Annotated in this window: 43 protein-coding genes, 1 tRNA gene and 1 pseudogene (2 of these 45 running past the window's edge); 15 read left to right on the top strand and 30 right to left on the bottom strand. The window is 37.2% G+C overall.

Going from position 1 to position 57,671, the window contains the following annotated elements; genetic code table 11:
- Positions 1-1,269, top strand: partial view of an ATP-dependent DNA helicase gene (locus B176_RS0112300; RefSeq protein ID WP_017259119.1) — the 3' portion only. Its footprint begins 129 nt before the window's first position; only the last 1,269 of its 1,398 coding nucleotides appear in the window; its start codon lies beyond the left edge, outside the window; its stop codon occupies positions 1,267-1,269.
- Between the two features lie 121 nt (positions 1,270-1,390).
- Here B176_RS0112300 and B176_RS0112295 read toward each other — a convergent pair whose 3' ends face one another.
- The 3 genes from B176_RS0112295 to B176_RS0112285 form a co-directional block, all read right to left on the bottom strand.
- Positions 1,391-1,561, bottom strand: a complete 171-nt coding sequence (locus B176_RS0112295) for a hypothetical protein (protein WP_026063307.1) — start codon at positions 1,559-1,561, stop codon at positions 1,391-1,393.
- 29 nt (positions 1,562-1,590) lie between these two features.
- Positions 1,591-1,661, bottom strand: a tRNA-Cys gene (locus B176_RS0112290).
- Between the two features lie 48 nt (positions 1,662-1,709).
- Positions 1,710-2,456 (bottom strand): TrmH family RNA methyltransferase, encoded by a 747-nt coding sequence (locus B176_RS0112285; protein ID WP_017259118.1) that lies wholly within the window; start codon positions 2,454-2,456, stop codon positions 1,710-1,712.
- Between the two features lie 35 nt (positions 2,457-2,491).
- Here B176_RS0112285 and tamL point away from each other — a divergent pair, with 35 nt between their 5' ends.
- Positions 2,492-4,783 (top strand): translocation and assembly module lipoprotein TamL, encoded by a 2,292-nt coding sequence (gene tamL, locus B176_RS0112280; protein WP_154648007.1) that lies wholly within the window; start codon positions 2,492-2,494, stop codon positions 4,781-4,783.
- Positions 4,784-4,872: 89 nt separating this feature from the next.
- Here the strand turns inward: tamL and B176_RS0112275 are convergent, their stop codons facing one another.
- The 4 genes from B176_RS0112275 to B176_RS0112260 form a co-directional block, all read right to left on the bottom strand.
- Positions 4,873-6,132, bottom strand: a complete 1,260-nt coding sequence (locus B176_RS0112275) for a chloride channel protein (RefSeq protein ID WP_017259116.1) — start codon at positions 6,130-6,132, stop codon at positions 4,873-4,875.
- A gap of 113 nt (positions 6,133-6,245) precedes the next feature.
- Positions 6,246-6,776, bottom strand: coding sequence for a hypothetical protein (locus tag B176_RS0112270; RefSeq protein ID WP_017259115.1), 531 nt, complete (start codon positions 6,774-6,776; stop codon positions 6,246-6,248).
- Positions 6,773-9,088 carry a patatin-like phospholipase family protein gene (locus B176_RS0112265; protein WP_017259114.1) on the bottom strand — a complete coding sequence of 772 codons (2,316 nt, stop codon included), beginning with the start codon at positions 9,086-9,088 and terminating at the stop codon, positions 6,773-6,775. The genes B176_RS0112270 and B176_RS0112265 overlap by 4 nt, the downstream gene beginning before the upstream one ends.
- Before the next feature lie 217 nt (positions 9,089-9,305).
- A complete protein-coding gene (locus tag B176_RS0112260) occupies positions 9,306-9,746 on the bottom strand; it encodes a YMGG-like glycine zipper-containing protein (protein WP_017259113.1) in 441 nt (146 codons plus the stop codon).
- A gap of 233 nt (positions 9,747-9,979) precedes the next feature.
- Between B176_RS0112260 and alaS the strand changes: the two genes are divergently transcribed.
- Positions 9,980-12,676 (top strand): alanine--tRNA ligase, encoded by a 2,697-nt coding sequence (gene alaS, locus B176_RS0112255; protein ID WP_017259112.1) that lies wholly within the window; start codon positions 9,980-9,982, stop codon positions 12,674-12,676.
- Between the two features lie 148 nt (positions 12,677-12,824).
- On the top strand, positions 12,825-13,802 hold the full coding sequence (locus B176_RS0112250) for a 3-keto-disaccharide hydrolase (RefSeq protein WP_017259111.1): 978 nt from the start codon (positions 12,825-12,827) through the stop codon (positions 13,800-13,802).
- A 190-nt stretch (positions 13,803-13,992) separates the two neighbouring features.
- Here B176_RS0112250 and B176_RS0112245 read toward each other — a convergent pair whose 3' ends face one another.
- Both B176_RS0112245 and B176_RS0112235 read right to left on the bottom strand, forming a co-directional pair.
- Positions 13,993-14,553 carry a hypothetical protein gene (locus tag B176_RS0112245; protein WP_017259110.1) on the bottom strand — a complete coding sequence of 187 codons (561 nt, stop codon included), beginning with the start codon at positions 14,551-14,553 and terminating at the stop codon, positions 13,993-13,995.
- Positions 14,554-15,456: 903 nt separating this feature from the next.
- Entirely contained in the window at positions 15,457-16,134 is a 678-nt protein-coding gene (locus B176_RS0112235; protein WP_017259108.1) for a hypothetical protein, read from the bottom strand.
- Positions 16,135-16,574: 440 nt separating this feature from the next.
- Here B176_RS0112235 and B176_RS0112225 point away from each other — a divergent pair, with 440 nt between their 5' ends.
- Entirely contained in the window at positions 16,575-18,125 is a 1,551-nt protein-coding gene (locus B176_RS0112225; RefSeq protein ID WP_017259106.1) for a type I restriction endonuclease, read from the top strand.
- 9 nt (positions 18,126-18,134) lie between these two features.
- Here the strand turns inward: B176_RS0112225 and B176_RS19540 are convergent.
- Positions 18,135-19,209, bottom strand: a pseudogene (locus B176_RS19540) (IS3 family transposase).
- Positions 19,210-19,424: 215 nt separating this feature from the next.
- Here B176_RS19540 and B176_RS0112210 point away from each other — a divergent pair.
- The 7 genes from B176_RS0112210 (at position 19,425) to B176_RS0112180 (ending at position 24,652) form a co-directional block, all read left to right on the top strand.
- A complete protein-coding gene (locus B176_RS0112210; protein ID WP_017259102.1) occupies positions 19,425-20,036 on the top strand; it encodes a hypothetical protein in 612 nt (203 codons plus the stop codon).
- 168 nt (positions 20,037-20,204) lie between these two features.
- Positions 20,205-20,807 (top strand): hypothetical protein, encoded by a 603-nt coding sequence (locus B176_RS0112205; RefSeq protein ID WP_154647979.1) that lies wholly within the window; start codon positions 20,205-20,207, stop codon positions 20,805-20,807.
- A 58-nt stretch (positions 20,808-20,865) separates the two neighbouring features.
- Positions 20,866-21,750, top strand: coding sequence for a hypothetical protein (locus tag B176_RS0112200; RefSeq protein WP_017259100.1), 885 nt, complete (start codon positions 20,866-20,868; stop codon positions 21,748-21,750).
- A 130-nt stretch (positions 21,751-21,880) separates the two neighbouring features.
- Complete coding sequence (locus B176_RS0112195; RefSeq protein ID WP_017259099.1) at positions 21,881-22,495, top strand: hypothetical protein; 615 nt, start codon at positions 21,881-21,883, stop codon at positions 22,493-22,495.
- Between the two features lie 112 nt (positions 22,496-22,607).
- Positions 22,608-23,168: a Panacea domain-containing protein gene (locus B176_RS0112190; RefSeq protein ID WP_017259098.1), complete on the top strand. Its 561-nt coding sequence runs from the start codon at positions 22,608-22,610 to the stop codon at positions 23,166-23,168.
- Positions 23,165-23,623 (top strand): hypothetical protein, encoded by a 459-nt coding sequence (locus tag B176_RS0112185; protein WP_017259097.1) that lies wholly within the window; start codon positions 23,165-23,167, stop codon positions 23,621-23,623. The genes B176_RS0112190 and B176_RS0112185 overlap by 4 nt, the downstream gene beginning before the upstream one ends.
- Before the next feature lie 144 nt (positions 23,624-23,767).
- Positions 23,768-24,652 (top strand): hypothetical protein, encoded by an 885-nt coding sequence (locus B176_RS0112180; protein ID WP_017259096.1) that lies wholly within the window; start codon positions 23,768-23,770, stop codon positions 24,650-24,652.
- A gap of 573 nt (positions 24,653-25,225) precedes the next feature.
- On the opposite strand, the gene B176_RS0112175 is transcribed toward B176_RS0112180, so the two are convergent.
- From B176_RS0112175 to B176_RS0112120, 12 genes are all read right to left on the bottom strand, one after another.
- A complete protein-coding gene (locus B176_RS0112175; RefSeq protein WP_017259095.1) occupies positions 25,226-27,247 on the bottom strand; it encodes a TonB-dependent receptor in 2,022 nt (673 codons plus the stop codon).
- 18 nt (positions 27,248-27,265) lie between these two features.
- Complete coding sequence (locus B176_RS0112170; protein WP_017259094.1) at positions 27,266-28,078, bottom strand: FixH family protein; 813 nt, start codon at positions 28,076-28,078, stop codon at positions 27,266-27,268.
- A gap of 514 nt (positions 28,079-28,592) precedes the next feature.
- Positions 28,593-28,961 carry a hypothetical protein gene (locus B176_RS19535; RefSeq protein WP_017259093.1) on the bottom strand — a complete coding sequence of 123 codons (369 nt, stop codon included), beginning with the start codon at positions 28,959-28,961 and terminating at the stop codon, positions 28,593-28,595.
- Between the two features lie 12 nt (positions 28,962-28,973).
- Positions 28,974-29,741 carry an ABC transporter permease gene (locus B176_RS0112160; RefSeq protein ID WP_017259092.1) on the bottom strand — a complete coding sequence of 256 codons (768 nt, stop codon included), beginning with the start codon at positions 29,739-29,741 and terminating at the stop codon, positions 28,974-28,976.
- A gap of 1 nt (position 29,742) precedes the next feature.
- The gene (locus B176_RS0112155; RefSeq protein WP_017259091.1) at positions 29,743-30,450 is read right to left on the bottom strand and encodes an ABC transporter ATP-binding protein; all 708 of its coding nucleotides are present in this window, start codon (positions 30,448-30,450) and stop codon (positions 29,743-29,745) included.
- Positions 30,429-31,652, bottom strand: coding sequence for a nitrous oxide reductase family maturation protein NosD (locus tag B176_RS0112150; RefSeq protein ID WP_202803348.1), 1,224 nt, complete (start codon positions 31,650-31,652; stop codon positions 30,429-30,431). Before B176_RS0112150 ends, B176_RS0112155 begins: the two co-directional genes overlap by 22 nt.
- A gap of 45 nt (positions 31,653-31,697) precedes the next feature.
- The gene (locus tag B176_RS19530) at positions 31,698-32,138 is read right to left on the bottom strand and encodes a nitrous oxide reductase accessory protein NosL (RefSeq protein ID WP_017259089.1); all 441 of its coding nucleotides are present in this window, start codon (positions 32,136-32,138) and stop codon (positions 31,698-31,700) included.
- Between the two features lie 5 nt (positions 32,139-32,143).
- Complete coding sequence (locus tag B176_RS0112140) at positions 32,144-32,719, bottom strand: hypothetical protein (RefSeq protein ID WP_017259088.1); 576 nt, start codon at positions 32,717-32,719, stop codon at positions 32,144-32,146.
- A 69-nt stretch (positions 32,720-32,788) separates the two neighbouring features.
- A complete protein-coding gene (gene nosZ / locus B176_RS0112135; protein WP_017259087.1) occupies positions 32,789-34,765 on the bottom strand; it encodes a Sec-dependent nitrous-oxide reductase in 1,977 nt (658 codons plus the stop codon).
- Positions 34,766-34,792: 27 nt separating this feature from the next.
- Positions 34,793-35,299, bottom strand: coding sequence for a c-type cytochrome (locus tag B176_RS0112130; protein WP_017259086.1), 507 nt, complete (start codon positions 35,297-35,299; stop codon positions 34,793-34,795).
- Between the two features lie 333 nt (positions 35,300-35,632).
- On the bottom strand, positions 35,633-35,821 hold the full coding sequence (gene ccoS / locus B176_RS0112125) for a cbb3-type cytochrome oxidase assembly protein CcoS (protein WP_017259085.1): 189 nt from the start codon (positions 35,819-35,821) through the stop codon (positions 35,633-35,635).
- The gene (locus B176_RS0112120; RefSeq protein WP_017259084.1) at positions 35,818-38,208 is read right to left on the bottom strand and encodes a heavy metal translocating P-type ATPase; all 2,391 of its coding nucleotides are present in this window, start codon (positions 38,206-38,208) and stop codon (positions 35,818-35,820) included. Before B176_RS0112120 ends, ccoS begins: the two co-directional genes overlap by 4 nt.
- Positions 38,209-38,994: 786 nt before the next feature.
- Here B176_RS0112120 and B176_RS0112115 point away from each other — a divergent pair.
- The 3 genes from B176_RS0112115 to B176_RS0112105 all read left to right on the top strand — a co-directional run bounded on the left by B176_RS0112115 (position 38,995) and on the right by B176_RS0112105 (position 41,055).
- Entirely contained in the window at positions 38,995-39,309 is a 315-nt protein-coding gene (locus tag B176_RS0112115) for a GreA/GreB family elongation factor (protein ID WP_237739830.1), read from the top strand.
- 333 nt (positions 39,310-39,642) lie between these two features.
- Positions 39,643-40,197, top strand: coding sequence for a carboxymuconolactone decarboxylase family protein (locus B176_RS0112110; RefSeq protein WP_017259082.1), 555 nt, complete (start codon positions 39,643-39,645; stop codon positions 40,195-40,197).
- The gene (locus tag B176_RS0112105) at positions 40,198-41,055 is read left to right on the top strand and encodes a histidine kinase (protein ID WP_017259081.1); all 858 of its coding nucleotides are present in this window, start codon (positions 40,198-40,200) and stop codon (positions 41,053-41,055) included. It begins immediately after the preceding gene.
- A 108-nt stretch (positions 41,056-41,163) separates the two neighbouring features.
- Here B176_RS0112105 and B176_RS20320 read toward each other — a convergent pair whose 3' ends face one another.
- The 8 genes from B176_RS20320 to clpB all read right to left on the bottom strand — a co-directional run.
- Entirely contained in the window at positions 41,164-44,646 is a 3,483-nt protein-coding gene (locus tag B176_RS20320) for a LamG-like jellyroll fold domain-containing protein (RefSeq protein ID WP_083852717.1), read from the bottom strand.
- 107 nt (positions 44,647-44,753) lie between these two features.
- Positions 44,754-46,394 carry a discoidin domain-containing protein gene (locus B176_RS19520; RefSeq protein WP_017259079.1) on the bottom strand — a complete coding sequence of 547 codons (1,641 nt, stop codon included), beginning with the start codon at positions 46,392-46,394 and terminating at the stop codon, positions 44,754-44,756.
- Between the two features lie 59 nt (positions 46,395-46,453).
- Positions 46,454-47,326: a DUF4959 domain-containing protein gene (locus B176_RS0112090; RefSeq protein WP_017259078.1), complete on the bottom strand. Its 873-nt coding sequence runs from the start codon at positions 47,324-47,326 to the stop codon at positions 46,454-46,456.
- A 97-nt stretch (positions 47,327-47,423) separates the two neighbouring features.
- Positions 47,424-49,259 carry a RagB/SusD family nutrient uptake outer membrane protein gene (locus B176_RS0112085; protein WP_202803347.1) on the bottom strand — a complete coding sequence of 612 codons (1,836 nt, stop codon included), beginning with the start codon at positions 49,257-49,259 and terminating at the stop codon, positions 47,424-47,426.
- A 4-nt stretch (positions 49,260-49,263) separates the two neighbouring features.
- Positions 49,264-52,620 carry a TonB-dependent receptor gene (locus B176_RS0112080; protein WP_017259076.1) on the bottom strand — a complete coding sequence of 1,119 codons (3,357 nt, stop codon included), beginning with the start codon at positions 52,618-52,620 and terminating at the stop codon, positions 49,264-49,266.
- Positions 52,621-52,848: 228 nt separating this feature from the next.
- Positions 52,849-54,021: a FecR family protein gene (locus B176_RS0112075; protein ID WP_040540547.1), complete on the bottom strand. Its 1,173-nt coding sequence runs from the start codon at positions 54,019-54,021 to the stop codon at positions 52,849-52,851.
- A gap of 76 nt (positions 54,022-54,097) precedes the next feature.
- On the bottom strand, positions 54,098-54,691 hold the full coding sequence (locus B176_RS0112070) for an RNA polymerase sigma-70 factor (RefSeq protein WP_017259074.1): 594 nt from the start codon (positions 54,689-54,691) through the stop codon (positions 54,098-54,100).
- 425 nt (positions 54,692-55,116) lie between these two features.
- A protein-coding gene (gene clpB, locus B176_RS0112065; protein ID WP_017259073.1) for an ATP-dependent chaperone ClpB crosses the window boundary here: on the bottom strand, positions 55,117-57,671 show its 3' portion. It continues 76 nt past the right edge of the window; 2,555 of the gene's 2,631 nt are visible here — the last part of the coding sequence; its start codon lies beyond the right edge, outside the window; it ends in the stop codon at positions 55,117-55,119.

Genomic DNA, 57,671 nt, shown 5'->3' with positions numbered 1-57,671 from the left:
TATGCCGGAACGGGTAAAACAACGGTAATTAGCACCTTAATAAAGCTTTTGCCTAAATATCAGATTAAAACCGTACTGTTAGCGCCAACCGGCCGAGCGGCAAAGGTGTTGAGTTTTTATTCTAAGAAAGAAGCCAGCACCATCCACCGCAAAATCTATCGTAAAAAGTCTGCTTTTGCGCCAGAAATGCACTTTAACCTGTCTCCAAATCTGCATAAAAACACATTGTTTATTATTGATGAAGCATCCATGATCTCGGATGATTTAACCGATTATAGCGGTAGCAGTTTGCTTAACGATGTGATTTCTTTTGTTTACAACAACCAAAACAACCGGATTATTTTTATTGGAGATACTGCACAGCTTCCGCCTGTAGGCTCTTCAGAAAGTCCAGCTTTGGCAAAAGGCTACCTCAGTAAGTTTAGTATTGAAGCTACGGAAGTTGAACTGACTGATGTGGTTAGACAGGAAAAGGAATCTGGAATTTTATACAATGCTACCGCTATTCGAGATTTGATTAGAACCGAAGAAGAGTCGTTCCCAACTTTGCAGACTTCGGGATTTAAGGATGTTTACCGAATGATGGGCGATAAAATTGTGGAAGGTTTAAATTACGCTTACGGTAAATACGAAATGGAGAACTGTTTGGTAATCTGTAGGTCTAATAAAAGCGCCAATATGTACAACCAGAATATCCGTAATCAAATTCTTTGGCGAGAGGATGAGCTAACGGGAGGAGATTTGGTGATGGTGGTGAAAAATAATTACTATTGGCTAGGAGAGGAGAAAGGCGGCTTTATAGCCAACGGGGATATTGGAGAGGTTACACGCGTTAAAAATATTCATGAGCAATATGGTTTTAGGTTTGCAGACGTACAGGTTTTGTTTGCAGATATTGATCAGGAACCGCTAAGCTGTAAAGTGATGTTGGATACCTTGTATGTAGAATCTCCAAACTTACCTTACGATAGGCAAAAAATCCTGTTTGAGGAACTGATGAAAGATTATGAGCATTTAGAAACCAAACGGGCTAAAATGGATGCTATCAAAAGCAATCCCTACTTTAATGCATTACAGATTAAGTTTGCTTATGCGGTAACTTGTCACAAAGCACAAGGTGGGCAGTGGGACGCTGTTTTTATAGATCAGGGCTTTTTAACGGAAGAAATGTTAAATATTGATTTATTGCGATGGCTTTATACCGCCACAACCCGAGCCACTAAAGAGCTTTTTTATGTGAATTTTAATGAACTGTTTTTTCCGGGGTAGGTTTTTTTAGTTTGTTAGGTGGTTAGATTGTCAGGTTTTGAGATGAAGAGAAAAATCAAAAAAAAATCAAAAAAAATCCTGTTTACCGGCCGATAAACAGGATTCAATTCGATAGAGAAATTTATTTAGATAATGAAGCTAAAACTGCTTCATTTTTCACTACTTGACTGTTTTTTGGTTCTTTAGAACGACTACCGTTTTCTACGTTGGTAGCGTTTTTCAAAAACTTAACTTCCAGGCGAGAAGTAGTTTTATTTCTTCTGTCTTTTCTTTTTAAACGCGTTACTGCCATGACTTCTATTTTAATTAAAATTTTAAACGAGGTCGAGAGCGGATTCGAACCGCTGTAGAAGGTTTTGCAGACCTCTGCCTAGCCACTCGGCCACTCGACCCTTTGTTTTAAGGAATGCAAAAATAGCAAAATTTTAATACAAGGCAACTTATTTTAGTTTATTTCTGCTCATTTCTGCACAACAGATTGCTCCTGCAATTGCAACATTCAAAGATTCGGTGTTTTTGCCACCCGGAATTGTTACCGGATGTGTGATTAATTTCAATAGTTCATCAGAAATTCCTTTGCCTTCGCTACCTAAAACTAAAAAACCTTTTGGGTGCCACTTGGTGCTGAAAATGTTTTCTCCGGCTAATAAAGTTCCATAAATTGGTAATTCGGTATTTGTTAGTAATTCCTCTAAATTTTGGTAGCTCACTTTTACGCGTGTTAAAGAACCCATGGTTGCCTGTACTACTTTAGGGTTGTAAACTTCTACACAATCTAAAGAACAGATAACGTGGCTAAAGCCAAACCAATCTGCTGTTCGTATAATTGTGCCTAAGTTTCCAGGGTCTTGCACACCGTCAAGCACCAATACCATTTCTTCAATATCGTTAGCAACAACCGGAGTATTTTTAGGGGTTTCCACAATGGCTAAAATTCCTTGCGGTGTTTGTAAAGCGCTTATTTTTTCTAGTTCATTTATACTAACTTCATAAGTTTTTTGTTTATTAGATAAATTAGCCACTTTTGCAGAGAAATCTGGCGTACAAAAAATGGTGTTTATCACAAAATCGGTGTTTAAAAATTCCGAAACTGCTTTAAATCCCTCTACTATAAAAAGCTGATGCTCTTTTCGGTATTTTTTTTGATGAAGGGATTTAACTAAACTTATTTGAGATTTTGAAATCATATAAATATTATCCTTTTGCAATTATAGTCTTTTTTGTGTTTACGGTCTTCGGCTGTAGGTCTACTAAACGTTTGAGTAAAGATCAATCTTTGGTTACAAAACTAACTATTACTGGCATTGGTGACGAATTTTCTGATCAGGCGGAGGATTTTGTAGCTTTAGATATTAGGCCTAACTCCCCATTTAACCTTTGGATCTACAATAATTTCAGCAAACAGGGTAAACTGAAATTAGGGGAAGCACCACATCTTTTGGATAGTTCGCTGGTAGAGATTTCTCGGAATCAGATTCAAAAGTTTTTAAATATCAAAGGGTTTTTAAACGCAAAGGTAACGGATAGTATTAGTGTGAAAAATAAAAGGGCCTCTGTTTTTTTTAACGCAGTAAAAGGTGCAGAATTTAAGTTTCGCAATTTGAGTTTTGAAGTTGCCGATTCTACCGTGAAATCTATTTACCTAGCCAATCGTAAAAAATTTACACATATAGATTCCGGTAAACGTTACGATACGGATAGCATTGCCTACGAAAGGGAACAGATTTACCTGTTGATGAAGCGCAATGGTTACTTTGATTTTTTGCGCCAATATGTTAGACCAACTGTTGATACCAATTTTAACAAGGGCGTTGCCGATATAAGTTTGGCGATTTTAAATCCCCAGAATAAAAACGAGCATACTAAATTTATCATTGGGAACACGTATTTAAGAATCCAACCAAGTAGCGGAATCATTGAAAAAGGAATGACTCGCGATACCGCGGTAATAGATTCACAGTATAGATTTTATGATTATTCTAAGTTTTTTAAGCCTAAGAAAATAGCAGATTACATTTATATCAACAAAGGTGATGAGTATAATATCGATAACGCAGATTTAACCACCCAGCGCTTTTTTGATTTAAATGCCTTTAGAAGCGTAAGTGTGGATTTTGTAAAAAGCAAAGATAGCTCATCAAACGAACTGGTGGGTTTGGTAGATATTATTCCGCTTAAGAAGAAGTCGAACCGGCTTGACGGTGAATATACTTTTAACTCCAGTATAACGGGTTTAAACTTAGGGTTGACCTATCAGAACAGAAATATTTTTGGAGGTGCAGAAGTGTTTGAAGTGAAGCTACGTGGCGGATTGCAGTTTGATAAAAATGTAAGCGGTAAGCTAGCCGATCGGATTTTAAGTAAAGATTACCAAGTTGGGGCAAGTTTAAGTTATCCACGATTGATCACACCTTTTAATATTGAATCTTTTGGTAAAAACGGAGTGCCCCATACTCGCATTGCCGTTTCGTATCAGAATTATCAGTTGACAAAAAGTTATCAGCGTAAGAGTTTAGGTTTTAACATTACGTATGATTGGGTAGAAACAAAATACAAACTCCATTCCTTTACGCCTGTTAATGTACAATACTCAAAAGCCTTAATAAACGATGATCTAGCAGCTTTGCTTGTTAGTCAGGGAAATGCATTCTTTCTTTCTACGCTTCGCTCTCAGTTGCTCTCTAGCAGTTATTACACCTATACAGTTAATTTACCAAGACTTACTTCGTACAACAACTTTACGTTTTTCTCTGGAACGGCCGAATTAGGAGGTAATTCCGCTGCATTAGTCTCAAACCTAAAGAAAAAAACCAATGCCGACGGACAGCGATTATTGGTTGGTGTACCTTATTACCAGTACGTAAAGTTAGAAACAGATATTCGATTTTATAGATCTTTAGGGGGAGAACGCCAGTTTATTGCCCGTTTTAACCCGGGTGTAGGTTATTCTTACGGTAATATTAAATCCTTACCATTTGACAAACGTTTTTTTGCTGGTGGTTCTAGTGGTATTAGGGCTTGGCAAGCCAGAACATTGGGTCCTGGAAATTACAATAGATCCTCTTTAGCTACAGATTCGGCCCGGTTTAACTTGCGTAATTTAGACCAGTTGGGCGATATTAAATTTGAAGGTAATTTAGAGTATCGTTTTAAACTGATCAACAATTTTATTGGCTCAAAACTAAAAGGAGCTACGTTTATTGATTTTGGAAATGTATGGCAGATTAGAGATAATGGTTTGCAGGGCGGACAGCTTAAGTTTAATAAGCTATTTGATCAAACAGCGATCGGTATGGGTTTCGGACTAAGGTTTGATGTTTCCTTTTTTGTGTTCAGGTTAGATGCAGGTTTGAAATTTAAAGACCCACAGTTTACTGGCGACGATCAATACGTTGTTAAATATTGGTTCGATAGGGCAGGGAAACGAGCATTAAAAGATAGCTATGCAATTACCAATGCGCCAGATAAATACTCTATATCTCAGATTCAGTTTGGTATTGGAATGCCTTTTTAGGTGGTTAGGTTGTTGGTTTGTTAGGTGGTTAGGTGGTTTGTTTGTTGGGTGGTTAGTTTGTTAGTTTTGTTGATCGTCACTCATTCAAACTATTTTCCTTTATAGCTGTAAACTGTATAATCGCAGAAATATTTTGCGGTGTATTTTGCGATAAAACAGCCGAGCGCAATTGGAATGAAGATAATATAGCCACCTGTTACCAAATTGCAACCTAAAAATATGGATGTTAAAGGAGCATCAATGGCAGCGCTTAGTACTGCTACGCCACCAACAATCGCAAAGTTTAGCACAACAAGGTTTGCATCAAAAAAGTAATTGAAAAGCAAGGCTATTGCAATTCCTAAAATAGCTCCGGCTACAATACTTGGTGCAAAAACTCCACCATCGCCACCCGCACCTAAGGTTAATGCGGCTACTAAGGGTTTCAGAAATACGAGAGCAAATAATACGAGTGTGAGCTGTATGCTAAATATTTGATTGTGTGAATTAAAAAGCAAGTCATTTAAACCGTGATAGCTATCGCCGTAGAGCTGAGGGAACACTAAAATTGCAATGCCCACCAATAAAGCACCAGAGTTTACACGCAAAAAATTATTAGAAATGTTTCCGAAGAATTTCTTTATATAAATTACTGTTTTGGTGAAGTAAATTGCTAAAAAGCTACAGGCTAAACTTAAAATAATCAAATAGGGAATCGCGTGGGCACTCCAGCCTTCTACAGTAAAGTTCAATATCCTTTCGGGGTTTAACCTCATTAAGCTTAGCCATGAAACCAGTACAGCACAGCCAGCGCTTAGCAAAGTAGTTTTACTGATGTTTTTACGAGCAATTACTTCGATGGCAAAAAAGAAACCTGCAATGGGGCTGGCAAAAATTGTTGCAATTCCCGCAGCAACTGCAGCACAAATCAATTCTGTTTTATATGCTTTAACTAGCGTGATGTTACGCTGGGCCATTGTGCCAACCGCCGCAGTTGCTACCACAGTTGAAACCTCAATGCCAGTTGAACCGCCAAAAATTACCGTTAAAAATCCATTCAAATAGTGAGATGGGACTTTGAATGCGGGTAAGGTGTTTTTTTTAGTGTCAATTGCTTGGTAAATTTCTTTAATTCCTTTATTTGGTTTTCCTCTAAAAACATATTTTCTTAAAAAATAAATAGCTGTAATCCCTATTGATGGTAAAATAATGTAGAGGATAGGTAACTTTTTACTTTGGTTAAAAATAAACGTTTCGGCGTGTTCGGTGAGACTTTTTAAAGAGTCGGCAAGAATAACAGAAATTATAGAAACAACTATTGAAGAAACAACTAATCCAATAATTTGAGTTTTAGAAGTTGTGATTTTCATTAACGAATAATGATTTTAATGACAATTTGATAAGAAAAGCAAAAATATAATTAAAAAATGGAATAATAACGTTTTAAAATAAATCTATCTAAACTATAATCAGGAATAATAACCTAAAAAATATTTTTGATACCGCCCAAAGCCGACTCAAAGAAGGTAGGAATTGACAAGCCCTTGCTATAATAAAAGTAGAAAAGCACCATAAGAATAAATATCACAAAGCCAATTAAGCGCCTAAACATATAGCCTATTAATATTAAGCCAACCGGAACAATGAGTAAAACGTACCAGCTGATTTTAATAGGTTTTAAGTCATTGTCTTTTTTATAAACGTAGTATAGGTTAGATGGGTTTTTTACATCGTTGATATGTTTTATAAAAATAAAAGCAGATTTTTCAATCTGTAAGGGGCAAACAGCTACGCCATCGTTAAACTTAAGCTCCTGTTTAAAGCCATTTACAGAAAAATTATACACGCCGTTAATATGTTCGTTAGGATTTTCTAAAGAGTCAGCTGCAATGATGGCTAGCTTTTGTCCTTTTAAAAGGTTTTCTTTTACAGTAAAGTAATTGATGTTTTGGCTGTCTTGTGCAAAACTCGTTAGCGAGATCAACATGACTAATATTGGGATTAACTTTTTCATAACTCTAAAGCTCGCTTATTGTATAACAGGTAGCCAATATGGAAAAAAACACCAAATCTTTTTGCGTTATCATCATAATAATTAACATTTAGGCTAATAGGTCCAACAGGACTGTGGTAAACTGCGGCGGTAGAATACACAAATCTATGGTCGTCAAAGGGTTTGCCGAGGGCAGAAAGCTGATTGCCAACTTTTAAAATCTTTTGATAGGGTTGGAAAACGTAAGCTTCTAACCTAAAATCTAAATTCTTAGCGGCGGTGAAAACGTTTTTAATACCAAACGCTGCATACTTATCTGCCCTAAAGTTTTCTAGAAATATGGATTTAGAATCTTGTAATGGATAAAAAGCAGTAGTATGAATTAGATTTCCTTTGTAGTTAGCAAAACTTGGTCGGTTACTAAATACACCTTCTAATAAATAGCCTAAACTATATTTAGGATTTATACGCATGTACTTCTCGTTTACAAGCTTGAAGTTGAACCATACCCGAGTAAATTGCTTTTCACTAAGGGTTGGATAAATGGGGTCGTCTCTTAAAATATTTCCAGGCTCATAGGTCTCCACGCCATCGTAATAACTAAAGCCTATAAAAAGACTGCTTCCTTTTGATGGATATTGCTTTCTATTAAGGCCGTTTCTTTTATAATTTAGGCCCGTTGCAAAGCCTTTAAAATAGGTTTCGTCTAAAATATCACCTGTCCCAAAGTTTTCTGTAGGGCTATATTTATTATTGGTGCTTAAAAAGCCAGCAAAAGCCGTTGTTTTAGCATTTTTTCCACTGGCGAAACCAATGCTCTGAATAAACCTACTGTCGGCCTGTTCTAAAAATGTGGGCTTTACGTTTTCTAAAAATAGCTGACTCGACTCAAAGTAGTTCCAATGGTTATAAGTGATTTCGGTCTCCAAATAAAACGGAACTTTTTTTGGAATATCCATTCTGAAAGCACCCTGGGCAGATTCATGAAACCTACCTGTGTAAAAATTAGCACTTAGCGTGTAGGAGCTTTTTCTTAAAAAATTGTACTGCAAACCTATAAAAGCATTTCCAATTGGTCTACTCGCAATTGCACCACCAAAATCGAGTTTAAAGTTCTTTTCGGGTTGTACAATTAACTCAAACTCATAGGTGTTTTCTGCCTCAAGATAATTGATTTTAGGATAAACGGTTTCAAAATTGTCATCACCCAAAAGTTTATAATAAGCTAGTTTTACTTCGTTTAGGTTGAGGTTTTTGTTCATGCTTTTAAAAACATTCTCCACATATTTTTTCCTTTTTCCGCTTACGCCAGATATCTTAATGTTTTTAAACGTAAGGTAGGGGTTCTTGGCGATGAAAGCTTTTCGGGCAGTTTTAACATCTGCCACTTTTGCTTCTCTTTTAACTTTAGATTTTATCTTTTCAATCTCGGCCATGGTAGCATCATAGCCCTGTTTAATGATTTCTGCTACCGGTTTAAAATTTGTGATCGAGTAATTGGATAAATCTGGCTGTATGTAAACCCCATTTTCTCCAATTGCAGTGGAGTCCGTTTTGCTGAGGAATAGGTATACCAAAAACTTGTTCATCAGCTTTTCATCAATATCTTTTGGATAGGTATTGAAGATTTTTGAAGAAACGTTAGCGCCGATGATCACATCTGGTTCAAATTCTTTCTTCATCACATCTACCGGAAAGTTATCATACAGTCCTCCATCAAAAACATATTTATCATCTACTTTTATGGGTCTGTAAACTAAAGGAACGGTAAAAGTCCCCCTAACTGCTTCTACCAAAGAGCCTTTTTTCATAGGGATGGTCGTTTGGGAAAGCACATCAGAAACAATGCACCTAAAAGGTACAAAAAGATTGTCGAAATTGTTTTTTGCGTTTGCGGATGCCTGCCCCAGTAATTCTAAAAGTGCAAAGTTTAAAGGAATATCATTGACCAGGTTTGACCTAAACTTAAAGTTGAAGCCAGTATCAATCTGGATTTTGGCGGTTATAAAAGAAGGGTTGGTTTCTTTCTTTTTAAAGAAATAGCTATAATCGCTATCGTATTTGCCACTTATCCAGTCTTGAAAATCGGTACCTAAAGCAATATATTCTATTTCTTCTGGCGAATATCCGGCGGCATACATGGCGCCAACAACACCACCCATAGATGTCCCGGTGATATAATCAATAGGAATGTTGTTTTCTTCGAGCGCTTTTAATAAACCAATGTGTGCTAAACCTTTTGCTCCTCCGCCACTTAGTACAACGCCTACTTTCTGTGCAAACAGAAACTTGCTAAAAAGCAGTAAGACTAGAAATAGCGTGTGTTTTTTCACGATTTAGGAGCATTTTTTAAGGTGTGGCTAATTTACGATTTAATTATACATCTCAAATCTTAATTGTTTAAGCGTTTGGTAATTGTATAAGATTAAACTAACTAAAACTTACACCTATCAAGGCTTAAACACGCAGCGTCTGGCAATAAAAAAGCACAAAAAAACCCGTTCGTATTTAAAAGGAACGGGTCTTAATATATGATGGAGTAAATATTTACTATTGGGCTCTACCGGTTTTCTTATCTTTATCTCTACCGATTAAGTAACCTGCTCCAGCACCAGCTGCGCCACCTATAATTGCACCTCTTCCTTTTTTCTTGTCTATTAAAGCACCACCAACTGCACCTGCTGCACCACCTATAACAGCGCCCTTAGCTGCTGAGCTCCAACCTTTTTTCTTGGTTTCCTGCGTGGTTGTAGTTGAAGAGTTACTATAGTGATTTACTACTACCGGTTTGCTTGCAACTATTGCTGCTTTTTCTTGTCTTTCTCTCTCTGCATCAGCTTTGGCAGTTTCTGCTCTTTTAAAGCTATCCAATGTTAAGCTATCTTTCATCATCTTTATTGAATCTGCTTTTTCGTCAGAGCTTGCTTTGTATTGATTGTTACATGCAGCTAAACTTGCCACAATTAACATCAGTCCTATAACCTTTTTCATAGTGTTGAAATTTTAGTTTTTTATGCCACTAAAGAAATAACAATGCCAAAGCCGTAAGTCTTAGAAAGAAGCCTTTTGTTCTTTGGGCCTTGTCTTTTTTTTGTATAAAAAAGTAGACAAAACGACTATTAAATTATTGATTTTAGGCTTCTTGTTTAGCAGTGGCAACTTAAAAAGTTGGTGGTATTCAAAATTCTTCGTTAAAATCCACAATCTCATTATATTTGCAGCTTATGAGTATCACGGCACAGCAAATTCGTCAGCAGTTTTTAGACTTTTTTAACAGTAAAGGACATCAAATTGTAGCTTCGGCTCCAATAGTAGTTAAAAACGACCCTACTTTAATGTTTACCAACGCAGGGATGAACCAGTTTAAAGACCTGTTTTTAGGCGAAGCAGCTATTAAATACCTTCGGGTTGCCGATACCCAACGTTGTCTGCGTGTTTCGGGTAAGCATAATGACTTGGAAGAAGTAGGGATTGATACCTACCACCACACCATGTTTGAGATGCTGGGCAACTGGAGCTTTGGCGATTATTTCAAGAAAGAGGCCATTGAATGGAGCTGGGAATTGTTGACCGATGTTTATGGTTTGTCTAAAGATCGGTTATATGTGACCATTTTTGAAGGTGATGAAAGCGAAGGTTTGCCCAAAGACCGAGAGGCTTATGATTTTTGGAGGCAGTATGTAGATGAGGATAAAATCCTTTTAGGAAATAAGAAAGATAATTTTTGGGAAATGGGCGAAACTGGTCCGTGTGGGCCATGTTCAGAAATCCATTTCGATAGCCGTAGCGATGAAGACCGAGCGAAGGTGAGCGGGGCTACTTTGGTAAATGCCGATGATCCTTTGGTGATTGAAATCTGGAACAACGTTTTTATGCAGTTTAATCGCTTAAAAGATGGAAGCTTAAAGCCTTTGCCAGCACAACATGTTGATACCGGAATGGGTTTCGAGCGTTTGGTGCGTATTATTCAGGATAAAACCTCTAACTACGATACCGATGTTTTCCAACCGATGATCCAGTATATCGCTGAAAAGGCAGACATTAAATACGGCGCAGAAGAAAAAACAGATATCGCCATGCGGGTAATGGCAGATCATATCCGGGCAATTGCTTTTGCTATTGCCGACGGACAATTACCCTCAAACAATAAAGCAGGTTATGTAATCCGTAGGATTTTAAGAAGAGCGGTTCGTTATGCCTACCAATATTTAGGTTTAAAAGAACCATTCTTAAATCAGTTGGTTCCTATATTGGCTGGTCAGTTCCAAGGCGTTTTTGATGAACTGTATTCGCAGAAGGATTTTGTGCAGAAGGTAGTTTTAGAAGAGGAAAATAGCTTTTTGAGAACGTTATCCCAAGGTATTTCAAGATTTCATGTTTACACAAGTAAAGGAAGTGGATTTACTCTTGATAATGAAGACGATAGTTGGGAAATGATGAAATATCAAGATAAGTATATGTCTCAAAGAGCCAAGGAAATTATTGATGGCGAATTTGCATTTGAGCTTTCTGATACTTATGGTTTTCCAATTGATTTGACAGATTTAATGGCTCGTGAAAAAGGATTTACTGTAGATTATGAAGGTTTCGAAGCAGAACTCCAAAAACAAAAAAACCGTTCAAGAGCTGCAACGGCAGTAAATACCGAAGATTGGGTAATCGTTACAGAAGGTGACGAACCAGAATTTGTAGGTTATGATGATCTAGAAACTCACGCTCATATTTTAAAATACCGTAAGGTTACGGCAAAAGGAAAAGAACAATTTCAATTGGTATTAGATCGTACACCTTTCTACGCAGAAAGTGGCGGACAAGTCGGCGATACTGGTTTATTGATAGGAGAGGGCGAAGAAGTTGTGATTACCGATACCAAAAAAGAAAATGGCTTATTCATCCATTTTGTGGATGCTTTACCTGAAAAGTTAGATGCGCAATTTTTAGCCAGGGTTGATGCTCAAAAAAGAATTCTCACAGAAAACAACCACTCGGCAACGCACCTTTTGCATGCCGCTTTAAAAATGGTGTTGGGAACACATGTTAACCAAAAAGGAAGTTTGGTGAACGAAAATGTTTTACGTTTCGATTTTTCTCACTTTTCTAAAGTAACCGAAGAAGAAATTAGAGCGATTGAAGGCATTGTGAACGAGAAAATCAGAGCCAACATCGCTTTAAAAGAAGAAAGAAACGTAGCCTACCAACAAGCTTTGAATAGTGGCGTAACTGCTTTGTTTGGAGAAAAATACGGAGATTTTGTTCGTGTCATCACTTTCGGTGAAGGATATTCTAAAGAATTATGTGGCGGAACCCATGTGCCAGCAACCGGACAAATCGGTTATTTTAAGATCGTTTCTGAAAGTGCGGTAGCAGCCGGTGTTCGTAGAATTGAAGCCATAACGGCCACCAAAGCAGAAGCTTTTATTCATGAGCAAGACGAACTGTTAAAGCAATTGAAAGAATTGCTGAAAAACCCTCAGGATTTAGCCAAATCTGTGGAAGCTTTGCTAGAAGAAAATAGCAAACTGAAAAAAGAAGTAGAAAAAGCTGTTTTAGCAAAAGCTTCTGGCTTAAAAGATGAATTAAAAGCACAAGCCGAAAATATAAACGGAATTAATTTTATCGCCCAAAAAGTAGCCTTACCAAACGCCGAAGCTATTAAAAACCTAGCTTACCAACTCAAAGATGTGGTAGAAAACATGTACTTGGTTTTAGCTGCCGAAATTGAAGGTAAGCCTTTATTAACCGTAATGCTTTCCGAAAACCTAATTAAAGAAAAAGGAATGAATGCTGGAAGCATAGTCCGTGAATTGGCGAAAGAAATTCAAGGTGGTGGTGGCGGTCAGCCATTTTTTGCCACTGCTGGAGGTAAGGACGTTAAGGGTTTGGGGGATGCTTTGGTTAAAGCGAAAGCATTTGCTGTTTAATTTTTAACGTTCTAGATCTAGCAGAAAGTAGTTTATCCTCTGGTTTATTATTGGTTAAATTATTTTTGCGGTTAAAATAAATACATCTTATATTGTGGTCTACAGCATTTATTTAGAAATAACTTTAAATAGAATAGCTCGAAAAAATATGCGTAAAAAGATTATTTTATTTGGTTTAAGTTGCTTTTTGCTTGTTTCCTCGGGCAACCTGTTGGCAACCACTGTTGAGCATAATAATTTGGTTAAACCTGTTCTTGCGGATTATGATGCTCTGATTGGTCGTTGGGATATTACAATCGATGTAAATGGTAAAACAGCACCAGCTTGGCTTGAAGTCAAGGTGTCGGGGTTTAAAACACTGGTAGGTTATTTTGTTTCTACTTCAGGAAGCGCTCGCCTCATAGCAGAGATTATATTTAGCGATCGTAAATTTAGCTTTGAAATCCCACCACAATGGGAAAGCGGAAAAGAGAATTTAGTGATTTCGGGCGAGCTGACTTCAGACGGTATCCAAGGTACCATGAAAGATTGTGATGCAAAGGTTTACAAATGGAAAGGTGTAAAAGCCCCTTATTTAAAAAGAACAGCACAGCCAGTTTGGGGAAAGCCAATCAATTTATTTAATGGTAAAGATTTAGCAGGATGGAAAGCATCAGGTGCTAATCAATGGATAGTTAAGGATGGTATTTTAACAAGTCCAAAGGCAGGCTCGAACCTAATTACTGAGCAGAAATTCAATGATTTTAAACTTCATGTTGAGTTTAAGTACGGAAAAGGTGGAAATAGCGGCGTTTATTTAAGAGGTCGTTATGAAGTGCAGATCGAAGATAGCAAGAAAGATGCACATCCAAATAGCGTATTATTTGGTGGGATATATGGTTTCTTAACCGCAAACGAAATGGTTGCAATGGGTCCGGATACTTGGCAAACGTTTGATATTACACTTGTTGGGCGTTTGGTTACTGTGGTAGCAAATGGAAAAACCATAATCAGCAATCAAGAGATACCGGGTATTACAGGCGGTGCGCTAGATAGCAATGAGGGCGAAGCAGGTCCGATTTACTTACAAGGCGATCACATGCCAATTGAGTATAGAAAAATTGTTTTAACGCCAGCAAAGAATTAGGTTGCGTGTTGAATGTTTTGTAGTATAATTTAATACGTCAATTTTATATTTTCGGAGCGTTTCCGGCTTTTAAAGCTGGGAGATACTACTCGGGAAAAAAGGGATAACCAAAAATATTGGTTATCCCTTTTTTGTAAGCACTGGAATCCCAAAATCGGGGTGTCAGGTTTTGATTTTTTTACTTGCCAAATCATGGCGAAACGACTAACAAAGTGGTATTGTTTGCTAAATCTGTTGCACTCCAAGTAAGGGTGCAGGTAGCAAAATCTGTTGTTGCTAAAGTACAGGCATATTTCCAAGTGACACCATCTAATTGCAGCACAGCTTCACCTTCTTCCAATAAAGATTCATCGGCTAGGTAAATACTTAATTTAACAGATTTTACCTCATAATTGTCAATCGCCTTCACAATCAGTTGGCACCCCACAGCACCGTTGTAAATCCCTGCTGCATCAGATAGTATTGGCGGAGAGAAGAAATCTGCAAATGCCACATTGAATACGCTTTGCCCGGTTTTTGCAAAGCCTGCATATTTAGGTTTTAGCACCGGGTCTAAAATGGCCTGCTGGGCATATTTACTGGCCAATTTAAAACGTTCATTAACACTCAGCTGTGCTTCGGTTGGTGGCTTACTGCTTTTTTGAGGCATTTTACCCACTATTGTTTTACCATTCTGCTGCTTAAATACGATTAAGTCGCCTACTTTACCGCTTAATCCGTGGGTAACTACGTTGTTTTTACTTGTTGCCATTTTTATTGGGCTTAGTACTGAACTTCATTGAACAGTGACTCAAACGTACAGCAGTTTTTTTACTGAAAAAATACTTGTCGTAACAAGGGTGAACAGGGTTTTTTATGTCGTTAGAAGGTGTTTTATGCTTGTATTGTCCTCTTTTGTCTAAGCTTGTCCCTGTTTGGTGGTTGGCTCGTTTTAGTTTGGATATTGGGTGGTCCTTTAGTGGTGGTTTAGTGATTCTTTAGTGGTTTTCTTTGAGAGCTATTGATTTTTTGTCCAAGCATGGTCTGTCGCAGACGACCCTGCTTTTTTAGGTGTCTTTCTGGAGAGTTCTTTTGTCCAAGCATGGTCTGTCGCAGACGACCCTGCGTTTTTTTATTTAGTTTTCTTAGTATTTTTTTTTCTTAGCTGACTTTCTTTGAAAATTTCCTTTAATAATAAATTTACTTTTTTTTAGGATAAATCTTCCCGGCTCATTGCCGCCGGAAAGGCTAGTTCTTTTTTCATTCTTTTTTTCTGTCTGTTTGGTATTCAAGAGTGCTCCGCAATTTGCTTCAGCTCAAAAGAACCAAAAAGCCGCCGCTACGCCGGTTGCTAGGGAAGTCAATGCTTTTATTTCTGCACCGTTACCGCAACCACCAAGGCGGAATTAATCGGTTACGGAAGGATTGTGCTTTTATTCTTGCTTCGTTGGCGCTTCTCCTTTCCCCGCGTCATCGCGAGGCTGAAGCGTGAGCCTTTGTATATGAGGGCTGTGACGATTTCCGAGCGACGAAGGTAGAAGTTCTTTATCGACAGATTTTTATTTTTTCCCTTATGCAAGGTGTCCCCCGCTGGCGGGGGTGGGGGGTGGTATTTTGTTTTTTATGGAGCTGCATCCTTTCTTAGGTACAGACGGAAGACCTGTGTTTTCGCGGTTTACCCTCCAGGTTTTTTGTAATTCAGACATTCTGAATGTTTGTAAAAATTTCTGCAACCTAAGGTGGTAGGTTTAAATTGGTGCGGATGGCGATCGATTGTTTTAGTGGAGATTCGTAATACTGCGGCGAGTTGTTTTTTGCTCAGTAAAGGTTCTTCTAAAGGTAGGGGTTGTGGACGGACGGCAAGCGCTGGTTGTTCACGTTCTAAAACTCGCCTAACATCTTTTTCATTTTGCATATTGCTGATCCAGTTTACCAGATCACTCAGTTTTTTAATGCCTTTTAGTTCGTCTTCTACCAAAAACTGTCGGATTAAAGGCTTGGCGAGTTCGGCATTGCAGATGATAAAAAGTAAGGCTAGTTTCTCGCGACTGGCATGCTCGTAACCGCCTTCTACATTGTTCACGCAGATGCCAGCAGGGCTAAAAGTTAAAAAGTCGGCTGCAGCGGTCAGTCCCTCGCTTTCTAAACGTGGTAAAACCAAGAGGAAACTATCTTCCGGCATCTCAATGCCCGAACTTATCTCTTCGTCGTAGCAAAGTTGGTATTTCAAGTAAATACTCTTCAAAATGCTTCGAGCTTTAAACAATAAAGCGCTCTGGCTAGAAACAGCATCTCCATTACATTCAAAATGTTCAATGCTCTTGAGGTTTCGCTTGTTTATTTTTCTTTCCATTTTGATAATGAGCGTCTTAGCTGATTAATACAAATGACGGATTATTTATGATGTATAATGATTCCAGTTTTCCACAAGCTAAAAGTTAACATTGCTAATTTTTTAAGTATTTGTTGTAAAACGATGATTTATAGTTGTTTATACTTGTGGAAAACTAAAAATTATAAAAAAGAAAATTGGTTCTTTTTGGGCTGGAAAATGGTGTTTTATTCGTGATTTTTGGTTTTATAGACCTGCCTATTCTCTTTTTCTTTGTCGCAGTCATCCGATAGCTTTCGGAAGACAGTAAAAAGCAGTACCTCGCATTAAAACCAGACGCTAAAACCACCACTTCAAAAAAAGAAGTCGTCCACATTTGCCTACAGCGATAATTAAAATTATATTTACCCGTAAAACCCTAATCCGTAGAAAGCCAAAGCTTTTTAAAAACGATATACTTAATGGCCTTTAACGAAGACTCTCGCGTCAAGATTCCTGCACTGTTACATTTGGTTCGTTTGGGCTATACCTATATTTCTAGAAAAGAGCAATTTAGGCAAGAAGAAACAAATATATTTCCAGTTTTTTTTAAAAAGAGCATTTGCAAAATTAATCCGGGTGTGGATGAAGCAGATGTTAGTCGGTTATTAGACGAATTGACTTTAAAGCTGGATTTTGATGATTTAGGTCGGGAGTTTTATAAAAGTTTAACCGCAACATCGGGCATCAAGCTAATTGATTTTGAAAATTTCAATAAGAATAGTTTCCATGTCACTACAGAATTAACCTGTAAAAACGGAGAAGAAGAATTTAGACCAGATATTACCATTTTAATTAACGGAATGCCTTTGGTGTTTATCGAAGTTAAAAAACCGAACAATAAAGACGGTGTTTTAGCAGAACGTAAACGCATCAACGATCGTTACAAAAACAAGAAATTCAAGCGTTTTGCCAACATCACGCAAATGATGTTGTTCTCTAATAACATGCCTTACGAAGATGGGGTAATAGAACCTTTACAAGGTGCTTATTATGCCACATCGGCTTATGCTGATTTGCAATTCAACTATTTTAGGGAAGAAGAAAACTTAAACCTAACGCATTTGTTAGCTTCCGAAAGTGATGAAATTGAAAACCTGATTTTAAAGGATAACAACATCATCGCCATTAAACATTCGCCCGAGTTTATAACAAACAAACATTACAACACACCAACCAATACCATTTTAACTTCTCTCCTAAGCAAAGATAGGCTGGATTTTATCCTGAAATATTCCATTGCCTACGTAGATGAAGAAATCAACGGAAAAATCGTTACGCTTAAACACATCATGCGTTATCCGCAGATTTTTGCCACAAAAGCTATTGAGCGTAAGTTGAACGAAGGTGTTAAAAAAGGAATTATTTGGCATACACAAGGAAGCGGTAAAACAGCGTTGGCGTTTTATAACGTTAAGTTTTTGACGGATTATTTTCAAAAGCGCAACATCATCACCAAATTCTATTTCATTGTTGACCGTATTGATTTGGCAATTCAAGCTAGAACGGAGTTTCTAAATCGAGGCCTGGGTGTCAAGGAAGTAAATTCAAGAACCGAGTTTTTAGCAAACATCAAAAAAGTAAGTGTTGTACATAACAGCTCAGGCGATAGGGAAATTTCTGTAGTTAACATTCAAAAGTTTACCGAGGAAACCGTTGCCGTAAAAGATTTGGCTTACGACATCAACATCCAACGGATTTATTTTATCGACGAAGCACACCGTGGTTATAACCCGAAAGGAACGGCTTTGGTAAATCTGCTTCGCTCTGATGAAGACGCCATTAAAATTGCTTTAACCGGAACGCCTTTGTTGCGAGAAGTGGCTAAAGAATTTGATAGCAAAGCCTTGTTTGGCGAATACATCCACAAGTATTATTACAACATGTCCATCGCCGATGGCTATACTTTGCGTTTGATTAGGGAAGGGATTGATACTGTAAGCTTCCCCGTTTTTCAGACCACTCAAAAGTAGAATTTCCAATCAACATTCCTGCAACAAATCCGCAGGTGATCTAAAGTTGAGTGCCTGATGTGGGCGGTGATAATTATAGTCTGTCATCCATTCTTCTGTTTTTTCTCTTACCTCACTTAGTGAGTTAAAAATGTAAGCATTCAACAATTCTCTGCGGATGCTCCCATTACATCTTTCGATATAAGCATTCTGTGTAGGCTCTCCGGGTTGAATAAAAAGCAGTTCTACGCCATGTTCCTTTGCCCATTCATCCAGTTTATGCGAGATAAACTCGGGTCCGTTGTCCATCCTTATTTTCAGAGGCAGTCCTCTACACTCTCTGAGCATATCAAGTGTTCTGGTTACTCTTGACGCTGGAAGAGAGGTGTCAGCCTCCATGGCAAGCATCTCACGGTTATAATCGTCAACAACATTCAATAACCTGAACTTCCTTCCGTCCCAAAGGCTGTCGCTCATAAAATCTATAGACCATACCTGATTGATTCCATCGGGTACCGTTAAGGGTTTTTTCACTCTTGCAGGTAGTCTTTTCTTAGCTCTACGACGAATATTGAGTTTCATTGCTGTATATATCCTGTAAACTTTCTTATGGTTCCATTTAAATCCCCTTCGCCGTAATCGATGGTAACATTGCCAAAATCCGATGGAAACATGCTTCTGGGTAAGCAGAATAAGCTCGTGGATTATCTCTCCGTCATCCTCTTTCTCTTTAACTCGTAGAAACAGCTACTTCTATTCAGTCCAACACATTTACACGCCTGACGATGGCTCACTTTCTTTACCATCTCTTCCACCAACATCTCTTTATCGGCAGGCGTTAAAGCTTTTTTTCTACCGCCTCCTTAAACACTTCGTGTACCAGACTGAGGTTGGCGTACATATTTTTCAGTCTTGCATTCTCTTCTTCCAGCGCCTTCAATCTGGAAAGCTCTTTCACCTCCATTCCTCCGTAACGCTGTCGCCACTTGTAAAACGATGCGGTGCTGATACCAAGTTCCCGACAGAGATCATGTGCATTTCTGCCACTCTCATGTTCTTTGATTGCCTTGACAATCTGTGTCTCCGTAAATTTGATCCTTTTCATATCCCAATTAAATTTAAAGTTATTAAAATAGCCTCGCTAAGCTCGGGCTAGAATTCTACTTTTAATTGGTCTGAATTTCGGGAAGCTTACATCACTACATTGCGTCTCCTTATTGTTTCGATAAAGAATTTGCCACCGCTTTACAACTACAAAAAGAAGGTAAAATCATCATTGTCCCGATAATCGTAGAACCATGTGAATGGAAGTCAACGCCGATGCGCTCTATTAAAGCTTTACCAGACGATGGTGTGCCGGTTAGCGATTGGACAAATCCAAATAATGCTTTTGCAAAAGTTGCAGAAGAATTTAGGAAGCTATTGACAATAAATCCGGAACGATTAGTTTCAAAAACGGAATTCAATAATGAAACCAAAGTTCCTTCAAGAAGTTATAAAGCCAAAACAGTCTTTACCGAAGTTGACAAATTGGATTTTAAAGAAACTAGTTTTAAAAGAATAAAAGACTACTTTAAATCTGCAATATCAGAGTTTAACAGCATAGAAAATCTTCAAGGAAGATTTATAGGAGAAGACGCAAATCTTTTTACCTGCTTAATCTCCAATAAGGGAAATTTAAAAGATGCATATATTACGATTTCTATAGTGAATAATAATCATGGCTTTGGAGATTTGAATTACAGTTTTACACAAAATCAGCAAACTAATAACATCATTATGGATAAATCATTTTCAATTCGCAATGATGAATACAAACTTTACTGGACTTTAAGAAGTGTATATAATTCGCGAAATGAAGAAATATTGGATGCTAAACAAATTGCTGAAAAAATATGGGATGATTACATAGCGCAGGTTGGAGTTTCTTAGTCTTCAATTTATACTAAAGCGTTGGTTGATAGAAAATTAAATCATAGATTGTTTTTAAGTTTCTCTATATTAGTGAATTAAACCGCACTAAGTATGAACAAAATTTCAGTCTCGGATGTAATTAAATTCATCCGGAAATCCGCTAAAAGCAGAGTTACTTTTATCGCTTTGTTAAAGCGACCAGTCATAAAGAAAGAGGAGGATGGGAGCGGGGGTAATTATTGGGTACACTCGAGTAGTACAATTAGCCAGGTTTTCAAATCGGAAGAGTTAAAACAAATTGACCTTAAGATAGATGTTGTAGCGGAAAAAAAGCGAAATGCGACTCTAGAACGCTCAAAAAATATGTTTCAGAAAAATATTGAAATACTTGCAAGCTCGAAAGACATCGAATTTGGAGAACTCAAGCCCTATTTTGATGTAACATATTTAAAAAATGCTAAGTCCATTTTGGTCTTAAATGGCGTATCGATTCAAATTATTCCAAATCATGTTTTTGTGTACGAAAAAGATGATATCAAAAAGGTTGGGGCAATTTGGTTTGTTGCAAAAAAAGATGGATACAGTAAACAGGAATTAAGCTTGTTTGTATTTAGTTTATACCAGTATTTGATGAATTTATATTCATCAAAATATGAAGCTAGTATTGAATATTGCATTGCGTTTGATATAACTAAAGGTCATAAGCTGAATTATAAAGCAGTGTTAGATTTGGGATATTTAACATTTGTAACTGAGAATTTAAAATTGCTAAAGAAAGCAATTGATTAATGAAATCAGATCAAGAAAGAAATAAAACAATTTCAAATATCTATTTAGGTTATTGCAAATGAAATCATTTTATAGCATCGTACGATTTATCAATAATTCGCTGAGTAACGAAAACTTAGCGGTAGGGATGATTGTGATTTCTGGTAAGGATGTTTTTTATCAAGTTTCAGCTGATAAGGTTAATTTGGTGAAAAGAATAAATCCTTTAAACGTTTCATTACTAGAATATACTTTAGATAAAATCAAATCATTTATTGATGAGGAAATTATCTCCAATAAAGCTTTATTCAGCGATTTAACTTTTAATGTTGACTACCTAGAGCGCCTATCCATCTATAATAATGGGTTTTTAAAATTTGATAAACCAGCAGGGATTAATATGTCTTTTGATAAGGCAGGCTTTGATACTTTTTTTAAAAGATATATAGAATTGAATATTGATGTTCCGGCTAAACCAGTAATTGACCGTTCTTTTAGCAATGCCGTTAATAAGGCTTTTAGCGAACCCTTGAAAAACAAGATAGACATTAATTATAAAATGAAGAAAGGGATTATCCCCAATTTATTCTTCGATTATAAGCTTGACGGTATAGGTATGAACGGTGTAATTTATACTGTAAAATCTATAGACTTAAACGCTGAACCTCCAATTGACAGACTAAATACTCAAGTTACTGATTTAGAAAGCTTAAACCACCGGATAGACTTATTTGGTAGAAGTGCTTTGAGCCTTCAACCCGAAGAAAACAAACATTATTTGGTAGTCGATAAATATCAGGGCAAAAAGAGTTCTTATAAGAATCTATATGATATGTTGAAATCTCAATCTCCTAGTGATTATTCTTATTGTGTAATTGGTACTAACGAACTTGCAAAAGTAACTGAGGAAATAAAGAAAACTGGAGCAAAGAAGTTCTCTGAGGTGTTGAGTGAGATAGCCTAAGTTATTATTACTTTTTTTTGAACTTATAACCTAAACGGTTTAGCATCTGATTTAAGAAATAACCAGCCAAGTTCAGATACTAAAACTCAAAAAAGATTCTATTAATTGGACTTCTTCTACGCTCTACACAATGGATAACAATCTCAAAGAAATTAAGGCCACCATAAAAACAGGAGCAGAGTGCATTAGCAATAATGGTGTTTCTACCCAATTTAGTTTACTGGATTTTTGGCGCTGGAGTGTTTCAGATATTTTAAGCAATGCCACCCGAGGTAGGTTTGCAGAGTTTATTGTTGCTACGGCGGTCGGTGGTCATCCAGCTACCCTTAGAGACGAATGGGATGCTTATGATTTTATTTCGGAAGAAGGTATTAAGATAGAAGTAAAGTCGGCCGCCTACATTCAAAGTTGGAATCAGAAAGCGTTGTCACCAATAAGCTTCTCCATTAAAAAAGCTAAGGTTTGGGACTTGATAACAGATATGAGACAAAATGAACCATCAAGACATGCCGATGTTTATGTATTTTGTCATTTAAAACATATCGACCAAGATACTATTGACCCTTTAAAAATGGAACAATGGGATTTTTACGTTTTGCCTACCAGCACTTTAAATAATTATACCAGAAGTCAACACTCCATCACTTTAAACTCATTGATAAAGCTTGCTCCAGCAAAGACATATGCGGAATTAAGTGAGGCTGTTAGCGATGCGTATATCGATCATCTACAAGCGATTAAATAAAAAATATTTTGTAATTGAATGCAAGGAGTGCGATAAGTGAATAATTCAATAATGATTACTAAATAAATTAGCAATTTATTTATTTGTTCAATTTATTTATTACATTTGCTAAATGTCTACTTTCCAGGTTGATAAAGAAAAAACATTAAATGCTGCACTTTTTATTCTCACAAAACTTGGTGCTTGTGATTACCATAAGGTGTTTAAAATTTTATATTTCGCAGATCAATTCCATTTAAAAAAATATGGCCAACCGCTAACCGGTGAGAGTTATATTGCAATGCCTTACGGTCCGGTTCCATCTTTCTTGTATGATGTATTTAAGGCCGCAGAAAAAGGTAATTCCCCGTTTAAAGAAGCTATTGAACTTTCACGTCAATTTATAGTAAAACGAGACGGTAAAATACCGGTAGTAAGTGCTTATGATGAGGTGAATTTAGATGAGCTCTCGGAATCAAATATCGAGGTACTGACACAGGCACTGCGTGAAAATAAGGCATTAAGTTTTGAAGAATTAGTTTCTAAATCTCATGATGAAGCTTGGGCAAAAGCAGAGCAACAACAAGACACTGAAATATCCTATTTAGATATGGCAAAGGTAGCTGGTACTAATGAAGAAATGTTAAAGTATATTTCGTTAAATGCAGAAAACAGCTCTTCAAACTTGGTATGAGTTCTCTTTCAGAGTCTTTTTCATCTAAAGATAGAGAAGAGTTTGCGAAACGAAATCTCAAAATTGGCTCTGTTATAAAAGTCTTCGTTTCTGATACAAATCCTCCGAAAGAGAAGCGCTTAGTTTTAGTAGGAATTTCCTACGATCAAATTTATTATGCAAGCATTTTTTTAAATACAGAAGTAAATGCAAATATATTTTATACCACTGCATTAAAGGATTTACACGTAGAATTAAAAGCTATTGATAGAGCCTACCTTGACCATGACTCTTTTGCCGATTGTTCACAAATTCAAAAGCGAAAATCAGATTGGTTGCTGGAATTGATTAGAGATAATCCCTCTAAGGTTTTGGGCGAATTGAATGAATATGATCTTAAGCTACTGCAAAACAAAATAAAATCTGCGCATACTATTGCTCCTGCGATGAAAAAAATATTTGGCCTTTTTTTGTGATATTGACCTAACCTACAACGGTAGGTTTTTTATTTTGGTTGTAATTCCAAAAAACTGGATTGAGTAAAGCGGGTAAATAAAAGAAATCTAATTAGATAAAGAAAGAAATAAAACAATTTCAAGTATCTATTTAGGTTATTGCAAATGAAATCATTTTATAGCATCGTACGATTTATCAATAATTCGCTGAGTAACGAAAACTTAGCGGTAGGGATGATTGTGATTTCTGGTAAAGACGTTTTTTACAAATTTTCAGCAGAGAAAGTTAATTTGGTAAAAAGGATAAACCCCCTAAATGTTTCATTACTAGAATATACTTTAGATAAAATAAAATCATTTATTGATGATGAAATTGTCTCTAACAAAGCTTTATTCAGCGATTTAACTTTCAATGTGGACTACTTAGAGCGCTTATCTATTTATAACAATGGTTTTTTAAAATTTGATAAGCCATCAGGCATTAATATGTCCTTTGATAAGGCAGGTTTTGATGATTTTTTTAAAAGATATATAGAATTGAATATTGATGTTCCGGCTAAACCTGTTATTGACCGTTCTTTTAGTAACGCGATTAGTAAAGCTTTTAGCGAACCCTTGAAAAACAAGATTGATATTAATTATAAAATGAAGAAAGGGATGATCCCCAATTTATTCTTCGATTATAAGCTTGACGGTATCGGCATTAACGGCGTAATTTATACCGTAAAATCTATAGACTTAAACGCTGAACCTCCAATTGACAGACTAAATACTCAAGTTACTGATTTAGAAAGCTTAAACCACAGGATAGATTTATTTGGGAGAAGTACTTTGAGTTTAGAGCTTAATGAGAATAAGCATTATTTAGTAGTTGATAAATATCAAGGTAAAAAAAGTTCTTATAAAAATCTATACGATATGTTGAAGTCTCAATCTCCCAGCGATTATTCATATTGTGTAATTGGCACTAGCGAACTTGCAAAAGTCACCGAGGATATTAAGAAAACTGGTGCAAAGAAGTTTTCTGAGGTGTTGAGTGAGATTTCCTAAGCAGTCATTGCGAGTCGCTTTTCAAGACGAAGCAATCTGCAAGTTGCGAAGGTTAGGTCGTGGTTGCGCAGAGTGGCATATAGAGTCTTATGCAAAAGAACCTAGGGATTGCCACAGCGCCATCACTTTTGCCCAACCCTTCAGCTTCGCGATGAACGTGGGAAAGCGCCCATTCACAAAGGCTAAAAGTGTAAACCTTTTCTTTTTTCAGATGGAGGAAAGAAGTTTCTAGCCTTTCTGGCGGCATTGAGTCGGGGCGATTTCAATATCCTGAATAATGTTTAATTCGTACTGCAGAACGCAGGGTCGTCTGCGACAGACCCTGCTTGGACAAAAAAGAAAGTAGTGTCGTCTACGAACGATCTTTTGTAGATGAAAAATCTCGTCTTGTCAATTGGCTAACCACCCCCAACCCCCGCCAGCGGGGGACACTTGTATTGTGGGAAAAAGCTACTATGATGTAAGAATGAGTTTAGTTTCCGTCGCTTGGAGATCGCCACAGCGCCTACACTCTAGGCTGGCGCTTCAGTTTCGCGATGACGCGGGAAAAAGAAGACGATGACACGGTAAATATCAAAAAACATAAGACAATCCCATCATCACATTTCTTCCTGGTCTTGGGATATTGCCCCAATCCAAATGATCTTGATAGTAGGTGTCGAACAGGTTTTCTACGCCGGCATTCAGTTCTAATTTGTTCTGTTTTACTTTAAATGCATAAGTTCCTCTTAAATTAAATAGCGTGTAAGCAGGTGTTGTTTTCTCGTTGACCATGGTGCTCACTTTGTTTTGAGCGGTTGCCCAAATGTTTTCTGCCTGTAAGCTGAATTTTGATTTCGCGTACCTTACAGAAGAAGTTAGTTTGAACGGAGAAATCAGTGGCAATGGATTATTGTCATTGTCTGTGCCTTTGGTGTAGCGGGCGTTGCTGATGAGTTGTAGGTTTTTTAGCAATACCGTACTTAAACCGATTTCGAAGCCTTTTAAATTTGCATGGGCAATTTGCTCGTAAACTTTTACGCCGTTAGCGCCTATCGTCATCACACTTAATTCTGGGTGGTATTTGCCGAGTGTATAATTTTGGATTTCGTTATTGAACAAAGCCACAGTGATGTCTGTAAATTTGGTTTTATAGCCGGCATTTAGCTCCATATTAAAAGATCGTTCGTCTTTGATGTTTGGGTTGCCGATGTAATCATAACCGTCATAAGCATTAAAAAGGTAAAATCCGTACAGCTCATTGGTAGAAGAAGGGCGTTCGCTATAGCCGATGTTGATGGATGAATGGAAATTCCCTGATTTATAAGTTGTTCCACCGTTGATGTTTTTTAACAGTTTAATACGGGCATTGTCAACCTTGTAATTGAAAACTTCCAATTGGGTGCGACCAATTTCACTGGTGATTTTTGAGCTAGAGTAATCCAAACGTCCGTTTAAGTTAATCGTAAATTTTTTGTTCAGTAGGTAGTCATTGTTGAGGTATAAACCTATGGTGGTATTTCTTACATCTGGCCAAGTGAGCATAAACATGGGCGCACTATTTTGGGGATACATGGTCATTTCTGCCCGAGTTAAATTGGTGTAACCATCCGTTCTAATGGTCAATAAGTTTTTTGAATTGAGGGTAATCGCAGTTTCTGTGTAAGCGCCATAAGTATCGCTCCAGCCGGGCATATCCATGTGCATTGGTGTTAAGGGGCGTTTGGTGTCGTCCATGCTGTGGATAATGTTGTTGCCGTAAACTTTAGTTTCGAAATAGGTGAAAGCCTTGTTTTTAGGAAATACCTTGTAAGAAAGCGCATAAATTCTCGCTTTCGCGGATGAAACATCCATAGGTAAGGCGGCGTAGCCAATATTCCAACCATCATCTGCTAAAACATCTAAGCTCAAAAAGCTATTGTCACTCAACATGTATTTACTGTTGACACTGAAGTTCAATTTCTGATACTGCGTAAAAGGGACTTCTTGACGGTTGGCTAGGTAATTTCCGGATTTGCGGTAAACACCACTAAAGCGTATACCGAATCTTTTTGCGCCATAATTAAGTTCCAATACATTGTTGGTACTTTGTGATGCTAAAGAGTAAGAACTGGTAAACATACCGCTCACCGTTTTTTCTGTGCCTAATTGTGCTTGTGCCAATTGTAAGTTCAATGAACCGCCAATGTTAGACCCAAACTTACTCGCACCGGCAGAGGTAGCCAATTGGATGCTTTTTAGGTTTGAGGGTTCTACATAAGAAGTTGGCGGATCCATGTGATCTGTACAGGCACCGAAAATTTTGATTCCGTCTAGGGTTAAGCCGATCTGGCTGGCAGAGAAACCGCGGATAACCGGTTCCATGGCGTAGTTTCCTCTTCTAATTAGGTTCACTGCGGCCAAGCGACTTAAAACATCTTCCGTAGAAGATGTTTTAGTGCTTTTATAGAATTTTAGCAAGGCATTGTCGCCACTTACTTTTTCGGTAATTACTACTTCTTGTAAGTTGCAGTGTTTGTAAATGCTGTCAGTTGGGCAACACTCCTGTGCGGAAACATTGCCGAAAGCCAAAAGACCTAAACCTAAACCGATTGCTATAAATTTTGAAAATTCCATAATTCAGAATTTTAGGTGTTAAAAAGTAATTTTGAAAAAGGTGTCTTCGCCGATTGTAGTGCCAGAAGCATCTTTGATTTTTAGGTTTACCTTCCAGTAACCACTCATGGTGAAGTTTACTTTGCCTTTGTAATGACCATTAGCAACGAATGTTGGGTTCACATTGTTTGGCGAACCATGTCCCATATCTGGCATTTCTGGAGTCATTTCTACCGTAAAATCATTTACAGGTGTATAAGTATTAGCGTCAATTTTTCTGCTGATCTGTAATTCAAAATCGTTGGCTCCAATTTTATAAGCTGGGTTTGGAAGCAGTGCAACTATATAATTGGTTTTGTCTGCGGTGCTCGCCATGATTAAACGAGACTGCTTTGATTCCTCCACCTTAATGGGGATGATGGCTTTTTTATTGTTGTTTAAAGTCACTTCCATTTTCCAAAAACCAGAATCTGAAGTGGGCATGGTGAATACTGCGGCAGCGGGAGTTAAATTGTTTTTTTTAGCTGCTGCATCTGCCTGTTCAAAAGGAGAGGAGTGAGTCATGGTCATTCCGCCGGTCATTGTCATGGTCATCATTGGTTTGATTGCGAATGTGGCGTCGGATTTTGGTTCATTAGTCGTTGCATCTAAAGCTATTAGGTATAGTTTGTTATAGCCTGTATTTAAATCAGCATCAGCCCAAATTTGAAGTTTTGTATTTGCATCAGTGATCATAGCTTCGCCAACTTTTATTTTGTTGATTGTTGGGTTAGGGCTTTCTTCGCTTTTTTCACAAGAGGTGAAGAGGAAAGGGATGATTGCTATGACTAGGTATTTTGTTAGATTTTTCATTTATTTTTAAGTGTTAAGATGTTAGTATTAAGTAGCAAGTGTTAAGTAGCAAGATGCTTATGTTTTGGCATCTGCGCTCATGGCTTGCCTGCCCTCATGCCGGGCAATGGCAGTGACTTTTTTTTCCGCAAAAAAAGTAACCAAAAAAACTCTCCGCTGCGCCGGTTGCTATGAAAGGAAGTGGGTTTACTTTTTTCATCGGTGCCGCAACCGCCAAGGCGGAATTAAATGTGAACGTTGGTCAGTGCTTTTGCTGGGTGGACTTGCGGGGGTTTAAAACATGTGATAATATGTTGAGACGCAAACTGCGCACATAATTACCATTTAGCTCTGTGAACTCCGCGTTCTCTGTGGTTACAAAAAAACTGAACGTTCAAAAAGCCTATGTGCCTATGTGTTTTTTTTACAAGACGCTCAAGCTGACACTAAATAAGTATCAATTACTCTGCTATCTCCGTGAAAAACCTCTGTGACCTCCGTGGTTGTCTTCGACTTCGCTCAGACTGACGACGTTTTAAGAAATTGGAGGAGGATGAAAAATAGAGGTTGGGGGATTGATTAAGAAAGCAGGTTTAAAAAATGCTTTCTCGTTTTTGAGTTCCACCACTAAATTGATGAACTCGAAGTTAGTATCTGGGTGAACTAAAGCATCCAAAACTCTACTATTGAATGCTTTTTTATTTTCTTTTTCCTGTTCGGTTTTCTTTAATAATTTACTTAAAACACATTGCCCATCGCAATGCATCTCGGGTTTTTTGATGTTCTCACACTGGGTTTTTGCAATATAGTTTTGGTTGGCTTCAAAATAGAGGAACACCCCAAATTGCGCTGCAATTTGAAATATAAATGTTAAAATAAGAAAAGTAGTGAATACTCTTTTCATCTCTATTTTTTGTTATAAATCTTTCTTTTTGAATATTCTTAACGAAGCCCACAAAGGTAATAAAAACCAAACCATCAGCATAATTAAAGTGAAGGCAATGCCAATGCCGCTTCCAAAAAACTGTTGGTATAATGCACCGGTATAGCCCATCAACGCCGCAATATCCAACTGTAATAAAATCAGTATCCTAGCTAAATCTATTGGGTTAAAAGCTGTAATGGCAATCAGTACTTTCTCTAATGGATAATCGCTAAATGCAAATAAGAACACCAGTACCAATCCATCAAAAATAATGGAGCAGTAAAACCACATCATCAAAGCTAAACCTATTCCCTTTGCTTTATCACGCATCAACACTGAGGATAAAAAGGCTAAGGATATAAAGCACAATGTTAATAAACTGCCGGTAAGTATTAAGGTTAAGCCAGTTACGGATAATGCAAATAAAAGAACTGGTACACCAACTCCTAAAAGAAATGCACCGAGAATTGCAGCGCTGATACCTAGGTATTTGCCCATTAAAATGTTTTTACGACTAATGGGTTGCGACACCAAAAGCTCCGTAAATTCTGACGCGTTAAAATAATAAGTGGTTGCGTAAACTACACTTACCAAAGGCACAATGATTAACATAACCGTGGTGATGCTTACCAAGCCTTTTGTTACGTCTTCATCTGCCATGAAAATGCTTACGCAAATTGCAGCTAACAATAGGGTATAGGCAATAATAACTTTACTTTTGATGATATCGAGCGAAATATATTTGGCGATCTTAAACATGTTACGATAGTATTTTGGTGAGTGCTTTACCTAATCTTTGTTCGCCTGTTTCGGCTTTTAAATCGGCTAAGGTTTTATAGAATTTAATGTTGCCATCTAATAGGTACATTACTTTATCGGCCAGTTCATCTACTTCGTTTAAAATATGCGAAGTAATTAAAATCAGTTTTCCTTTTGCTTTTTCCTGTAAAATCTTGTCTTTCAAGATCTCAGCAGAAAGGGGATCTAGGCCCGCTGTAGGTTCATCTAAAATTAAAACGGGTGGGTTAAACAAAAAAGCTAAAGCGGCACTTACTTTCTGACGGGTTCCTCCAGACAAGGTGTGCATGGCTTTGTTGTACATAGCATCCAAACCGTAAGCGGCAATTAAATCGGTGTCTAAATGCTCATAAACTCCCCTAAGGTCTTTCATCATGTCAAACAGATCACCAATTTTCATATTATCAGGGTAGCGACCAATCTGTGGCATATAGCCAATGTTTTTTTTGTATTCGAAACTGTTGGCTATAGATTTTCCATCAAATAAAATTTCTCCGCCATCTGGAATTACCATGCCCAAAATGGATTTGATTAGGGTAGTTTTTCCGGCAGCGTTTGGACCTAACACGCCTACAATCCCGCCACGGCTGAAATTGCAGTCAACCTGCTTAAGTACCTGTAGTTTACCGAAGGATTTTTGTAGCTGTTTTATTTGGATAATATCTTCCATGGTTTCATTTGTGGGCTGTCGTCTTTAACTGATAAAGGAGTAATTGAAGGAATGGAGCGCTCTACCTTATCTAAAAGGTTAACGATAAAACTCCTCATTAAAATTACACTTTGTGGCACTCGCTCTATTATTTGTGCGTATAAACTTATTGGGCGGTAAGGTACGTCACCTTTGCCATCCTTATTCAAATCATAACCTTCGTACTTATCCCAATAGTTATTACTGAATTTGTTCTCTAATAGCTCTCCGTTGGTGGTAACATCAAAGGAATTGCCTTTGAAATTATTGATAGAAAATTGGTTGTCTTCGCAATTTGATAGAATTCTGATTGCCCAACCGTTGTTTAAAAAGCTGTTTTTGATGATTTTATTGCGGTTACAGCTTTCCATAAAAATAGCAGAGGTATTTTTGTAAAAGATATTCCCTTCAATGTGGCTGTCTAAAATTTCTTTCAGCAATAAACCATAAATGGAGCTTCCCCAGTTTTCGTTAAACTGATTGTGCAACATTTTGATTCTTTTAGAATACATTACCGCAATACCTGCCTGGTTGGTGGTGAATTTGTTGTTTATAAATGAGTTATCGTTTGAGAACATAAAGTGCAGGCCGTAGCGCAGGTTATTCTCACTTACGTTCTGATAAACTTTGGAGTGTTGCACAAATTCAAAGTAAATACCATCTCGGTGTCCGCTAACATGGTTTCTCGCTACTTCTATGCTGTCAGATTTCCAACCTTGGATTCCGTTGCCGGCTTTTCTTTCTTGCGCTGTACCCGTTAAAGTATTGTTGATGATTTTAACTTGATGTGAATCTGAGATATAGATACCGAAAAAGTTGTTTTTTAACTGATTGTTGCTGATGGTTGTATTTCTAGCCTGGAAAATTCTGATGCCAGCATAGTCTCTTAAATCGCCAACTTTGGAGTTTTGGATAACAAAACCGTCAAGCTTAACATGGTCTGCTTTAATAGTCAAAACCTCTTCCTTAAACTGGGCATCTAACACCGGCATACCTTCGCCAATAATGGTAACCTGCTTGTTAACAATGGTATTGTGGGAAGCATAAGTTCCTTTTTTTACAAGAATAGTATCACCATTTGATGCTAAGGCAATAGCTATTTTTAGCGAATTAACTTTTGTATTAGGTGCTACAATAATTGTTTTTGCAAAAGTTTGAGCATGCATAGATCCTATAAATAGCATCAGTAAAACTCTTAAATATAAACTATTGTTAAACATGGTTTCGGCTTATTTTCTGTCTTTAACGACCTCGTCAAAAGTCATAACTTTTGCATCTGGGCTTACTTGGTTATTGTCTGCTAGCATTGCAGTTTCAAAAGGAGCAATGTTACCGCCCATTGGTGACTGGTACTCTTTGTCTTTTAAATAAAATGCTGTTCTGGCATCAATTAATGTGGCTGGTTTTGCAAAGTTAATTACCAAAAGTTGTGCATCTGTAGCTTGTGCCTGTTGTTTGTCTTCGGATATAAAATCCATCAAACATTCGGCAGAATCAAATTTAAACACCTTTCCTTTTTTGGTAATCATTTCTGCACCATATTTCTCATCTGCGATTACCATTTTACAGTGCTCGCATACATCTTTTCCGTAGTTGATCGCTTGTGGTTCTGTAGTGCAGCCCGTGGCTACAAACAAAAGAAATAAGCTGAATAATAATATATTTTTCATTGTTGCTAGTTTTGTCTGTTACGTTTTAATTTTTGTTCGAAAAACAAAACGCCTACAGTGATTATACCGCCAATACCTACCATAATTCCGCCAATATCTGGTAAAGAACCGGCTAGGAAGTTAAGTAATTGTTTATAACCAATCAATGGTGGCTGGTAACTCATTCCCTCGACTTTAATTGCAGCATGAGGGTCTAAATTGTGTCCGTAATCGTATTCCCAAAGGTAAAAATCGGTAAAACCGAAGATAGCAAAGACCAATAAAATGGCGAACCATGCCCATAAATAACTGAGTTTCCCTCGCCAAGCTACAAAAAAGCCTAAGGCAACAATTACGCCATACAGGTATGGTAAAACTTTAAACTCCCAAAAATTTTCTACCACAATAAACTGCATCCCAATGTAGTGGTTTAATCCGTTAATCTGGTCAATATTACCCGTTATTCCGTTCAACCATATCTTCATTTCTAAGCCTTCTGGGTACTGCGGCGCTTCTAATACTATCTTCCAAAGTGGCAGAAAGTAGGCAGTTGCCATCAAAAGAGCGCTTATTGCAATCAGTATTTTGGATTGAGTTTTCATGATTAGTTTTTTAGGGTTTAAAATTACCCGCTCTGTTATTATTTAAGCAGAGCGGGTATATTTTAAAGGTTATTTTTGTACGATTTTACTTCCTAGGCCGTATTTTAACGGAGTAGAAGATCCTTTTGGAGATACTCTCATATATCCTTGCATTTCTTGGTGTAGTGCAGAACAGAAATCGGTACAGTAATAAGGGAACATTCCTGGGCGGTCTGGTGTCCATTTCAAAGTGTTGGTTTCGCCTGGCATCACCAATAATTCGGCGGTATTAGCACCTTTAATGGCAAATCCGTGAGGTACATCCCAATCTTGCTCTAAGTTGGTTACATGGAAGTAAACCTCGTCACCTACTTGTACACCTTCAATATTATCAGGAGCCAGGTGAGAACGAATCGCAGTCATGTAAACATCTACTCTGTTTCCTTTACGAACTACACGAGCATCATTTTCTGATTTTGTAACGTATTTATTAGTGTTTTCTTCGATTTTGTAGAACCTAACCTGGTTTTTAGTTATTTTTTCAGCAGGGATCATTTGTGCATAGTGAGGCTCGCCAATTGTTGGGAAATCTAATAAAAGTTTCATTTTATTTCCGGTAATATCAATTAACTGCGCAGACTGTGTAAGCTCTGGACCTGTTGGTAAGTAACGGTCTTTGGTTATTTTGTTTAAAGCAACCACGTATTTACCATAAGGTTTTTTAGAGTCGCCACCAGGGATAGATAGGTGACCTGGAGAGTAGTAAACCGGAATACGATCAATAATCTCCAAATCTTTGATTCTCCATTTTACAATTTCAGAAGAAACAAACATGGTAGTGTAAGCAAAACCTTTGTCATCAAACTCGGTGTGCAATGGACCTAAGCCTGGTTTTTTAACCTCGCCCTGTAAAACAGACTCGTATTTTAAAACGTTAAGGTTACCTGCAACTTTACCTTCAAAGCTTTTGTTTTCAATAGCTTTAAGCATCTTTTGGAAAGAGAATACAGGCAATGCAGCAGCTAGTTTACCGCTGGCAACCATAAACTCACCATCTGGAGTTACGTCAACGCCGTGTGGAGATTTAGGACATGGCATGTAATAAATCAACTCTGGGTGATCTTTAACATCCAACACCAAAACTGAGCTTTCCATAGTGCTTGTAGCTTGATGGCTTTTTTCGTCCAACACGTTATGTGCGTACGTAGCTGCAGTTTTCTTTCCTTTACCTGCTTTGATCAACGCTTCAGCTTTTCTCCAGTTTAATGCCATGATAAAATCTTTATCTTTTTGACTGGCGTTAACCTCTAGTAGAGTGTGAGCTTGTTCAGTGTTATAAGTGGTGAAGAACATCCAATCTCCTGATGGACCTTTACCAGCATGCGCAAGATCATAATTGAAACCTGGTACTCTAATCTGGAAAGCGACCTTCATCCCTCCGGTGTTTTTATCAACACTTACAAAAGATACGTTTCCTTGGAAATTTTCTTTGTAAGTATCAATAGCAACGTCATCTTTTCCTTCTTCTGGAATAGAGAAACGCGTGTTACCTACTAAGTATTCGGTGTTTTCTGTACAGAAAGGAGATGCGTGGTTACCTGCAGAGTTTGGCAGTTCAATAATTTCAACCGTTTTAAATGTTGCCAAATCGATACGGGCAATACGCGGTGTATTGTTACCGTTGATGAAAATCCATCTACCGTCATCTTCTCCATTTGTTTTACTCAACTCTGGGTGGTGAGCATCATCCCAAGGAATAAAACCGTGTGAGGTGTTCAACATTGGCTTGGTATTCTCATTGTAGCCCCATCCGTTTTCAGGATCTTGTGCGAAAACAGGAATAACTTTTAACAGTCGTCCTGACGGAATTCCGTAAGCCGCTAGTTGGCCACTGAAACCTCCAGAAGCGAACATGTAAAGCTCATCGTGTTTACCAGGTGCCACATAAACTTTTTTTGCAGCATCTGTATCTGTTGTTTCAGCTACCTTACCCGGTTTACAGCCAACGGCTAAAAAATAGGGGGTTGCGAGTAACAGAAGTAGTGATTTTTTTGATAGTAAATCCATTGCTTTGTTTTTATTGTTAATAGTCGTTTAGTTCTTATCATTCTGGCGCAGAAACTCGTAAATCTGACGAGTCTCGTCATCAGAAACGTTTTGGAAAGTCATCTGTACCAAATGCTTCTCAAACAAAGCTTTAGCAACTGGATCTTTCTTGGTCATTTCTTCGGGGTTGGTGATCATGTTCATGATCCACTCTGGAGTACGTAGGTTGGTAATGTTTTTTAAACCGGGTCCAACTACTTTTTCGTCGGTGGTTTTGTGGCAAGCGGTACATTTGCCTTCGAATATAGCTTGACCTTTGGCTGCCATTGCTTTATCGATGGTGGCGCCAACTTCTACGTTGGTGAATTTTCCAACACCCTTGCTATCGCTTTTTGCATCTGGGTCAAGTTCTTCATCAGCCACAGCCGTTTCTTCAGTAACTGTATTTGCAGAACCGCTTTCGTCTGCATTTGTGTCACTTCCTCCACAAGCGCTAAAAAACGCGACACCAGCAGAAAAAGTGAACACGGTGATTAATAGTTTAAGTTTCTTCATGATTTTTATATGTTTTTTCTTGTCAATAAAAGTATAGCTATGCCTTTATTAAAAAAATGATATAAAAAGTGTTGAAATATGACCTAGGTTATATTTTTTAATATTTTGCGGATGTTGGCTTATGAAGCGAGGTTAGGAAGTGAGTGAATCTCATCCACCTAGTTCATTTCGATGATAGGAGAGCCCTCCAAGTTGATCTGCATCCGCTTGGTTCATCAAGGTAAAGACCAGATTTAGTTAAAGGTTTTTAGATTTTCACAGGTGTTCGAGGGTGCCATGGCAAGTCTCCTCATACCTAATTCAAAATAACGGAATTTTGATCCACTTCGCAGATCAGTTATCCTTTTCGCTGTTATTTTCATTACTCGGCTTTTCTTCTACCAGTTCATCATCAAACAGAATCCGTATTGCGGGTGTATACAAATCTTTATTTTGCCCACTGTTGTGCGACCAGAAAAATGCAGCCAAAAAGCAAATTGCCAAAACAACACTACAAGCAATTAAAAAATAGATAATGGTCATGATATAAGATTGTGTTTTTTAGCTTGGATGTGGGTGCTAATACTGGTAAACAAAATAATTGTCACCGTACTTAAGGGCATTAATATAGCTGCAATTAGTGGAGACAACTTTCCCTGTATCGCAAAACTTATCCCGATAATATTATAACATACGGCAATACAAAAAGAAAGGTGGATGATGTTGACCGTCGCCTTTGAGAATTTTAAAAAATCTGGCAACAGGTGGAAAGACGTTCCGTCTAAAATGGCGTCACTTCCTGGCGTAAAGTTGTTGATATTGTCTGTAACGGCAATTCCAGAATTACTTTGCTGCAAGGCACCAGCGTCATTAAGTCCATCGCCAATCATTAAAACTTTGGCATCGTTTCTTTGCTGTTTGGCAATAAAATCTAACTTGTCCTGTGGCGATTGTTGGTATAATAAATGGCTTTCGCTTTTAAAATAGTGTTTTAATAAACTGTTATCCTGGTTGCCATCACCAGAAATAAGATAGGTTTGATAATTAGTGCTCAGCGAAAGCATTAATTCGCCCAGTTGGGGACGCAGTTTTTGGTTTATTTTAAAGTAACCTAGGTATTCGCCATTGATATTAATGTGCACCTGCGGAAAATCGACCAAACGGGTAGAAGCATGCGGTACAAAGCTGGTGCTTCCTATGAAAATCTCGTAACCTTGATAAATGGTATGCATTCCTTTTCCAGGTATTTCTTTAAAGTCTTCAATTGCGATTACTTTTGAAGTGTTCAGAAATCCGCATATTTTTCGGCTCAAAGGGTGCGAAGAGTTTTTGCATATGCTATAAATAATATTGCTTTCTAAACCGTTTAAAACGTTACCGATAAACTCAATCGAATTATTGTCTGCAAGTGTTACCGTTCCTGTTTTATCAAAAACAATGGTATCAATAGCAGCCAGCTGTTCTACCACATCGGTGTTTTTAAGGTAGAATTTATTTTTATCAAAAATGCTTAGCGCCGCACCCATAGTAAATGGCGTACTTAAAGCCAAAGCACAGGGGCATGCAATAATTAAAATCGCGGTAAAGGCATTTAAGCCAGTTTGCCAGCTGTATGGAAGCCAAAACAGTAAGGTTAGCGTTGCCAAGCTTAACAAAATGATGCTGAAATAATGGCTCACCTTGGTCACAAAAGTTTTGGTTTTATTATCGTTTGCTTTTTGGAAGCTTTCATTGTTCCACAATCCGGTAAGGTAGCTTTGCGATACGGGTTTAATAACTTCTAGCTCTAAAGAACCTGCTGTCTGTCGGCCACCAGCGTAAATAATTTCTCCCAATACTTTTTGTATGGGTTTTGATTCGCCGGTAACAAAACTGAAATCAATGAGCGCATTTCCGTTTAGTAAAATGGCGTCAGCAGGAATGATTTCTTGGTTTTTAACCGAAATTCGGTCACCTTCTTTAATGTTTTCCAGTGCTATTGGTATAATCTCGCCGTTCTCATTAATTACATCGACAGCAACTGGGAAAAATGAACGGTAATCTCGTTCAAAAGATAAATGATGATAGGTTTTCTGCTGTACCAGTTTGCCAATCAAAAGAAAAAATACCAATCCGGTTAAGGTATCTGCAAAGCCTTCGCCAACATTAAAAACATAATCTGCAATGGTTCTGATTAACAAGACTGCAATTCCTAATGCTAAAGGGAAATCGATATTTAAAACACCCTGCTTTAAAGAAACGTATGCTCTTTTAAAGTAATCTAATCCAGAGTAAAATACTGCCGGAATACAAAATGCAAGGCTCAATAGGCTAAAAAACTCGCCGAAATGTCTCTCAGAAGGTGCAATACCAAAATAGGCGGGGAAAGCCAATAACATCACATTTCCGAAGCAAAATCCGGCGACTGCAATTTTTGGGATTAAACGGTCTTTCTTTGAAACATCGTTATTAACAACATCCTGTAAACTGATTAAGGGTTCGTAACCAATGCTTGTTAAAAGTTGCGCAATTTGCTGTAGCTTGGTGTGGTTATGGTTAAATTGCAGGTAAATCTGTTTCTTTAAAAAATCGACTCTACTTTCGGTTACACCTGCATCCAGCTTGTTAAGGTGCTCCAAAAGCCATATGCAGGAACTGCAATGAATTGCTGGTAAGTATAATGTAACAATGGTTTTATCAGTATCCTGATAGTTAACCAGTTTGGCCGTAATCTCTGGTATATTTAAATAATCAAAAGCTTGAATTTCCTTTTTTTGTGAAGCCCCAGGATAGTTGTTGAGCTTGTAGTAGTTTTGTAGGTTGCCAGCAGCTAAAATACTGTAAACATTTAGGCAACCATTACAGCAGAAGTTTTTTTCGTCTTTTAATAATAATTTAGATGAACATTCATCACCACAGTGGTAACATACCTCTTTTGTAATCACAGCCATAATTCAAAGGTCGGCAAAAATATCATTTAAAATAATGATAGTGCATTTGGAGAAAAGTGACGAGGATCAGGTTTTAGGATTTAGAGGGGGAGTTTATTCTTATTGATTCGTAAGAGAAAAGTGTGGGTTAACGCTCAAGACAAAAAACAATGCTTTTACACAATAACCATTTCAAAAAAATATTTTCACCATTGGCCAATCCGAATTTAATCTATCTGTCAAAATTCTCTTAAAGTTTGCACTTAACTATAAAACAGCTATATTAGTAAAAAATGTATCTAAAAAAAGCAACATATCAAGTAATGAACGTTCCTACACCTATAACAGGTTTTAGGTTTTCGGTCTTATGTGTTGTTTCTGTATTGGTAGGAGAGAGCATCGCCGCTTTCATCCTATTCAAAAACAATAAGGATTTTATAATATAAGCCCCGCTTTAATTTTGGTGAGGGGCATTGGTTTACCCTTTATCAGTTATTATTAAAAATCTTTATCGTGAAAAAAAATAAATACATCTCATTTAACGCAAACAAATTCTTAGGTAGCTTTTCTGTCAACTATTGCTTGTGCTATTTTGAGTTTTTTCACTTCCTCTCCAATCATAACAAGGCTTTCATTAAGCAAGCCCCAAAAAAGCCCGGGGCATTAAGAATTTCATTAGGCAAATTCGCCTAACCCTTATTCATATTTTTTTAATACTTTAAATTACTATAAGCTATGGTAAAAGAACAAATAATTATTGGTGAAAGAGAACACCTATTGTTAGAGAAACACTTAAAGACCTCTAACATGTCAAAACATAATAACGAAAAGTTAGCGAACGAGATTAAGAACGCTAAGGTTGTTAAAGTAGAAGATATACCTGCTAAAGCTATTATCTTGAATTCAATTGTAGAAATAGAGGAGACCGTTAGCGGTAAAAAGTTTAATTTTCAGGTTGTTATGCCAAATGAGGCTAATATGAAAGAAAATAAAATTTCAATTTTTACGCCTATGGGAGTTGCGCTGATTGGTTATTTGGAAGACTCGTTTGTAGAATGGGAAATGCCTAGCGGTGTACAGAAATTTAAAATAACGAAGGTTGAACAAGCGCCACATAAATAGTTAAGTACGGGTGTGATTAGAAAAAGACGAGTCTGTGGTATGCGGGATCGGTTTTTTTTTTTAGTAAAAAATTATTGGTTTATTACAAACCGTAAAGTCTTAATTATCGTTAATGCAAGTATATAGTGGGTGCTGGATGGTATCTGAATGTTTTTAAAATAATTATTGATATAAGTTAAGCATTGTTTAAAACAAACCATTTGCTTTTATGTTATGGGTTTAAATAAGAGTTGTTGGAATTGTAACTATAATAGATTTTTAGAGTACAATTAGCAATTATTGATATTTAAGATAAATTAAACAAAAGGGTATTAACCTCTAAAAAAAACAAAAATGTATAAAATAGTGAATTACGAAGATGCTTGTGTAGATACAAAGGCAATCTATGAAGATAGTATGCGCACATTAGGTATTCCTTTTGTCTTAAATTGGCTAAAGTGCCAAGGAGAAAATCCTACGATATTAAAAGGTAACTGGGAAAAACTGAAAAACACATTACTGATTGGCGATGTTCCCAATGTTTTAAAGCAGATTATTATCCATAACATCAGTAAAAAGAAGGCATGTAATTATTGCGCAACGGTACATGGTATTTTTGCAAACTCCATGAGCGATGTGTTAACGGCTGAAAGTGATTTTATTTTAACAGATAACTTGACCAATGATATTATCCCGTCGAGTTATAAAGCTGCAATTAAGATAATTACAAATGCGGCATTGAATCCACAAGCGTTTAAAGAAGAGGACCTCCTAATTTTAAAGAATGAGGGATTTAACAGTACAGAAATAATTGAACTGTTAAGCTTAGCCGATTTTGTGAATATGGCGACAACCATCGCAGATATTTCTGGAATCAAGGTAGATAATGAGCTTTTAGAAGTCGCTTAAATGGAAAATGCAGAGTCAATTTCTTTACGATTAAGATACGAGGCTTTTTCTAAATACGCTGCCAGTATTTCTAAATGTCAAGAGATTGCCGACCTAGCTCAGGTTTTGGTAAAACATATCAAATACTTGATGCCTTTTAATTTTGGGAGAGTACTGCTTTTTAAAGATCAATATTTCTACGAAATTTTATATATCAATCAAAAAACAGAAGTTACCATTGGAGAAGATGTGGAGTTGCGAGGTTTTGAAAAAACTGCTGTAGAAACAATGATTCCACAATTAAAAAACTGTACCGATGTTGACTTTGATTTATTAAGTAAAACTTTTGAAGGTTTTGGACTGGAGAATAGATGTTTTGAACAGCTTTCTTTAGTGCCATTGACCAATTCAGTGGTTTATACTGCATTGTTTGGCTTTTCTTCAAAAACAAACCAATTTATTTCTCAGATTGACAATCAATTTGCAAAGCTGATTTTAGATTTGTTTGTGACTAAATTTTCGGAAATTAAGCTATCTATTGACACCCAAGTTCAAAAGGAGATTATTGAGAATAACTTTAAGATTATTAGTGATAAAAATTTAGAGATTGAGCAGGTATTGGTTAATCAGGAGAACCTGATTAAAAAACGTACAATGCAGTTAGAAGCAAGAAATACCGTGTTGGAGGAATATTCGTGGATTACTTCTCACGAGATTAGAAGACCACTTGCTAATATTTTAGGTTTGGTACAATTGGCAGATCATGATTTAAATGATCCCGAAAACTTACGTGAAGTGATTAGTCTGTTAAAAAACTCGGCACTGGAATTAGATGAAGAGGTAAAGCGAGCCAATATGCTACTTGCTGAAAGGACTTAAAAAAAGCCACTCATTTGAATCAATGGAGTTAAAATAAATGAGGCCGAACGGAAGAAATACGATCGACCTCAAATTATAATTCAGTACTTTAGTAAGCTAGTCCTTATCCTACTTTTTAATAAACTTAATATACTTACTGGTAACGCTATTACTTGCTTTCAGCAAATATACTCCGTTGGCCAGTGTTGATACATCCACTGAGAAATTTTCACTCATATGTATCGAACTGCTTATAAAGTCGCCCTTTGAATTATAAATCGAAACAGTTATTGGTGCTTTTAACGTAGTGTTTACAAACACCGTTTCCGTTGTGGGGTTAGGATAAAGTGTGATTTCTTTACTATTTTGACCTGCTAAGAAGCTAAGTGTGTTATCGCTATAAATAACGCTATTGTTGTAATCTATAATTTTAACACGATAGTAAGCCTGGTTTTGTAGGTCGCCATTAGGTTGATGAGTAAAATTATAATTATTTAAGGCTTGGCCTTTTGGCGATGTGGTATATATCGTTGTATAGTTTTTTCCGTCATTAGTACGCTCAAGTGAAATAGCTTTTACATTAACTTCGTTGGTAGTTTGCCAATTAAATGCTATAGTTTCTCCAATTGCATTATATTTTCCAGTAAAAGACAAGAAATGTAAAGGTAAAACTGCACCTCCCATTAATGTTCCGGTATTGCTTTTTCCGGTTACGTCTGTAATCGATGCAGTGGTGATGTTTTCAAAATCATAAGCAGCAATAAGATCATTGGGTTTAGTTGCTAGACTACCTACATTTAAACCCAAATCAGTGTTAATGTCGGTTTGAGATAAAGCAGAAGACCATATATGGATATCATCTATTTCCCCTTTCATAAAATGAGTGAGTGTACCACTATTATTATATGCACCAAAAAGCAGGTTTTCGGTGTTGGAAAAATCCGAAGCTATATTGCTAATATTGGCACTAGTGTTGGTGCTATTTAGTACACCATCAATATAATGTTTTGTGGTATTGTCATTTGGGTTTACCACTATTGCAACATGGTGCCATTGGTTGTTGTTCACTGCTGTTGTTCCGTAAGCACCACCAGAACTAGGAGAACTTAGATTAAAGCCAAGCTTACCGAAATTGCCACCTTGATTAGCTGTAAAAAGCTCATATCCTTTACCCGTTCCATTTCTTTTACTGAAAATACGTTGAGTACTTGTTTGCGTTGGGTCTATTTTTACCCATGCAGATAATGTGAACCCTTGTGTTGGCGTAATATTTAAACTTGTAGTATTTGCTACGCTCATATAGCTATTGGTACCATTAAGTTTTAACGAATGGTTGGGTGTTGGGCGTTTTGTTTCCACCTTAGGTTCGTAGATATCTGCTCCATCACTTAGCCATTTTAAACTTAAACGTGAAAAGTATAAATTGTAACTAGCGCCATACTCGCCATCTTCATAAAATATCCCGATAGTACCGTCGTTTAAAATACACACGCTAGAGTACGCAGAAGCTTGTGGATCGATAGTTTTTCTGATCGGCCAAGTAACTCCTTCATCGTAGCTGACATACAAACTCACGTCTTTTCTTGTAGTGTTGCCAGGGCTGTAAGGTAAGGAATGGATCAATCTACTTTTATTATAACCATTTTTTACGGAAGTATAGCGTATAAGATCACCATTACATCCTGGGTCGGTTAATGAATTATTATATGCCGTTCCCCAGCTTACACCATTATCAGTAGATGTATTAAATCTTCTAGTGTAGTAAGTTCGGATACTCATTAATATAGATTCATCGTCCAATTGTACGGTTTTTGCTTCGTTTCCATTTCCTCCCGACGTGGGTACTGCATTATTTGTTGAAACATTCCAAGTTAAACCTACATCATCAGTATATAATACAAAGTCTCCAGTATTACCTGAAAGTTCTCTTACAGGCATTACGCCTAATATTCGACCGCTATTTAACTGCGTGAGACTTCCAGAGCTGATAAACAAACCTAGCCAAGTTTTACTGATTGGATTGCTACAGTTGGCACCATATATTTGATCGGTAATATCAGTTGCAGCACTCCATGTAATACCATTATCGGTACTACGCGATTGAAAAAGATGAACGTAATCTGATGCGTTTGATGCTCCGTAACTCGTATTTCCGTTGAATAAACATAAGATATCACCTGATGATTTATCTACCACGAGTGACGGGTCTGAATAACAGTAGTTAGTACCATCTCCAGCAATAGTTAATGCGGCAGACCATGTTGCTCCTTTATCTGTACTTCGTCTAATGGTAATATCTATGTTGCCATTTTTTCTTAAGTCGCCATCTGAATTATTTCTTTTATCAATTGCGGTAATTAGCGAACCGTCTTTTGCGGTTGCAATCGCCGGAATACGGTAGCTGTCTGCCATAGCGTCTCCAGGCTGATAAACCAATGTTGTGGTCAGTAAGATAGTTCTGCTACCTGCTGTTGCTGTAGGGCTTATAGTTTTTGAAGCACCACCAACAACAATTGATTTGACCTCGGCATCTAAAAGATTCCCTTCGGTAGCATTTTCCGCTACATCATAAGTGATAAAGAAATAATTATAGCCAGAGCTTAATACTTGGCTGCCGTTAACCGTAAGATCTCCGGATGCAGGAGAAACGCTGCCTAAAAGGATAGCCGTATTTAGATCCAATTTCTCCTTTTGTTTATTATAATATACTTTAATGTTGTCAACGTCACTAATATTAGTTGTACCGTTCATACTAAAAGTAAGACTGCTTAGACTGATCGGAGACGCAGAGCCATTAGTGCTCACGTTTACTGCTAAAACACGTTGATTTGCAGCACCTATACCAGAAGATAATACGGTTTGCGTTAAAGAAGCACTACTATAGGTCATATTGCCATCTGCTGCTACAGTAGCATTTCCAGATAATGTACCTTTATTACTATTTCCAGAAATATCCGCAACGGCACTTCCAGAAACACTCTCAAAATCCCAACCGGCAAGTAAATTGGTAGTCGCTGTATTTACAATTGCCGTCATATCAGCTTGTAGTTGAGATGCGGTAAATGCTGTTGACCATAACCGGATATTATCTAATTTACCTATACTATATTTGGCAAGGGTGCCGCTGTTGTTCCAAACACCAATGAGCAGATCTTGGGTATTAGCGAAATCACCGGTTACAGTACGGGTGTCTGTTTTACTTTTTTCTAAAACGCCATCAATATAAACAGAGCAGGTGCCAGTGGTTCTATCAATAACCATTGCCAAATGATGCCATGCCCCTCCTACGGTTGTTGTACTAAAAGCTGGACCCACTCCTCCCGCTGCGTCGCTGATATTTGCACCATATTGTTTGGAGCCACTGGTAATTAGTTCGTAGGCGGAAATCGCTCCTCCTAAACGTTTGCTGATAATCCGTGAATCGGCTGATGTTAAGTTGGCCCAACAGGTTAAGGTAAAACTACTAGCATTTGGCACATTTACGGTGGCACTGTTAGCTACACGCATATAACTAGCACCATCGAGTAATAGGTAGTTGCCTGTTTGGGCAATACTTTGGTTAATACCCACTATTATTAGAAATAGTGATAAAAAAAACGTTTTGTTTGACATAGGTAGATGTTTTTAATGTTGGTTTTTTACTATATTCCGGAAGTCAACGATACATTACATTTATCTTCCAGAATATCTCTTTTAAATCCTTGCAGCACATGTGAGAGTTAATACATTCCCACTTCTGATAAGGCGGCAAATTCTAAACCATCCCAAGCGTTTTTGGCTATAATTTTAAAGTACCTAAAAGTTTTAGGAGCAGTAAAATCAAAATATTGAGATCCATTACTATTTGCAGCAACAAAGGTTCCGGCCATAGAAAAATTAACTCCATCGGTACTAGTAAGTACATCAAAATCTTTTATAGCTCTTTGAAGTCCTCCTCGCTGCGCTAAGGCTACCCCGGTAGCAGTTTGGCTTGCCGCCATATCTACAACTATATAGTGTGGGTAACTGGCAGTATTAGAGGACCACCTTGAATGCCAATAAGTGCTTGCATTTCCATCAATAAGGGTAGATGCTTTACCATTAACTGATCCTTCTCCAGATGTTTCTTCAGAACTAAAGCTTGTTACCTGCCAATTTGTTTTACTCAGTTCTTCACGAGTACTAAAGTTTAACACCGGAATGTTATTGGAAAAGCTATAATTGTAAACTGTTTCTGTAACGTTGCCGTTTTTATGCACCAATTTTACTCTTAGTTCATAAGGGGTTGCGTTATCGGTATACACCAGCTCATTTATTGGAATCTCCACGTAAAACCCATCAGTACCTATAGGTTTCGACTCCCATGTTATCGCATTATAATCACGGTTTGCTCCAGTGCCTTCATTATTATAGTTAGGATCGTTATAATATACGATACTCGTTATGTCATCGCTACTGGTGAACTTCCCAGAGAGTACAATAGCATTCTTTGCAACCACATATTCGGCTTTTATTTTTGTAATCCCTCCAGTAACCGCTCCATAGTAGGAGTTTGTACCTGTATTGAAAATCTGATTTACATGTAAAATAGCGGCATCTGTGGCGGTTAAAAAAGTTGGACTTATACCAAGCGTACCATTACCTGCCCACATTAAAGACATACCCTTATTAGGATCTGTATTTTCAGACACTTTCTGGCGATCATGCGGTAAGTTTAAACCATGTCCTAACTCATGAACGAGCCCTCCAAACCATACGCTAAATAAATTACCTTCCGCATTGGTTTTGCCAAGGTTTGTGATATTCATTCCCTCGTAATCGAGTGCAAAACACCATTTACCTAAACCGAAAAATGGTCCACCGCTGGGTGTCCCGTTACTGCCTATTGAGTATCTCGGAATAATAACTAAAGTATGGTCACTAGTTTTTTCGGCAGGATGAGTGGCAAAATATGAATTAATTTCAGCCATCATCGGGTTCTGCCCTCCATTATAAGGGTATTCGTATTTGTTTTTTGTTCCGTAAATTGTGGTGATTCTAACCCTAGTTTTAGCACTATTCATAAATAAACCGAATGTTTGTGATCCATAACCGTTTAAACCCATTTGAGTTTTGTACCAGTCTCTGGTCCAAAGCATTAACTCACTTAATCTTTTTTGGTAGTCATTTATGGGGTTGACATCTGCCGGTACAAAATAAACTAGGTTTAAATTGTATTGTCGATCTGAAGAGAAAGTTCCGGAACTTGGGCCAGAAACCCTAGATAGGGTATTAACTGGTGGTTCCGGGGTAGGTGGCGCTGGAGTGGGAGTTGGTAAAATGTCTTTTTTTCCGCATGCGACTAAAGCGCACAAAGCGAATGCATAGAGAATTTTTTTCATAATAGGTGAGATTAAAAAAGGACAGGTAAATTCCTGCCCTTGAATTATGAGTATTGATTTCAGTAGGTTTTCTCTGCTTCTAGCTCTAAATCTGTTAACTGGGCTCTGTAGAAGGAAACTTCGCTTAAAGTAACAAATGTGGTGTTTCCTTGAGTTGCTAAGAACATCACTCTGAAATATTTAGAGTTATAAGTTTGATCAAAAGTAAGTATGTTCTCTGCAGATATTACGGAAGCTGTACCTACTGAAAGCCCTGCTGGTGAAGTCCAAACTCGAGTCCAAGTTATGCCATCTGTACTGGTTTCTAAGGCAATCTGTGTAGGTCTACCGCTTATAGTTGTGTTTTGTCTAAATACGTAGCTGAACCGAGTGAAATCAGTTGCAACAGGTAAGGAAAGTTTAATCCAATGAGGCAGTGGTGCTACACCGTCAGACCAAGCCGAATGCCAATAATTTGAACTGGTTATTGTGCCATCAACCAAGTTACTCTTTGGGCCTTCACTTGTTTCTTGAGTATAAGTGTCAATTAGTGCGTTTGTAATAGCTAATTTTATATAGGCAGTTTGTATGGGTCTTCTAATCGGTTTTACGGAGCTAGTGGTTAATATATCACTATATGCAATAGCTTCTCCGTTGTTATTAACAGGCCTTACTTCAAAAGTATAGTCGAGTTTATTGAGTAAACCAGTAATTTCTATGGAGTTTGTGTATTTGCTCACATTAGTTGTGATTTTTTTTCCATTTTTCATGTAACTCACTTCCAAATAAGTGTAATTACTATCAGCAGGTACCGCCCAACTGAGTATAGCGCCACCTACTGTGGGTTGTACATCAAGGTCAGAGATTGTTGAGGGTGCTTTTATTTGGTTTGATTCTTTTTTGCAGGCCGCAAACGCAAGTGCTACAAAAAATAAGAATAATATTTTTTTCATTGGAATACAATTTGGTTTTTATTGGTTAAAAATTAATCAGGAGCTTTATTCAGTTTGCCTTATGAAGAAACTCCTGATTAATCATTGTTTTTTTTAATTAATATCCTGGGTTTTGTACTAGAGTTTCATCTTTATTAATTTCCCCAATTGGAATGGGCATTAGGTAAAATGCAGGAGAGCGAAATGCTCTAGGGAATATTACTTCTGTGACGGTAAAAAAGGTGGCATCAGAAGTGCCCTGTATATTCATTCCTTTTGCTTTTACGCCTAAATAAGGTTCTGCAATCATCCATCGTCGTAAATCCCAAAAACGTTGATTTTCTAAATAGAATTCAATGGTACGTTCTTGGCGAACAATTGAACGTAAAGTTGCCAAATCGTTGGCGCCTCCTATTGGAGTCCATGCAGCATCGATGGTAGGAATACCCGCCCGAACACGGACCTTGTCGATATAAGTTTTTGCAGTACCCAAATCCACCCCATATTCGATCAAAGCTTCTGCATAGTCTAGGTATAGTTCGGCTAACCTTACTACTGGCCATGGATAGGATTCTGATACAGTAGGTTGCAGTTCTTGTGCCTGTCCCGATCCAAATTGTGGGTTAACTCCTTTTTTATTCAGATAACCTGTTGGAGAATAATTGTTACTTCTAGTTTTTATACCACAGTTATCATTTTTCCTGAAGAGAACTTTTACAAACTCAACACCAGGTCTTTGAATCTCATAATTGCTATTGTGATACGCAATCCATGCTTTAAACCTAGGTTCTCGTTTCAAGTTTAAATTTAAAGTGGTGCCTCCGAATGGAGAAACACCAATGCCATAACGGTTAGCGTAACCAAAACTTGGATCTTTATCAATTGGTAAACCGTTTTCTGTATAAAATTGCTCGATAATTGACAATGTTGGTGCAACACCATTATAAGCACCAGCATTAAGGAAAGGCGTAGATTTATTTTGAAAATCATAAATTCCTTCTCGTCTGGTGTCCGCCCAAATGATTTCTGTAGAAGTCTTATCTATATAGGTATAACGTAGATCTTTTTCAATTGGATTGGACGGTAAGCCTGGAACCACTGAGTTTTTATATAAAGCGTAACCCTGAGACTCGGCAAAATCAATTGCTTCTTTAGCTGCATCTGCAGCTTTTTTCCATTTCTCTTTATCAAAGGTTGTAGGAATTAACTGAACACCTGCTTTGTCTTTAAAATCAGTATAAAAGCTTGTAGCAAGTCCACCACCACCGTTGAAAAGAGGAGAAGCTGCATATAACAACATTCTTGCTTTAATTGCTTTTGCAGCTGTGCTTGTTGCTCTTCCATATGCAGAACCCGTTTGCTTTGGCGGTAAATTGCTTGCTGCCTCATCAAACATATCGCATATAAATTTTACGCAATCGTCATATTTAGAACGGGCATCGTAAGTACTTGCATCAGATTCTATGTCTTTTACTTCTTTTACGATAACCACCGGCCCATACATGCGCACCAATAAGAAATGATAATAAGCGACTAAAAATTTAGCTTCTGCTTTATATAGCGCTTTATTTTCGGTTGTTAATCCCGGAGCCTGATCTATATTGTTAATTAAGATATAACATTGTCTTATTCCTTTATAAAGGGTAGCCCAATAAGAAATTACTGGTGTTGAAGCAGTGAAAGTCCCTTTTGGGAATCTTGCAAAAGTTTCATGTTCAAATGCGGTAACCACTTCGTCTGTAGTCATTAAATCTATTGCATTCTGTCCAACCCTCGGTGTTGGTAGAGACGAGTAACAAGAATACAGGAAGTTTTCTGCTGCAAATTCATCTTTAAATGCATCCGCTTCTGTTGGTCTTTCGTCTGGCACAACGTCCAGAAAATTTTGACATCCAACATTGGGTATGGTAAAACATACCACGATCAATAAAATATATTTTAGTTTCTTCATCATTTTTTTATTTAAAGCCCATTTGTAGTCCAACATTAAACACTCGTTGCGTTGGGTATGATAATCCATTACCTCCGCCTTGTTCAGGATCCCACTCTTTAAACTTAGAAAAAGTAAGTACATTTAAGCCACTCACATAAACCCGTAAAAATTTATGAGTATAACCTAACTCTACATTTCTTAGTTTTAAAAATGAACCATTCCTTAACCAAAAAGAAGAGTTTGTTGTGTTATTAGGATTATCTAATTTACTTAGACGAGGATAAGCGGCGTAGATATTTGGGTTTTCGGGACTCCAATGGTCTGCCTCTACAAATCTTAAAACGTTACGTTGATCGCTAGTTCCGAATGGATGAAAACCACTTATAAAGAAGGAAGTATGTGCTACCCCTTGGAAAAAGAAGGAAAAATCTATCTTTTTAAACCTAAAAGACGGTCCAAAACCATATACAATTTCCGGAACTGTGGGATACCCCATTCTAATACGGTCATCGCTATTTACCATATTTAATCCATCAATATCATTGGTTACGTCTCGATATTTTAGATCTCCTGCTTGTACGAATCCACCAATTTGTTGTAAAGCACTGCGACTTATTTCTGCTTGATCAATAAATAGTCGTTGGGCTTCGTAGCCTAATAAAGAGTTTACTGGATAACCCACCGAAGAGATGTTTTTGTATTTTGTAAACGCAGGTTCATCATTCGCAATTACCTTGTTTTTAGCTAAAGTAAAAGTACCTTTAAGGCTCATGGTTAAATTAGAAGAGAGTTCACGTGTATAATCTACAGAGGCATCTATCCCTTTATTTAATACTTTTCCTAAATTACTATAAACCGTCGTACCGGTGGTTCCGAAGAAGTCTGGTATTACCCGACGCGTCAAAAATATGTTTTTACGGTTTTCCTTAAATATGTCAACAGTAATATTTAAATCTCTAAACAGGCTTAAGTCCATGCCAAGATTAATCTTCTCGGCAACTTCCCAAGTAATATTAGGATTTGCAAAACGTGAATAGAGTGGACCGCTTTTGCTATAGTCTTGGCTTACTCCGGTAGTAAACTGTTGCCCTTGTAAGTCTATATCCGATAAATAAATGAATCTCGCAGGGGTTCCATCGCCCAATAAGATTTGATCATTACCAACCAGTCCCCAAGATCCTCTGAATTTAAGAAAGCTAACCACATTAGCTAACGGTTTTAAAAAAGGTTCACTACTTAACACATATCCTAATGCTGCTGAAGGGAAAAATCCAAATCTATTGTTTTTTGAAAAACTTTCAGAACCATTATAGCCAAAATTAAACTCTGCTAAATACTTATTGTCATAAGAATAAGTGGTACGTCCTGCAATACCTTGAGAACGTCTAGGTAAAGAAGAAATAAAATCTGCAGGAGCATTTACGTTAAACTCTTCTTGGTTATATAACAATAAACCAGACACATTGTGTCTAACACCAAAAGTTTTATTATAATCAAAAGATGCTTGGAAATATAGCTTTCTATTTCCTGCCGGTTGATTGGTAGTCTCTAACGTTTCACTTAAAGTAGACCCTACTTGAGCGAGATCATAAGTGTACTTTCCATCTGCTCCCGCAACCAAGGTAGCTGGATTGACTTCAAAGTTATTGACATTTCTTATTCGTATTGTATTTGTTTCACTATAATTCTTGAAAGAGGCCAATGCTTTGAAAGATAGTCCAGGGGTTATAAAGTCCAATTTTTGCTCACCATCAACAGTAGCAATTACAGTACTCTGAAAATTATTGCTATAACCTCTAACCATTTCAGCAAAAGGATTAATAAAGCCTCCGTTTACGCGACCTCCCGATTTACCTCCAAAAAGAATACTTTTACTACCAGTAGCATTAGGGAAAATAATTGGAAAATCTACTCCATTCGCATTCATAGCATCGCCAAAGATGTCTTTTACTGGTCTAGATGCACCTGAATAGTCTCTTAACTGCGTATTTATTCGTAAAGCTAACTTTGTAGTACTTGATAAATTTGCGTTTAAGTTGTTTTGGAAAGAGTATCTTTTTACAGAAATATTATTATCGTAACTATTCACATCAAATTTTTTGAGCATCCCATTATCTTGGTTGTAGGTTCCACTCATAAAATAATCGATACGCTTACCCCCACCTAGGATATTGAAATTTACACTACGGTTTTGAGAAGAAGCTTTGAACATTTCATCGTACCAGTTTACGTCTGGGAAAACGAGTGGATCTAGGTGTGCTCGAGTTCCATCTATTTTGTCCTGTTGATAAGGACGTTCCCCAGTTCCACGCCCAATTACTGCTTCATTATAGAGCTCCATAAATCTTGCCCCATCTACAAATTTAGGTACAGAACTTGGTGCAGAAATCGAATTTTCTATTCTCAAATTTATCCGCGGACGCTCTAAATCTTTTCCGGTTTTGGTAGTTACAATCATTACCCCATTTGCTCCTCTCGAGCCATAAATCGCAGTTGCAGTGGCATCCTTTAAAATAGAGAAGCTTTCGATGACCTCTGGAGCCAAAGCGTTTAAATCACCTTGACTAACTGCCACTCCATCTAAAACAATTAATGGACTAGTAGCACCACTAAAGGTAGAAATACCTCTAATGTAAAAAGAAGCACCGTCGGCACCTGGCTCTCCAGAACGCTGGAAAGCAATAACTCCAGCTAATTTTCCTGCTAAGGCATTCGATAAATTACTGGTCGGAATTCTTAATTCTTCGGGTTTAATGGTTGTTAATGCTCCAACCACACTTATTTTCTTCTGCTTTCCATAACCAACCACGGCTATTTCATCTAATTTGTTAGCCTCGGCTGGTTCTAAGATTACATCTATACTCCCGATTCCAGTAACCTCTATGGTCCTTGAAGTATAACCTAAATAAGAAAACTCTAACAAATCTCTAAGTTCAACTTCAATCGAATACTTCCCCAAAGTATTGGTCACTGTTGCTCTTTTTTTTCCTACAATCTTAACCGCAACGCCAGGAATAGGCAGACCAGCACCATCTCTAATTGTACCCGAAATTTTAATTGGATCTGCTTTTTCTAAACTTTCAGTTAGCTTTTCTTTGATGATAATCGTTTTAGCCTCTATCGTATAATTTAAAGGCTGATTAAAAAAACACAATTTGAGGACTTCGTCTAATGAGGCGTCTTTAATTTCAATAGTTACAGGATTCGCCTTATTAAGATCGCTTTGGATAAAAAACACATTATAACCACTTTGTGATTTAATGGATTTTAAAATCTTTGTTAAGGGTGCGTTTTTTTCTGAAAGTTTGATATTCTTTTGCGCATAACTTGCAGCGTTTACCTGTAAAATGCTGGTTAAAAACAGGATGAGTATAAACTTCATAGTCAGTAAAATTTTACCCTTTATATGGAGAAGTTCATATAAATTAAAATTATAAATTTTCATACATTTGAATAATTTGGATTAATAAAGTATAGCCTTTACAAACTAGACTATATTGGTTTGGTTAGTAATTTCGATTAGGTATTGCTGTAGGGTCCATTTTATTGATTGCCGGAAGTGCGCTAACACTTCCGGTTTTTTTGTGGGCTACACAGATGGAAGTGCATCTTATCTCTTCATGTAAACCCTCCTTCCTATGATTTTGCATCGTAATTTATTGGTAGATTCTAATATTTTAACAGACTCATTGAGGTTGACAAACTTGGAAAAAGATCCACCGAAATAGATGTCGTCAAAATTACCCTCGTAAACAACATCCACATCGTACCAACGGGCTAATTTTCTCATCGCTGTTTTAATAGGTTCGTCATTGAATATAAACTCCCCATTTCTCCAGTCTATAACAGTTTGAGCATCAATAGCTAAAACTTTAATTTGTTGGTCAATCATAACAGATTGCTGGTTGGGTTTCAATATGGCATGTTGGGTATCAGGATTTCCTTTCTTTTTGTTCGTGTATAGTGGAAATACGCTGACTTTGCCTTCTAATAAAGTAGTTTTTACCGATGGCTCGTCGCTGTAAGAATTGATGTTAAAATGAGTTCCTAAAACTTCTACTTGTTGCATAGCGGTAATCACCTTAAATGGTCTGCTTTTATCTTTGGCCACTTCAAAATACCCTTCTCCTGATAATTCAACTATCCTTTCATTAGTTTTAAATTGAATGGGATATTTTAATGAAGATGCTGCGTTTAACCACACTTTTGTACCATCAGGCAAATCAATTTGATATTGCCCACCTTTTGGGGTGCTTATTGTATTATAAGTAATCGCAACATCGGCAGGTAGCGCTTTACTAGTAACAACATTATAAACCAGTTTTCCTTCACCTGTTTTGGTGATGAGAACGCCTGCCTCTTCCACAATCTTACCGCTATGGCTGTCATCGAGGCTAATCTTTTTGCCGTTAGCTAAGGTTAGAATAGCTTTGTTGCAACCAGGTTTGATTTCGTTGGATTTTTGATGATAAGCAATTTCTTTTTGATGAAGTTTAAGATATGTATAACTCCCTATGCTGAGAAGCAAAATTAAGGAAGCTGCAATAGATAGTTGCCAACGGTTTTTGTTTTTAAGTTTTTTTGATTTACAATCTAAGCGATCATTTATCTTATTTAGAAGAGCTTGTCGAACTTGTTCTTGTTCACCCATCTCTGAAGTTATCCAACTTAATTTATCTTTTTGGATATCATCATAAAAGTTAATTAACCTTTGTTGGTCTTGTTCGCTTGCGGTTCCTTCTAAATAGTTGTTGAGTAAACTCTTGAATTTTTCTTCTGTCAAAATAGTATTGCTTTTAACAGTATGTACCGTAAAAATACATTTGCCCCCAAAGAAGTACAAAAATAAATTAGAAGTTTTAAAGGCAATAGTAAATTAAGAACACAAGCCAAGTGAAAAGATCAGTCATATTAGCTCGGACGCGACGTATTGCTATAGTAATCTGGTTTTCGATAGTTTTAGGGCTAATCTCTAATCTTTTAGAAATTTCTTTTATAGATAAATGTTCTTTTCTGCTAAGCGTAAATATTTCTTTACACCGAGCAGGTAAAAGTGCGATACTTTCATCCAAACGTTGGTTTATTTCCTTTTCGAAGAGTACGCTTTCTATCTCAACTTGTGGACTAAACTTTAGGAATCGCTCAAGCAAATTCGTACGGTTTTTTCCATCTCTAATTGATCTGAATACTTGATACCGAACCGCAGTGTATAAATAGTTTTGTAGGTTATCGATGTGAACGTCGGCTCTTTTTTGCCAAAGTTGAATGAAAATGTCTTGAACAATATCTTCGGCAGCTTCGCGATTTCTTAAAATATTGTACGCAAATAAATAAAGTTTTGACCAGTATTGATTATAAATTGTATTAAATGCAAACCGGTCATCATTTCTAATAGAAATGAGAAGCTCATTGTCAATAGACGATTTACACGGTTGATAATACTCTGTAACCATTACGTTACCAAATTATTGTATAAAACTTTAAAAAGCAAATATTTTACAATAAATAATGTTATACATAATGCTTGTTTTATAAAGAGATTGGTGAAAAATAGTAATTAGGATGGTGCAACTTGTTACCTAAGCTTATTTCCTAATATTGGGGTTTCCAGGTTTTGAATTCTATTTATTATGCACCCTGAAATTATATTTTTATTATGAATTGTTGGCGAATTCTGTGATATCTGTGAGATTTTTAAAATATTCTGGTTGAGATTTTTTTGTGTTTAATAATCGATAAACCAGATTGTAAATGTTCTTTCGGCAATCTGGAGTACTGTTAATTCTTAATCAAAAGTTGGTAAACAGAAAAGCCATCCCTGAATTCTGGGATGGCTTATAATGATATGAATTTTTATTACGTTTTGTAAATAAAAAAGTTAATCTTTTGGCTGTACATATTTTTTATCCGCCCCAGATTGAGTATTCAAAAAAACGAAGTTTTTATCAAATACATCTATTTTAATTTTGCTGTCACGGTCAACCGTTCCGGCTAAAATCTGTTTAGACAGTTCATTCAAAATTCTTTTTTGTACTACTCTTTTTAAAGGGCGAGCCCCAAATTGCGGATCGTAACCTAACTCCGCCAGCCAATCTAAAGCTTCTTCAGATGCTTCAATGGATATTCCCATTTCTGCAAGCGATTTTTGTACACCCACAAACTGTAGTTTTACAATATCTCTAATTTCATCGCGGTTCAATGGAGTAAACATGATTACCTCGTCAATCCGGTTTAAAAATTCAGGACGGATGGTTTTTTTAAGTAATTCAAAAACTTCATTCTTGGTTTTTGCGATTACTTCGTCTCGGTTATCATCAACCAACAGACTAAAGTTTTCCTGAATCAAATGGGAACCAATATTGGACGTCATAATAATGATTGTGTTTTTGAAATTCACCATTCTACCTTTATTATCCGTCAATCGTCCATCATCTAAAACCTGCAATAAAATGTTAAACACATCCGGATGCGCTTTTTCAATTTCATCCAACAATATCACAGAATAAGGTTTTCTACGAACCGCCTCTGTTAACTGTCCGCCTTCATCATAACCAACATACCCCGGAGGCGCACCAATCAATCTACTTACGGAGTGGCGTTCCTGATATTCACTCATATCAATACGCACCATACTATGTTCGTCGTTGAATAAAAACTCAGCTAAAGCTTTTGCCAGTTCGGTTTTGCCCACACCTGTTGTTCCTAAAAATATAAATGACCCAATTGGCTTTCTTTGGTCATTTAAACCAGCCCTAGAGCGTCTTATTGCATCGGCTAAAGCCTCAATTGCTTCATGCTGTCCGGCAACTCTTTTATGTAATTCGGCTTCTAGCGTTAATAGTTTTTCACGCTCACTAGCCACTAATTTATTGACCGGAATACCTGTCCAACGGGCAACAACGCCAGCAATGTCTTCAGCAGTAACTTCTTCTTTAAGCATTCTGCTGTCAGAAGTTTTGCTGTGGAGTTCGGTTTTGAGTTTTTCGACTTCTTCTTGTGTTTCCTTAATTCTTCCGTAACGGATCTCAGCTACTTTTCCGTAATCCCCAGCTCTTTCGGCTTGGTCAGCTTCTTGTTTTAAATCCTCAATTTTCTCAATTTTCGAATTTAAACCGTCAACTAAATCTTTTTCGCCTTGCCATTTTGCTTTCAGCTCATCACGTTCAGAAGATAAATCGGCAATTTCTTTAGATAAATCCTCTACTTTTCGCTCGTCTTTTTCGCGTTTAATTGCTTCACGTTCAATTTCTAACTGCATAATTTTACGGTCAAGCTCGTCCACTGCCTCTGGCACAGAGTCCATTTCCATCCTAAGTTTAGATGCGGCTTCGTCCATTAAATCAATGGCTTTATCTGGTAAGAATCTATCGGATATATAGCGTTGAGAAAGTTCAACCGCTGCAATAATGGCTTCATCTTTAATCCTAACCTTGTGGTGAGTTTCGTAACGTTCTTTTAAGCCACGTAAAATAGAAATAGCATCGGCGGTATCCGGCTCTTCCACCATTACTTTCTGGAACCTACGCTCCAAAGCTTTATCTTTTTCTAAATATTTTTGGTATTCATTGAGTGTTGTGGCACCAATTGCTCTTAGTTCGCCACGGGCCAAAGCAGGTTTTAGGATGTTTGCCGCATCCATAGCACCTTCGCCGCCACCGGCACCAACCAAAGTGTGAATTTCATCGATGAATAAAATCAAATCACCATCACTATCGGCAACTTCTTTTACAACAGCTTTTAAACGTTCTTCAAACTCACCTTTGTATTTTGCACCGGCAATTAAAGCGCCCATGTCTAAAGAGTAAACCGTTTTGGATTTTAAATTTTCGGGCACATCACCTTTAATGATTCTAAAAGCAATTCCTTCTGCAATAGCGGTTTTACCTACGCCAGGTTCACCAATTAAGATTGGATTGTTTTTAGTACGACGAGATAAAATCTGGATTACCCTTCTGATTTCTTCATCACGACCAATTACTGGGTCTAGTTTGCCCGATTCGGCGTATTCGTTTAAATTACGAGCATATTTGTTTAGTGCTTGATAACTCGCTTCCGCGTTTTGGTCGGTCACTTTTGCATCGCCACGTAAATCTTTAATTGCTTTCTTTAAGTCTTTTTCGGTAACACCTTGATCTTTTAAAAGAGATGAAGTTTTGTCGCCTGCCTCTAAAATCCCCAAAAGGAGATGTTCTACCGACACAAACTCATCTTTAAATTCTTTTAAATAGCCTGTGGCTTTTTGTAAAACCGAATTTGAAGATGAAGAAAGGTAAACTTCCGTACCGCTAACTTTTGGGTAAGTGTTAATCTGCTCGTCAAGCGATGAGTTAAGCCGGTTAATATTTACGTTTAGTTTTTTAAGAATATAGCCGACTACATTTTCATCAACAGATAACAAACCTTTTAAAATATGTGCGGGTTCAATAGCTTGTT

The organism is Pedobacter arcticus A12 (assembly GCF_000302595.1).
Taxonomy (GTDB): Bacteria; Bacteroidota; Bacteroidia; order Sphingobacteriales; family Sphingobacteriaceae; genus Pseudopedobacter; species Pseudopedobacter arcticus.
This window is presented reverse-complemented; position numbering and strand designations above follow the sequence as displayed.

Coding starts and splice junctions, on each gene's coding strand:
- B176_RS20320 (WP_083852717.1), bottom strand. CDS start 44,646: ATGTCAAACAAAACGTTTTTTTTATCACTATTTCTAATAATAGTGGGT.
- B176_RS0112275 (WP_017259116.1), bottom strand. CDS start 6,132: ATGAAAATCACAACTTCTAAAACTCAAATTATTGGATTAGTTGTTTCT.
- B176_RS0112185 (WP_017259097.1), top strand. CDS start 23,165: ATGAGTTCTCTTTCAGAGTCTTTTTCATCTAAAGATAGAGAAGAGTTT.
- B176_RS0112250 (WP_017259111.1), top strand. CDS start 12,825: ATGCGTAAAAAGATTATTTTATTTGGTTTAAGTTGCTTTTTGCTTGTT.
- B176_RS0112285 (WP_017259118.1), bottom strand. CDS start 2,456: ATGATTTCAAAATCTCAAATAAGTTTAGTTAAATCCCTTCATCAAAAA.
- ccoS (WP_017259085.1), bottom strand. CDS start 35,821: ATGACCATTATCTATTTTTTAATTGCTTGTAGTGTTGTTTTGGCAATT.
- B176_RS0112120 (WP_017259084.1), bottom strand. CDS start 38,208: ATGGCTGTGATTACAAAAGAGGTATGTTACCACTGTGGTGATGAATGT.
- B176_RS0112085 (WP_202803347.1), bottom strand. CDS start 49,259: ATGATGAAGAAACTAAAATATATTTTATTGATCGTGGTATGTTTTACC.
- B176_RS0112110 (WP_017259082.1), top strand. CDS start 39,643: ATGTATAAAATAGTGAATTACGAAGATGCTTGTGTAGATACAAAGGCA.
- B176_RS0112155 (WP_017259091.1), bottom strand. CDS start 30,450: ATGGAAGATATTATCCAAATAAAACAGCTACAAAAATCCTTCGGTAAA.
- B176_RS0112170 (WP_017259094.1), bottom strand. CDS start 28,078: ATGAAAAATCTAACAAAATACCTAGTCATAGCAATCATCCCTTTCCTC.
- B176_RS0112190 (WP_017259098.1), top strand. CDS start 22,608: ATGTCTACTTTCCAGGTTGATAAAGAAAAAACATTAAATGCTGCACTT.
- B176_RS0112175 (WP_017259095.1), bottom strand. CDS start 27,247: ATGGAATTTTCAAAATTTATAGCAATCGGTTTAGGTTTAGGTCTTTTG.
- B176_RS0112130 (WP_017259086.1), bottom strand. CDS start 35,299: ATGAAGAAACTTAAACTATTAATCACCGTGTTCACTTTTTCTGCTGGT.
- B176_RS0112180 (WP_017259096.1), top strand. CDS start 23,768: ATGAAATCATTTTATAGCATCGTACGATTTATCAATAATTCGCTGAGT.
- B176_RS0112235 (WP_017259108.1), bottom strand. CDS start 16,134: ATGGAAAGAAAAATAAACAAGCGAAACCTCAAGAGCATTGAACATTTT.
- B176_RS0112210 (WP_017259102.1), top strand. CDS start 19,425: ATGCGCTCTATTAAAGCTTTACCAGACGATGGTGTGCCGGTTAGCGAT.
- B176_RS19535 (WP_017259093.1), bottom strand. CDS start 28,961: ATGAAAAGAGTATTCACTACTTTTCTTATTTTAACATTTATATTTCAA.
- B176_RS0112200 (WP_017259100.1), top strand. CDS start 20,866: ATGAAATCATTTTATAGCATCGTACGATTTATCAATAATTCGCTGAGT.
- B176_RS0112225 (WP_017259106.1), top strand. CDS start 16,575: ATGGCCTTTAACGAAGACTCTCGCGTCAAGATTCCTGCACTGTTACAT.
- B176_RS0112150 (WP_202803348.1), bottom strand. CDS start 31,652: ATGCTATTTATAGGATCTATGCATGCTCAAACTTTTGCAAAAACAATT.
- B176_RS0112195 (WP_017259099.1), top strand. CDS start 21,881: ATGGATAACAATCTCAAAGAAATTAAGGCCACCATAAAAACAGGAGCA.
- B176_RS0112105 (WP_017259081.1), top strand. CDS start 40,198: ATGGAAAATGCAGAGTCAATTTCTTTACGATTAAGATACGAGGCTTTT.
- B176_RS19530 (WP_017259089.1), bottom strand. CDS start 32,138: ATGAAAAATATATTATTATTCAGCTTATTTCTTTTGTTTGTAGCCACG.
- B176_RS0112080 (WP_017259076.1), bottom strand. CDS start 52,620: ATGAAGTTTATACTCATCCTGTTTTTAACCAGCATTTTACAGGTAAAC.
- B176_RS0112090 (WP_017259078.1), bottom strand. CDS start 47,326: ATGAAAAAAATATTATTCTTATTTTTTGTAGCACTTGCGTTTGCGGCC.
- B176_RS0112295 (WP_026063307.1), bottom strand. CDS start 1,561: ATGGCAGTAACGCGTTTAAAAAGAAAAGACAGAAGAAATAAAACTACT.
- nosZ (WP_017259087.1), bottom strand. CDS start 34,765: ATGGATTTACTATCAAAAAAATCACTACTTCTGTTACTCGCAACCCCC.
- B176_RS0112245 (WP_017259110.1), bottom strand. CDS start 14,553: ATGGCAACAAGTAAAAACAACGTAGTTACCCACGGATTAAGCGGTAAA.
- B176_RS0112160 (WP_017259092.1), bottom strand. CDS start 29,741: ATGTTTAAGATCGCCAAATATATTTCGCTCGATATCATCAAAAGTAAA.
- B176_RS0112260 (WP_017259113.1), bottom strand. CDS start 9,746: ATGAAAAAGGTTATAGGACTGATGTTAATTGTGGCAAGTTTAGCTGCA.
- B176_RS0112140 (WP_017259088.1), bottom strand. CDS start 32,719: ATGAAAACTCAATCCAAAATACTGATTGCAATAAGCGCTCTTTTGATG.
- B176_RS0112115 (WP_237739830.1), top strand. CDS start 38,995: ATGTCAAAACATAATAACGAAAAGTTAGCGAACGAGATTAAGAACGCT.
- B176_RS0112270 (WP_017259115.1), bottom strand. CDS start 6,776: ATGAAAAAGTTAATCCCAATATTAGTCATGTTGATCTCGCTAACGAGT.
- B176_RS19520 (WP_017259079.1), bottom strand. CDS start 46,394: ATGAAAAAAATTCTCTATGCATTCGCTTTGTGCGCTTTAGTCGCATGC.
- B176_RS0112070 (WP_017259074.1), bottom strand. CDS start 54,691: ATGGTTACAGAGTATTATCAACCGTGTAAATCGTCTATTGACAATGAG.
- alaS (WP_017259112.1), top strand. CDS start 9,980: ATGAGTATCACGGCACAGCAAATTCGTCAGCAGTTTTTAGACTTTTTT.